Consider the following 57,671-nt stretch of genomic DNA (forward strand, 5'->3'; position numbering starts at 1 on the left):
TTAATTGAGAGATGTTTTTTTTATTACTAAATAACCTTTAAGTGCTCATTTTGGAGACAATTAAATCTCAGCAAAAATAAAGAAAGCTTCTTAATCTCTTAAGAAGCTTCTACTTAAAGTTTAAAATTCAAAATAATTTATTTTTAAATTCTCTTTAAAATTGAAGGGGCCTATTTAGTAAAAAGAAATTCTTTACCTCCTTGTTTTAAAGTCATTTGTTTCTTTTCGCTATTGAACTCAAGCACAATACCTGCTTGTTCAAATTTAAAAACGTTTGTAGCTGTAGCATCTAACGGAAACGAAGGTTGCCCAGTTGCTTGCGCTACTAATTTATTTTCATTGCGAGTAATATCAATTTTTATAGGAATGGCTGTACTTGAATATTGTCCAGTATATAAATCTAAAACCTCAGGTTTTAACTCTACTGAATTAAAAGTTGGCATTTCAAATGGCTTGTTAAAATAGCTACTCAAAGCACATTTTAATACGTTGTTATTTGAATAAATCATTCCATTTGAAGTAATTGCAACTGATAATTTTTCGTTTGGATAATAGGTTAAAACTGATCTAAAATCATCAACTCCACCAGTATGGCCGTATCCTATATGTTCAAAATAAGGCACTTCAAACATTCCCATTCCAAAATTTTGATTTAAAGTCTTCATTAATAATAATGATTTTTCAGAAATTATTTTGCTGTTAAATAATTGCTCAATAAAGATTATTAAATCTGTTGGATTTGATACAATGGCACCTGCTCCCATAGGAATAGAAGGATCTGTGTCTGTTCCTTTTTCCCATTTATCAGTAAAATGATAAGAATAAGCTTCATCATTTTTATTATTAGTCTTACCTCCAAAGTAAGTGTTTTTTAAACCTAGTGGCTTTGTAATTTTAGAATCTAAAACTGCTGAATATGGTTTTTTATAAATTTTCTCAAGAATATAACTTAAAATAACATAGTTAGAGTTGCTATATTCTGCTTTGCTATTAGGTTCAAAATCACTTTTAAATTTTGAAATAATTGCAATCATTTCCTTCTCCGATTTTGGTTTTGTAATAAAACTATCAGATCTTAAATCTTCTTCGTTAGTAAAATTATGAATACCAGTTCTGTGATTTAAAAGATTCTCAATAGTTATTATTTTGGAGTTTTCTATTTGTGGATAATAAGCTTCTAGAGTTTGAGATAATGTTAATTTATTCTCTTCAATAGCTTTAAAAATTAGCGAGGCAGTAAACATTTTGGATATAGAGCCTATTTTGTATTTCGTTTTTGTATCTGCCTTTTTGGAATTTTCTACATCAGAATACCCTACAGCTTTAGTGTATAATAATTTTCCATTTTGAGAAACAGCTATGCTTCCCATAAATTTGACTTTTTTTTCTAAAATTTGAAATAGACTATCTATTCTCTGAGTATTGAATGTTTGCGAGAAACAAGTTGCGGCGCTTAAGACAAGCAGACTGGTAATTAGGATTTTTTTCATGGTGATTTATTAATTATTGATTGATTTCTTGAATTTTAATAACAACGTAATTATGAAGTAGAACGAAATGATACATGTTATCATAACGGGTATAAATGCATTACCTAATAACTCTGTTTGACCAATTTGATTTAATTTGTTGCTCAAACCTAAAGCAAATGAAGTACTATCTTTATACCAGAATCCGACTTCAGTAGGGTTTTTTATTTTGGCAAATATTAAAAAAACAAAAACAAATAAGAGAAGGTACAAAACAAAGAAAAAGACATATGAAAAGCCATTGGTTAGATTTAATAGCAAGGCTTTAAATACATGTATCGGATTGAATGTTTTAGTGGCTTGTTCTAGTTGTTTGTCAGCCAAAAGAGGTTTTAGCACTTCTTCTGGAACACCTAATTTTTCGATTATATCTAATAATACATCAATTTCGTTTGCACCATTTTTATGCTGAAGTGCCTCGTAAATATGACTATTAAACTCCATGTAAACATCTTGTTTGTCTTCTTTTGAAAGGGAATTAGTCACTTTTAAAATACGCTTCATATAATCATTATAGATTCTTTGCGAAGCTGCTTGACTGAATTTTATTTCTTCTGTTCTCATTTGATAATTTTTTGAATAGCTTTTTCTAAATTTTTCCAATATTCATTCATGTGACTAAGGGTTTTAATTCCAATTGGGGTCAAAGAATAATATTTTCTTGGAATTCCTGTTTCTTGTTCAACCCATTTTGAGTCTACTAAATTTTCGGTCTTTAATCTATTCATTAAAGGGTATAGCGTACCCTCGGCTATCTCTATTTCGGTATGCTGTTTTATTTGCTCAATAAGTTCATAGCCGTAATACTCATTTTCTTTGAGGATATTAAGAATAATAAAAGTAAGAGTCCCTTTTTTAACCTGAGATTTCCAGTTTGCAACAAAAGTTTCGTTCATGACAAAATTATTTTGATTGAAACAAATGTATAACAAAATACATAGTTATACAATGTAAGTGTAAAAAAAAAGAATTTAACTAACTAACAACTAAGTGGTTTTAATGTTAAACAACAAAAAAACTCCTTATTTTATAAGGAGTTTATAGAATGTGAGCTAGTAAAATAAAAAAAAATATTTTAGTTTTTATCAAGCGTGAGTATCATATGCTCACCATCTAATACTAATTGTTCTTTTTCTATAGTGCTTGAAAAAGGATAGGGAGTACCTGTTTCATCTTTTATAGTTAAACTTTTCCCGCCTTCGTTTAACGCATAAGTTCCGTTTAATTCAGCATCAAGAAATCCAGTTACCTTACCATCTTTGGCAAATGTTAAATTCCCTTTGGATAGAATTACACTTTTCATAGAATCAGAAAGTGTCTTTTTGGATTCAACATTAGTAACTTTCCAAGAGCTGATAAGTTTATTTCTATCTTTTGTACAAGAAATAAACAATAATGAAAATAAGGCAAAGCCAAAGATAAGTAGTTTAGTTTTTTTCATGGTTTTTTTGGTTAATGTTATGCATGAAAGTTACAAAAAAAATATAATCAAACAAATAGCAATATTTTAGATTAAACAATCAAAACTTTTAGTAACTAACATGTTACATTTATTAGTCTGCAACGATTTTTGAAGTATTTACAAAAATTGATCTTTAAAAAACCTTACAAAAAATAACAAATAAAAAAGCTTAAATTAATTAGCAATAGCCTCCTGTAAACACTACACATTGCAAAGTTTTATTGTGACTACGCAAACTAATTATTTTATGAATTTTCAGATTTTTCAAAAGGTATTTATTTTACCAAATGTATAATTACATAATAATAAAACCCTTTTTTTTGTTCTATAATGATTGAGAAATAAAAAAGTAATTCTGTAGCCCAGATAGAAACGGCATCCTTTTATTTGTTTCTTTAACAAATAAAAGATAAAGTGAAGAGCTGGAAATTGCTCCTAAACAATAACAACTTTAGTTATATTAAATTAACTATCTAAGAGTAAGTGCTCCTAGGATTTCTTCGGACATAAAAGGCCCTCCAGGATATTTTGCTGTATAGTCAAGATTGAGCCAAACTTGTCCACGTTCATCGATATGGTAATGCAGTGTTTTATTATGACTTTCTTTTATAAAAAGAACATTTTTGACCAAGTAGTTTACTTTTTCTAAATCAAGTAACGATCCGATTAATATTTCTGGATAAATATGTCCTTTGGTATGGATAAGCCTTGGCGTACCACCAATAGCACGAACTGCTGCAGCCATTAAAATTGAATGATCATCGCAATCGCCAGAAAAATACATTAATGATTCGCTTGCTGTAGCAATATAATCGCCTTCTTTAGGATCATTTACATAATTCCATCGACTATTAATCTCCTTAAAAACAGCAAAACATTGTATTATTGTCCTGTAATCTGAATATCCTTTTATGTTTTTAAAATGCTTGGTTGTGGCCATTATAGCAAAATTTCTAACTTTTGGATTTTGATATTCTATTGCATTAATAATCTTAGATTTATTTGGAAACGGAAGTAACTTGGCTACAATGATATCTTGAGGATATGGATTATCCGACATCGTGTAAATAATTGCGTTATAATCTTCGGCAACTTCACTAAAACCATAATTTCCTAATGCTGTTCCGTAAAATAAAACTAAAAGATATAAAACGATGCAAATGATAATGATCGTTTTTAATTTCATTAAAAGGAAGTAGAGACCTACGAGAACAAAAATAAAAAGTAAAACTCTATCGAAATTAAAAGGCCAATTAAAGTCAATTAAGTTTTGGTGCATTATGATAAAAGTAGGAAGGGTGATTAAAAAACTCAATAGCATAATAATAACCTCGTTCCAAGGTGATTTTACCTCAAGGCTACTTTTAAGTTTATTAAAATCAATTTTTCTATTTTTTATCATAATGCCCAAAAAGCAATTTTAAAGAAATTTTACTGTTTCTACAAAAGTACTTTTTTTATCAATAATACCCAGTTCAAATAACTGATTTTGGATTTTATTAAATGTTTTTTCATTCAATGGTTTTTGCGACCATTGTGTCAGTTTTAACCATTCTTGAATATCTTCAACCTTTTGTTTAAATAACTCTGATAAAGTCCTGTCTATGCTTGGTATAGACTTAAAATCTTCGGTAGTTGCATTTATAATATCAAGAATTGACGCGATTATAGTTGGATCATTTTTTAATACTTCATCACGCACAGCGATAACAAATGATGGCCATGGAGTAGGACAATCAGTAATACGTCTAAAAATACCTTTGTCAACCAATGGTTTCGTCATGAAGCGTTCCCACATAAAATAATCGGCTGTTTTGTTAGTTAAAGCTTCAACAGCACCATCGATTGTGTTTACGACTTCGAATTCTAAATTGTCTGTTTTCCAACCTTGATTATTAGCATTTACATAAGCCATCAATTGTGAGCCTGAACCTAAACGTGAAATAGCTACTTTTTTTCCTTCTAAATCAGCAATGGTTTTATAATCAGATTCTGCCGCAACGTGAATTCCCCAAATTAAAGGCGATTGCACGTATACTTGCACGATTTTACTTGGATTACCTGCTGTAATATCTTTTAAGATCCCTTCTGTTAATATAACAGCAATATCTGTTTCGCCATCTCGAAGCATTTGACACATTTTACCTGTACCTTCCGGAACATCGATCCATTGCAAATCAATTCCCTCTTCTTCAAACTCATCATTTTCAATGCATAAATGCCATGGTAAATTAAAGTGCTCAGGAACACCAGCTATTTTTATAGTTTTCATTTTAGACTTCTTAGATTGTTGGACTACTTAGATTGTTGGACTACTTAGATTATTAGACTGCTTAGACAGCTTAGATTGTTAGAATTTTAGACTTCTTAGATTGTTAGAGTTTTTAGATTTTCAGACTGTTTGTCTTTACGCTTGAAGTCTAAAAAATCTAAGATGTCTAAGTTATCAAACTAACTTATTCAATGTGTATGCAATTAATTCATCTACAGCTTTGTAAGGATCTGCACTAAAAGTTCCTGTTGCACGATTAGCAATAATGGCATTTAGTGATAATGCATTATGTCCTAATAATGCTGAAAGACCATAAATAGCAGCCGTTTCCATTTCTAGGTTTGTAATTCTATTGTCATTAAATGTGAAATTATCCATTTTAGCATTTAATTCCTCGTCTTGAATATTCAAACGTAAAACACGCCCTTGAGGACCATAAAAACCACCCGCTGTTGCTGTAATTCCTTTGTGCATTTTATCGCTCTCGATAAGTTTTTCTAATTTCTCAGAACAGGCAATTACATAAGGTTTTCCTTTACGAATATCCCAATTGGTGTGATTTATAAAACCCTCTTCAATTTCAGTACTCGAAACTTCATCGATTAAATAGGAGCGAAGCATATTGTCTAGTCCTAATCCAAAAGTAGACATAACAAAGCTATCTACAGGAATATCAGCTTGTAAAGAACCCGATGTTCCAATTCTGATAATATTTAGAGAAGTTAACGTTTCTTTAGGTTTACGAGTCTCTAAATCAATGTTTACCAAAGCATCTAATTCATTCACAACAATATCTATATTGTCAGGACCGATTCCAGTTGACATTACAGTTATCCTTTTTCCTTTATAAGTTCCAGTTTGTGTTTTAAATTCTCTTTTTTGTGTAGAAAACTCAATACTATCAAAAAACTGAGTAATTTTCTCTACTCGATTTTGATCACCTACAAAAATAACATCATTTGCAATGTTTTCTGGGCGAAGATTTAAATGATAGACACTTCCGTCTGGGTTTAGTATTAATTCTGATGATTGTATCATTTTTTTGTTTTTAAGGTTCAAAGGCACAAAGATTCTGAGGTGCTAAGATTTATCATAGAAGCACAAGAAATATGTCTTTTTTCATTATTTTTTACTATTGTTTGTTTTTAAGGCACAAAGACCCTGAGGTAATAAGATTTATAACTGAGACTCAATATTACGACTGTAAACAGTAACAAAAGAGACAAGATGCAAAACTGCAAACTGAATCTCCGCTCAGGATAACACTGCGACTGAATACCGAGACTGTAAACTGAATACTGCGACTGCAAACTAAAACCTACCCGCCAACACGTTTTACTTTAAATCCTTTAGCTTTTAAAATTTCCATTATTTTATCACGGTAATCACCTTGTATAATAATCGAATCGTCTTTAAAAGTACCACCAACACTTAATTTAGTTTTAATTTCTTTAGCAAGAATTTTAAAATCTTCGTCGGTTCCTTCATAACCTTCAATTATAGTGGTCGCTTTTCCTTTTCGTTTTTCATATTTGCAAATCATAGGCTCTTTTTGAATATATAGCGTATGATCTTCTGGAACAACAATTTCGTCAGGAGATATCTCGTGATCAGGAAATAGATTTTTTAATTGGTCTTGTAAGTCCATTTATATTATTTTATTTTGAATGCAGATAGTTATTTTTGAACGCGGATAACGCGGATTTTTTATTTTCGGTTATTTTGATATACTTTTCTAATGAACTCTGGTTTCTTGCCAAAATTTAATAGTAAACCAACTTCACAACGAGTAGCTTTTAAGTAATTTATTAATTGAAATTCATTTGCTTCAACTAAATATTCTTGTGCTTTTAATTCTAATATTACCAAATCATTTATAACTATATCAGCAATATATTCACCAACCACAATTTCTTTATAATAAACTTTTATTCTCTTTTGTGTTTCTACTTTAAAACCACTCAATTTGAGTTCATAAAACAAAGAATTCTGATAAACTCTTTCAAGAAAACCATAGCCTAATTCATTATAAACATCAAAAAAAACTTTTAAAATTGATTTTGTTAATTCTCTATGTAAAATGCTACTCATAATATATTTTTTAAATACTGATATTACGGGATTTTTTTTCATTCTGAAAACTTTGAAAAATCCGCGTCATCCGCGTTCAAGTTTTTTTACATCTCGCAAATAGCAAAATTATAAAAGCTATAAAATGGGGGTTCAAGCTTCATAAAGCAAAAAGACATTAAGTATAAACTCAATGTCTTTTTATAATTAGGTAAATTTAAAGATTATTTTTTGATTAAACCTAAATCTACCAAACGTTCGTATAAATATTCTCCAGAAGTAATATCCTCGAATTTCTTAGGATTTTCTTCATCAATACAATTCTCTAAACAATCCAAACGCATATCGCTTACTGGGTGCATAAAAAATGGAATTGAGTAACGAGAAGTTCCCCATAATTCTCTAGGTGGATTAACTACTTGGTGAATAGTCGATTTTAGTTTGTTATTGGTATGACGAGAAAGCATGTCACCAACATTAATTACTAGTTGATCATCTTCGGCAATAGCATCAATCCATTCACCATCATGATTTTGAACTTGTAATCCTTTACCTTGAGCACCCATTAATAAAGTGATAAGGTTAATGTCGCCATGTGCAGCAGCACGAATAGCATCTTTTGGCTCAGATGTAATTGGTGGGTAGTGAATTGGGCGTAGGATAGAATTTCCGTCTTTAGCATACTTATCAAAGTAAAACTCATCTAATCCAAGGTGAAGTGCTAAAGCTCTCAAAACATAAACACCTGTTTTTTCAAGCATTTGGTACGCTTCTTTACCAACAACATTAAATCTTGGTAACTCAGCAACAGTAACATTTTCAGGATATTCGGCAGCATACTTAGAGTCTTCACTCACATACTGACCAAAATGCCAGAATTCTTTCAAATCACCTTCTTTTCTTCCTTTGGCATGTTCTGTACCAAAAGAAACATAACCTCTCTGACCTCCAATTCCTGGAATTTCATAATTATGTTTCGATTCTATTGGCAACGCGAAAAATTTTCTAATTTCGCCATAAAGTTCGTCTACCAATTGATCATCCAAAAAATGACCTTTTAGGGCTACGAAGCCAATGTTTTCAAATGCATTTCCGATTTCATTTACAAATTTTTGTTTACGTTCCGGGTTGTCCGAAAGGAAATCACGTAAGTCTACACTAGGAATGTTTTGCATACTTTACATATTTATTGATAACTAAAATAGGCCATAAGACCATATTTTAAGCAAATGTAAAACTAATTTGTTATTTTTATTTCAACAAATGCTAATAATTAATAATTATATAACAAAATATAATCGAGTTGTTATATTTTTACAACATTCATTGACTAAATAATAAACCAAAAATGATTTTTGACAGAAAAGAACTCACCAACGAGCAACTATTAGATTTATACAAGAAATTATTAAAACCAAGATTGATAGAGGAGAAAATGCTCATCCTAATCCGCCAAGGAAAAGTATCAAAATGGTTTTCTGGAATAGGACAAGAGGCTATATCTGTAGGTGTTACAGCCGTTCTTGATTCAGATGAATACATCTTACCAATGCACCGTAATTTGGGAGTGTTTACAGGAAGAGATATTCCATTATATCGTCTTTTTTCACAATGGCAAGGAAAAGCTAATGGTTTTACTAAAGGTCGTGACAGAAGTTTCCACTTTGGAACACAAGAATATAAGATTATCGGAATGATTTCGCATTTAGGCCCTCAATTGGGTGTTGCTGACGGAATTGCTCTAGCCAATAAATTAAAAAAGAACAATAAAGTAACGGCTGTTTTTACTGGTGAAGGAGCAACTAGTGAAGGTGATTTTCATGAAGCATTAAATATTGCCGCTGTTTGGGAATTACCTGTACTGTTTGTTATTGAAAACAATGGTTATGGATTATCAACTCCTACAAATGAGCAATATAGATGTGAAAATCTAGCCGATAAAGGAATTGGTTACGGCATAGAAAGTCATATTATTGATGGGAATAATATTCTAGAAGTTTTTAATCTTTTAACGGAATTAAAACTTTCGATGATAGAAAATCCACGACCTGTTTTATTAGAATTTAAGACATTTAGAATGCGTGGGCATGAAGAGGCGAGTGGTACAAAATATGTTCCGCAAGATTTAATGGATATGTGGGCAATAAAAGATCCTGTAAATAATTACAAAAATTATCTAACTAATATTGGAGTACTTACCACAGAACATGATGAAGAATTGCATGCTGAAATTAAGAAAGATATCGATGAAAGCTTAGTCCTTGCTAATGAAGAGCCAGAAATTGAAGCTTCTTACGAGGAAGAACTAAATGATGTTTACAAACCTTACAGTTTTAAAGAGATTATACCTGATCTGGAAACAAAAAACATTCGATTTATAGATGCAATTTCGTCTAGCTTAAATTTATCAATGCAGTTACATCCTAATTTAGTTATTATGGGACAAGACATTGCCGAATATGGTGGTGCTTTTAAAATAACGGATGGTTTTGTAGAAATTTATGGTAAAGACCGTGTTCGGAATACACCAATTTGTGAAAGCGCTGTAGTTTCAACAGGAATGGGACTTTCAATAAATGGTTACAAAGCGATTGTTGAGATGCAATTTGCCGATTTTGTTTCAACAGGATTCAACCCAATTGTAAATTTATTAGCAAAATCACATTATCGCTGGTTAGAAAAAGCCGATGTTGTAGTTCGAATGCCTTGCGGTGGTGGTACTCAAGCTGGACCTTTTCATTCTCAAACGAATGAAGCCTGGTTTACAAAAACTCCGGGTTTAAAGGTTGTTTACCCAGCTTTCCCTTATGATGCTAAAGGATTATTAAATGAAGCTATCAATGATCCAAATCCAGTATTATTTTTTGAACACAAACAACTATACAGAAGCGTATATCAAGATGTACCTACTGATTATTATACAATTCCATTAGGTAAAGCGGCTTTATTAAAAAAAGGAAACAGTGTTACTATCATTGCTTTTGGAGCGCCTGTACATTGGGCTTTAGAAACTCTTGCCCAAAATCCTGGAATTGACGCTGACTTACTGGATTTAAGAACCTTACAACCATTAGACACTGAAGCGATTTACGAATCCGTTAAGAAAACGGGTCGAGTAATTATATATCAAGAAGACTCTCTTTTTGGTGGAGTAGCAAGTGATATTTCGGCTTTAATTATGGAAAACTGTTTCCGTTTTCTTGATGCTCCTGTAAAACGTGTTGCGAGTTTAGATTCGCCAATTCCGTTTACAAAAGCTTTAGAAGATCAATATTTGCCAAAAGGCCGATTTGAAAAGGAACTTCTTGATTTGTTAGCATATTAATAATAAAAATAAAATAGTGTAGCATAAAGATCATTTTTTATCTTTATCCTCTTAATAAATTAAGAAATATGAAAAAACTTTTTATTCCTATTGTTGTCGTTGCTTTACTTGTTTCTTGCAATAAAAATGCTAAAACAAGTGACGACAAGGCTACAAATGAAAAATTTGAGAAATATAAGGATGGTTTTATTACCGACTTATGGAAACTAAATCCTGATTGGGCAGCAAGCCAAGGGTACCATAAATACGATAGCGTTTTGGTTATTCCAAATGCAGAAAATCAAAAAAAACAAATCGCTTTTGCTAATTCTCAATTAGATTCATTAAAACAATATCCATTAGAAGGACTTTCAGATAATAATAAAACTGATTTTTACATGATTAAGAATCAGCTAGAAGGCACTCTTTTTAGCATAAATGAACTTAAATCTTCTGAGTGGAATCCGTCATATTATAATGTTTGTGGTTCTTTTGCTGAAATATTAAATGGCAAATACGATTCTCTAGATGTGAGATTGCGTAATTTCAATTTAAAGATGAGTGGAATCCCTGCTTATTATGAAGCTGCAAAATTAAATATTAAAAATCCAACTAAAGAACATACTGCGCTTGCAATAGATCAAAATCTAGGTGGAATTTCTGTTTTTAAAGAAGATTTAGTTGCAGCATTAAGTAAAAGTAAATTATCTACAGAAGAAAAAAAGAACATAATAGCTAAAGCTGATCAATCTGTAAAAGCGATTACTGATTATGCTAATTGGTTAAAAAACCTGGATAATAAAACGCCTCGTTCTTTCAGGTTAGGTTCAGAATTATATGCTAAAAAATTCATTTTTGATATTGAATCAGGATATACGGCTGATGAAATTTATAAAATTGCTGTAAACCATAAAAATGATTTGCATGATAAGATGTTTGTTCTTGCCGACAAATTATGGACAAAATACAAAGGCACTGCTGCAAAACCTGCAGACAAGCTTGAATTAATTAGACAAGTAATAGACGTAATCTCATTACAACATACAACTCCAGAGAAATTTCAATCGGAAATTGAAAAACAAATTCCAGAACTTGTAGCGTATGTAAAAGCTAAAGATTTACTTTATATAGACCCCTCTAAACCTCTTGTAGTTAGAAAAGAACCTGCTTATATGGCAGGTGTAGCAGGTGCTTCAATATCTGCTCCAGGTCCTTATGATAAAAACGCAAATACGTACTATAATGTTGGAAGCATGAATGGTTGGTCAGCAGAAAATGCAGAAAGCTATTTAAGAGAATACAATGACTACATTTTGCAAATTCTTAATATTCACGAAGCAATTCCTGGACATTACACACAATTAGTTTATAGCAATCAATCACCTAGCATCATCAAATCTATTTTAGGAAATGGTGCAATGATTGAAGGTTGGGCTGTATATACTGAAAGAATGATGCTAGAAAGCGGATACAAAAACTCAGATGAAATGTGGTTGATGTATTACAAATGGAATCTTAGAACAACTTGTAATACTATATTAGATTATAGCGTTCATACAAAAAACATGTCCAAAGATGCTGCATTAGCTTTATTGACAAAAGAAGCTTTTCAACAACAAGCAGAAGCTGATGGTAAATGGAAACGTGCAACATTATCACAAGTACAATTATGTTCTTACTTTACAGGTTATACTGAAATTTATGATTTTAGAGAAGCATTAAAAAAAGAACAAGGAGAAAAATTCAACTTAAAACAATTTCATGAGAAGTTTTTAAGCTACGGAAGTGCTCCTGTAAAATACATTAAAGAGTTAATGACTAGCAAAGAAAAATAACCCCTAATTTGCAAGTTAATCCTAAAAGCCCCCAAATAGTCAAACACTATTTGGGGGCTTTTTATGAAAATAAAATCCAAACTTTAGAATATATTTGTTCAAAATTAAATTGAAATGAAAAAAATACGCTTATCATTATTATTCACACTAGCTAATTTGTCAATCGTTTTAGCACAAACTACTCACCAAGAAATGTTTGATACACCAGAAAAAACCGCTGGTGTTTATTATGCTTATCCTGCTAAAGATATCGTAGCTTACACACCAGTACCAAAAGGATACGAAGCCTTTTATATAAGTCATTTTGGACGACATGGTTCTCGTTATCTGATAAGTGACAATGACTATAAAGAAGTATTGGATTTATTCGAAAATGCAAACAAAAATGGAGCGCTAACTACTCTAGGTAAAGACGTCTTAAAACGATTACAGCTACTTTGGTCTGAAGCCGAATTTAGAGGTGGTGATCTTTCTACAATTGGAGTGCAAGAACAAAGAGGAATTGCAGAACGCATGTATAATCAATACCCAAAAGTTTTTACAAAAGAGGCACAAGTAGATGCTAGTGCTACAACAGTCGTACGTGTTGCATTAAGTATGGATGCTTTTTGTGAGCGCATTAAAGAATTTAATCCTGATTTAAATATCACTAGAAATTCGGGGATAAAATGGCAACGATACCTAAATTTTCATACTCCAGAAGCTATTGCTTTTAGATCTGCAAAAGATACATGGAAAGAAGAGTATCAAAAATTTGAAGCAAAACATATCCAGCCCGATCGCTTAGTCAACTCATTATTTTCTGACAATGATTTTATTATTAAAAAAGTAAATCCAGAAACAACTATGAAAAAGTTGTTTGCTATAGCAGGAGGGATGCAAAATGTAGAAACAAAAGTAAGTTTTTATGATTTATTCGAGAAACAAGAACTTTTCGACTTATGGCAATGTACCAACTATCGTTTGTATGTTAATGACGCAAATGCTGCTATGAACAACGGACTTATGTTTGAAAATCAAAAACCAACATTAAAAAATATTCTTGAAAATGCTAACAAAATGATAGCATCTAAAGGAAAAGGTGCGACATTACGTTTTGCACATGATGGTAATATTATTCCGTTGGCAATGTTACTGCATTTAGACGGAACCTATAACAGTATTTCTGATACTAATAAATTTTATGAAGCATGGAGTGATTTTAAAGTAGCACCTATGGCTGGAAATATTCAAATAGTATTTTTCCGCAAACCAAAATCTGATGAAATACTTGTAAAATTTCTTCTTCATGAAAAAGAAGTACTTGTTCCTACTATCAAAACCAACACAGCTCCTTATTACAATTGGAAAGATGTAGAAAGTTATTACAAGAATTTATTAGCTAGTTAAGCTAGATTCTCTCAATCATTAAATAAAAAATCCGCTAAAGAACATTTAAATTCTTCAGCGGATTTTTAATATAACCTATCTATTACTTAACGTAAGCTTGCGCCAAGTTCAGTTTCAAAACTTTGTTGCAACTTGCTCATTATTTTATCAATTTGAGCATCAGTAAGCGTTTTAGTATTATCTTGAATAGTAAAACTTAATGCATACGATTTTTTACCTTCAGGAAGTTTCTCCCCTTCGTAAACATCAAATAAATTTACATCTTTTAACAACGATTTCTCTGTTTGTTTAGCAAGAGTATAAATACTATCGTAGGTAACATTTTTATCAATTAATAAAGCTAAATCTCTACGTACTTCAGGGTATTTAGGAATTTCAGTATATTTTATCTTACCAGTAATTATTTTTAAAACCAAATCCCAATTAAAATCAGCATAGAAAACCTCTTGCTTAATTCCGAATTGTTTTAAGATTGATTTTTTAACAACTCCCATTTCAACTAAAGTATCGTGTCCGTATCCAATAGCAGCACCTTCAGAAAATACATCTGATTGAGTTGGTATATTATTAATTTTATCTATTCCTAATCTAGAAAGCACACCATTTACATATCCTTTTAACAAAAAGAAATCTGTTAATTGTTGTCCGTTAGTCCAAGTTTCTTTATTTCTGTTTCCAGTAATAAATAAAGTAAGGTGTTTATGCTCTTCGTATCCATTAAGGAACTTATGGTAAGATTTACCAAATTCAAATAATTTTAAATCAGAATTTTTTCTATTGATATTATATGAAATTGCTTCCAATCCAGAGAATAATAAAGATTGACGCATTACTGATAAATCACTGCTTAACGGATTTAATATAGTAACATTATGTTCTTCTTTTAATAAAGACGAAAGATTTGTATAAGCCGCAGTTGTTAATGAATTGGCCATCATTTCATGATATCCTTGCGAATTCAATTGTGCAGCAATGCTGTTTTGTACCTTATAATCTTCTGTTCTTGGAGAGTTCGAAACTGTTGCATTGAATTTTTTAGAAAAATTAATGTTGTTATATCCGTAAACTCTAAGAATTTCTTCAATAACATCAATTTCACGTTGTACATCAACACGGTAAGCAGGAATAGTTAATCCCAAACCAGCTTCAGAAACACTATTCACTTTGATATCAAGAGAAACTAAAATTTTCTTAATTGTATCTTTTGGAATCTCTTGTCCAATAATTTTAGATACGTGACTAAAGTTTAAGAAAACGGTAAAGTCTTCTATTTTCTTTTGATAGATTTCAACAATATCAGAAGTAATCTCTCCACCAGCAATTTCTTTTATCAATAAAGCAGCACGTTTTAATGCATATGCAGTAATCGAAGGATCAATTCCTCTCTCAAATCTAAAAGAAGCATCTGTATTTAATTGATGTCTTTTAGCCGATTTACGTACACTAACAGGATTAAAATAAGCACTTTCTAAGAATATAGAAGTAGTACCATCAGTTACGCCTGATTTTTTTCCTCCAAAAACACCCGCAATACACAACGGACCTTTCTCATCGCATATCATTAAATCTTCTTGGTGCAATGTTCTTTCAACATCATCAAGAGTAATAAACTTTGTCCCCGCAGGAAGTGTTTTTACAATGATTTTTCCGTTTATTTTACTAGCGTCAAATGCATGCAAAGGCTGTCCTAATTCATGAAGAACATAATTTGTAACATCGACAATATTATTTTTAGGAGTAATTCCAATAGCTTTTAATCTATTTTGCAACCAATTTGGAGATTCACTTATTGTAATTCCAGAAATAGTAACACCACAATATCTTGGAGCCAAAGTAGGTTCTTCGACATTTACGTCAATTTTTAAAGTTCGCATGTCAACTCTAAAGTTACTTACAGATGGCGTAATTAACTCTACGTTTTGACCTCTTTGTAATAATCCTGCACGTAAATCACGAGCTGTACCAAGATGACTCATTGCATCGGCACGATTTGGAGTTAATCCAATTTCGAAAACTTCGTCATTTTCAATATTAAACACTTCAGCAGCTGGAGTACCTGGTGCTAATGCTTCATCTAGAACCATAATACCATCATGACCTGTTCCTAAACCTAACTCGTCTTCAGCACAAATCATTCCATGACTTTCTTGTCCGCGAATCTTTCCTTTTTTAATAATAAAAGACGCACCTGTTTTATCATATAAAACTGTACCAATAGTAGCAACAGGAACCTTTTGGCCTGCAGCAACATTAGACGCCCCACATACTACTTGTATTGGTTGCTCTAATCCTATATCAACAGTTGTAATTTTTAAACGATCAGCGTCGGGGTGCTGTACACAGGTTAATACATGTCCAACAACAATACCTTCTAATCCGCCTTTTATTGATTGGTATTTTTCGACAACTTCCACCTCAAGACCTAAATCAGTAAGCAAAGCAGATGTTTCGTCAGATTTCCAGTCTATTTTAATGAATTGTTTTAACCAGTTGTAAGATATTTTCATTTGAGTAATATTATTCTTGAATAAGTTTACAAATATAGGCATTGCACATTGTAGTAGAAAACAATTTATTTGGTTTTTTACAGCTCTTTTTAATTGAACATAAATTAATCAATTTTAAATATTATCTATTTTTTGTGCTAATATTTTATTAATAGATTATTAAAATTTAGTTATAAAAATGAATATGCAATTTTTGTGCTATTAGATGAATGAATTGTGCTATTCTTTACAAAAGAATGAAACTAAATTTGAAATGAATCCAAAAAAAATATTTTATGAGTACTCTAGTAAAAAGACCTGAATTTAAGGCAAAATACGATAATTACATTGGTGGAAAATTCGTTGCACCAATAAAAGGAGAATATTTTGATGTAGTTTCTCCAATAGACGGTAAAGTTTTCACAAAGGCAGCACATTCTGGAAAAGATGATATTGATTTAGCAGTAGATACTGCACATGAAGCATTTAAAACATGGGGAAAAACATCAGTAACAGAACGTAGCATTTTATTGAATAAAATAGCTCAAAAAATAGAAGATAACCTTGAATACATTGCAGCTGTAGAAACTGTAGATAACGGGAAACCAGTTCGAGAAACTTTAGCCGCTGATATTCCGTTAGCAATAGATCATTTTAGATATTTTGCAGGGGTAATACGCGCTGAAGAGAGTTCAATTGCGGAATTAGATTCACAAACAGTTTCGATTGCTTTAAGTGAACCATTAGGAGTTGTAGCGCAAATTATTCCTTGGAACTTCCCAATATTAATGGCAGTCTGGAAAATAGCTCCAGCATTAGCCGCTGGAAACACAATTGTTTTAAAACCTGCCGAAAGTACACCAATTTCAATATTAGTATTAATGGAGCTTATCGGTGATATACTTCCTCCAGGAGTATTAAATATTGTAAACGGATTTGGTGCCGAACTTGGTCGTCCATTAGTTACCAACAAAAAAGTATCAAAAGCTGCATTTACAGGTTCTACAACCACAGGCCGATTAGTAATGCAATACGCTACAGAAAACATCATTCCAGTTACATTAGAACTAGGAGGGAAATCACCAAATATCTTCTTCCCATCTGTTGCAGATCATGATGATGATTTCTTTGATAAAGCCATAGAAGGAGCTGTTTTATTCGCACTTAATCAAGGAGAGATTTGTACTTGTCCATCAAGATTATTAGTTCATGAAGACATCTATGACAAATTTATTAAGAGAGTAGTAGAAAGAACAGAAGCCATTATTGCAGGAAATCCATTGGATAAAACAACAATGATAGGAGCACAAACTTCAGTAGTACAAAAAGAAAAAATTCTTTCCTATATCAAATTAGGTAAAGAGGAGGGAGCTGAATTACTAACAGGAGGAGCTGAAAATAATTTTGGTGGCGACATCAGTGGTGGTTACTATATCAAACCAACATTATTTAAAGGAAATAATAAAATGAGAATTTTTCAAGAAGAAATTTTCGGACCTGTACTAGCTGTAACTACTTTTAAAACTACAGAAGAAGCTATTGCTATTGCAAACGACACCATGTACGGATTAGGAGCTGGAGTTTGGACTCGCGATGCTCATGAGATCTATCAAGTTCCAAGAGCAATCCAAGCAGGACGCGTTTGGATAAATCAATATCACTCTTATCCTGCAGGAGCACCATTTGGAGGTTACAAACAATCAGGAATTGGTCGTGAAAATCACAAAATGATGTTAGGACAATACCGTCAAACAAAAAACATGCTAATTTCTTATGACAAAAAGAAACTAGGGTTCTTTTAAAGATTAATATAAACCGAAGACTGGTAAATAAACTTACTGGTCTTATAAATCAATACGTGTATGTTACCAAAAACAATGAAAGCCGCAGTTGTAAGAGAATTTGGTTCTCTTTTAAAAATTGAAGAAGTTGAAGTTAAACGACCAGGTAAAAACGAAATTCTTGTAAAAGTTATAGCAAGTGGAGTTTGTCATACAGATTTACACGCCGTAGAAGGAGATTGGCCAGTAAAACCTAAAATGCCATTAATTCCAGGTCACGAAGCCGTAGGTTATGTTGTAGCACTAGGTCAAGATGTGAAAAATGTAAAAGAAGGTGATGCTGTAGGTGTGCCTTGGCTTTATAGTGCTTGTGGTGGTTGTGACCAATGTATTACGGGATGGGAAACCTTATGTGATACACAACAAAATGGAGGTTATAGCGTGGATGGCGGATTTGCTGAATATGTAATTGCCGATGCAAGGTACGTTGGACTTTTACCATCGAACGTGAATTTTATGGAGATGGCGCCAATTTTATGCGCAGGGGTTACTGTATACAAAGGTCTTAAAGAAACTGAAGTAAAACCAGGAGAATGGGTTGCTATATCTGGAATCGGAGGTTTAGGTCACGTCGCTGTACAATATGCTAAAGCAATGGGAATGCATGTTGCAGCAATTGATGTTGCCGATGACAAACTTAATTTAGCTAAAAAACTTGGTGCCGATTTGGTCGTAAACGCTAAAAATCAAAATCCTGGAGAGTTCTTAAAAAAGGAAGTTGGCGGAATGCATGGGGCATTAATCACGGCCGTTTCCCCTATAGCTTTCAAACAAGGGCTTGAAACTTTAAGACGAAAAGGTACAATGGCACTTAACGGACTTCCTCCAGGAAACTTTGATTTATCAATTTTTGATACTGTTTTAAACAGAATTACAATTCGTGGTTCTATTGTTGGTACACGTAAAGACATGAAAGAAGCAATTGAATTTGCTACAGAAGGTAAAGTAAAAGCGACAATCACTCCTGCTAAATTAGAAGATGTCAATGATGTATTTGATAAAATGAAAAAAGGACAAATTGAAGGTAGGGTAGTGTTAGAAATTGCTAAGCCTTAATTTAATTATGAAAGCAACAAGCTCCGTTTTTCAAGAGTTTGTTGCTTTTTTTAAAATACAAAATCATGATAAAAAGAATAGATGCTTCTGAAAAAGCTATTGAATTGATAAAAATACTAAAAGAAAAGCATGGTGACTTGATGTTTTATCAAGCTGGTGGTTGCTGTGAAGGTACGCAACCGCAATGTTTTGAGAAAGGTGGTTTTTACCAACGCACTGGTGATGTCTGTATCGGAACTATTGAAGATACCGAATTTTGGGTGGATAAAGATCTATTTGAATATTGGAAACATGCGCATTTTACACTAAATGTAATTGATGCTTTTGGAGTCGGCGGATTTTCATTAGAAACACCATTGAAAAAAACTTTCCAAATTGAATACCGCATTTTCACCGAAGAGGAAGAAAAAGATCTAGAGCCAGTGAAGGTGATTGAGTAGTTTTTTTTTGTGAGGTTCAAAGAGGCAAAGACACAAAGGTTCAGAGGATTTTCTACGAGGTTAAAAGGTCCTAAAAATCACTGCGACTGAAAACCGCGACTGCGACTATTTACTGAGATCAACTCAATCTTGTCTTCCTGACGAAGGAAGGAACTCTTAAAGTAGCTCCACAACCATGAGAAAGCATTCGTTAGTCTCTTGATGAGATTCTTCGTTCCTCAGAATGACAATATTGAGAGAAAAACCGACCAGTGCGACTAAAATAATCAATTAATAAACAACAGCTGATATTGTTTTGGAGTAATACCCTCGTGTTTTTTAAATAGTCTAATAAAGTAATTAGCATCTTCAAATCCAGATAAATAGCAAACCTCATTAATCTGAATCGAAGGATTCTTTAATAGTTTCTTAGCGCATTTTATCTTTTCGTTTAATATAAATTCTATCGGACTCATCCCTAATTCTCTTTTAAAAAAACGATAGAAGGAGGCTGTACTCATACATGCTTTTTCGCTCAAACTTTTTAAATTCATGTTTTCCTTTAAATTCTGCTTGATAAATTCCGTAACTTCTTTTATTGGATTATTAGCTTGAATTTCTTTTCCTTCATCTATAGATTTTACTGTTTGTGTTTGTATAATACGAATCAGTAGTTCTTTTAATGTGAGGTCAGCCAAAATATCTTTGGTTGTCGATGTACTCATACATTCTTTAATAAGCTTATTAATTGTAGAAGCCATATCAACATTATTATAGAAAAAATAATTTTGATAATTTAACTGCCAAAGCACTTTATTTTCTTTAGGATAGCGCTCGTTTAAGAAGTTTAATGTTTCTGTAATTTTAGATTGCTCAATTGCTAAAGCTAGGCATTGTGTAGGATTATTTTTTGTCGCATCTGGAAAATCAATTTTCATTTCTACATTTGCTGGAACAACAACCGTTTGTCCGGGTAGATAATCAAATTCTGGATCATCAAAAAGATGCATTATTTTTTTTCCTCTTAACATACTTGTTACAACCAAATCATCAAATTTTAAAGGAACTAATGTAGACGATTCGTATGTTTCAAAGATATTTAGTTCGCAATGATTCAAGTTATAAATTGTCCTATTTTCAACAAGAGTTTTTAAGGATTTCTCTTTAGATAACTGAAGGGGATTGATTAAAAAAGGTTGATTATTCATTGCTCTAAATTTTAAGAAGAAAGCTTAAATTTAGATAAAAAAAACATACAAAAAGAAGATTTAACGTTAAATTAAATCAACTCTTCAACATGTTTTTTAATATTTTCAGCTATTTTTCTAGTTGGTAAATCATTTTCATCATCACCAAAAGGATCTTCAATTTCTTCTGCAATAAGCTCTAAACTCGCTAGTACATAAAAAACAAAAACAACAACAGGAGCGACATAATAACCAAGGTTTAGAGAGTAACCAAAAGGCAAAGTCATTATATAAAAGAATATAAATTTTTTAATGAACGCGCTGTAAGAGTAGGGAATAGGTGTGTTTTTTATTCTCTCGCAAGCACCACAAACCTCTGTTAGAGCTTTAAACTCTTCGTTTAAAATAATAAGTTGTTCTCCAGTTATTTTTTTAGCATCATACAAATCATTTATTTTATGATACATGATTCTCTTAACCTGATTCGGCTTGTGTTTGTGATGGTCAATTTCTAAATCAACATCTTCGAAAAGTTGTTTACTCGTTTCGGCATCATTTAAATGTTTGTGCAACACATCAGCATAAACAGGAATAAATTTTCTAAAAAACTTTCTATCATTTTCATCTTTCAACATAGCCGAAAGCTTAATAGCTAGATTTCGACTATTATTCACAAGACCTCCCCATTGTTTTCGTCCTTCCCACCAACGATCGTAAGCAGTATTTGTTCGGAAAACTAATAGTAACGAAATTACAAATCCTAACATTCCGTGCATAATTGGAATGTTCTGAACATAATCATTTTTAGTAATCTTAAAATAGTAAATCTCTAAATAACCAACAGTAGAAGCATAAATACCAATAGCAATCATAATAGGAAATAGTTTTCTAACCGTATCCGATTTATGAAAGTGGAAAATAAAAGTAAACCAGTCTTTAGTATTGTATGATATCATTTGATATGTATTTGTAGCAAATTTAAACTAAAAACTAATATTTCCAGCTAATTCTTTTAAAGCGATTTCAGATAGCTTAGCTTCAAATTGCGCATTACTGTAACGAACTTTAGCATTCACATAATTAAGCTGAGCCGTTCTAAACTCAAGAGTTGTAATAGTTCCAATTCGAAATTTATCTAAAGTAATACCTAAGTTTTGTTTCGCAATTGCTTCATTATTTTCTTCTAAATTAATTAACTCTAAATTGGTCAAATAAGTTTGATAAGAAGTTGCTAATTGTGTGCTTAAAATTTGATTTTGTTGCTCCAAAGCAAATTTAGTATTATCGATTTGTAGCTTAGAAATTTTTTCATTTCTATGTTGAGCAAAACCATCAAACAAATTTAAAGAAGCACTAAAACCATAATTTAGTCCTCTACCAGTAGATTGACTTGTAAAACCTAAACTAGAATGATTCTCAGAAAAATTATATCCAGTATTCAATTTAACAGTAGGGTAACGGTTTCCTTTTACTTGTTTGAGTTGCAATTCGGCAATTCTAATATTTATGATTTGAGATTGTAATTGCGGATTTTGTTTCAAAGCTAATTCCTGTAAACTATCTAAAATCAAACTATTATCTAAGGCAACTTGATCCATAACTTTAAAATCGATTTTAGAATCTCTTGCTAGAATCTGATTCAGTAAAATCTTTGTATTTGCATATAATTCCTTTTGTCTCAACAAAGAAACTTGATCCGTATTTAAATCGACTTGTGCATTTAAAACCTCTAATTTGGAAGCCTTCCCAATAGAAAACCTATTTTGTGCCAAAGTCAATCTTTGCTTTGAAATTACAATAGTTGTATCTAAAGCAGCTAATTGTTGTTGTTGTTGAACCAAATCATAATAAGTAGAATTAACCTGTCCCACTTTTACTAAAATAGTACGTCGTAATTCAGTATCACCTAATTTCTGAAGTTCTTTAAGTTGATCCAATTGAGCAAACATTCGCATACCGTCAAAGATGGTCCAATCTAATCCAACACCATAATTAAGGCTATTGTTTTTTGCATTACTTAATGAAGTAGTAGTACCATCTTGTCGAACCTGTGAACTATTCTGAATGCTATTATTATCCACAACAGTTGCAGTAACTTTAGGTAACATACCTGCATTTCCTATCGCTGCATTAGTCTCATTAATTTTTAAATTATTTGAGGCTATTTTTATTTCAAAATTGTTATCTAATGCGATTTTCACTGCATTTTCTATAGTAAGAACTTCTTGAGCATTGCTTGAAGCAATAAAAAAGAGGAACATAACTAAGCTTTTAAATAGAGTTTTAGTGTACATCATTTTTTATATTTATTACCACGAATCTGCAAATTAATTTATCATTTAAAAGCGATTCGTGGTTCCTATTTTTATTTAAAATAAGTTTATTGAGATTATTTACTACTTTCTTTTTCATATTCTTCGATATGATCAAACTCAGGATAATGCTTACGGGCTTTAGACCACATTAAATACATCGCTGGAATCACAAATAAAGTAAGAACTAAAGAAAAAATAGTACCTCCAACAATAACAACTCCCATTCCGATACGGCTCGTAGAAGCAGCACCAAGTGACATTGCAATTGGTAAAGCACCTAATGCAATTGCCAAACTCGTCATTAAAATTGGTCTAAGTCGAGCTTCTGAGGCTTCTAAAATAGCTTCTAACTTTGGTTTGCCTTGTTCTCGTAATTGATTCGCAAATTCAACAATTAAAATACCATTCTTGGTAACCAAACCAATCAGCATCACGGTTCCAATCTGACTAAAGATATTCCATGTTTGATTAAATAACCATAATGAAAATAATGCTCCTGCAACTGCCATCGGAACTGTCAAAATAATAATAAGAGGATCAATGAAACTCTCAAACTGAGCCGATAATATCAAGAATATCAACAATAAAGCCAATCCAAATGCAAATGAGGTATTCGAGCTACTTTCAACAAAATCGCGTGATTCACCACCTAAATCTGTAGTAAAAGAATCATCCAAAACTTTGGCTTTTATTTCGTTCATAGCATCAATTCCGTCGCTGATACTTTTACCAGGAGCTAAACCAGCAGAAACTGTAGCCGACATATATCTGTTGTTGTGATACAATTGCGGTGGATTACTTTGTTCCTCAATTGTAACCACATTGTCCATTTGTATTAATTGTCCTTTTTTATTTTTTACAAACATCGAAGTTAAATCCAATGGTTTAGAACGGTCTTTTTGATCAAACTGCCCAATTACTTGGTATTGTTTACCGTTTTTAATAAAATAACCAAAACGTTGTCCGCTTAAAGAAAGTTGCAATGTCTGTGCAATATCAATAATAGAAATACCTAAACTCTCCGCTTTCTCACGATCGATACTTACATTAATTTCAGGCTTATTAAATTTCAAGTTTACATCTGTTACCGAAAAAGTATCATTTTTATTGGCTTCATCCATAAACAAAGGAATCTTTTCTTCTAATTTCTGAAAATTAGGAGCTTGAATAATATATTGAATAGGCAATCCTCCACGACGGTTTACTGCAATAGTAGGTTGCTCTGTTACTGAGGTTTTTGCTTCAGAATATCTTTTGGTCCATTGGGTTAGTTTTTCAGCAATTTCTCTTTGAGAACGGGTTCTTTCATTTGGCTCTTTAAGCGCAATTCTAACTCTACCGCTATTTACAGATGAAGATCCAAATCCTGGAGAAGTAATTACTAAACTTACTTTTTTCTCTGGAATCGAGTCATCAATTAACTGTCCAAGTTCTTGCATAAAACGATCTGTATATTCATACGAAGATCCTTCGGGAGTAGTTACACTTAAAACAAGCGCACTTCTATCATCATAAGGAGCGGTTTCTTTAGGTAAAATGCTAAAAAACAAATAAATCAATCCAAAACAGATCGCAATAATAGGAAAGCTTAACCATTTTTTCTTCATGAAACGACCTAATGCTTCAGCATAGCCACTATTTAATTTTTCAAAATAAGGTTCGGTTTTAAGATAGAAGTTTGATTTTTTCTGTTCGCCACCTTTCATCAAATACGCATTTAACATTGGCGTTAACGTTAAAGAAACAAATGCCGAAATTAATACTGCGGCACCAATTACAACACCAAACTCTCGAAACAGTCGTCCTACGAATCCCTCCAGAAAGATTACGGGTAAAAATACCGCGGCCAATGTTACCGAAATAGATATTACAGCAAAGAAAATCTCATTTGATCCTTTGATAGCTGCTTCAATAGGCGACATTCCTTCTTCAACTTTCTTAAAGATATTCTCTGTTACCACAATTCCATCATCAACCACAAGCCCTGTTGCAAGAACAATTGCTAATAATGTCAATACGTTAATCGAAAATCCAAAAAGCCACATAATAAAAAATGTTGCTATTAAGGAAACAGGAATATCAATTAAAGGTCTAAATGCAATTGCCCAATCTCTAAAAAATAAAAAGATGATTAAGATAACCAGAACAATAGAAATCATTAAGGTTTCTGCAACTTCTAAAACTGATTTCTTAACAAATAGAGTACTATCAATTGCTATATCAAGTTTAATATCTTTAGGAAGATCTTTTTTTAATGCATCGTATCTTTTATAGAACTCTTTAGAAATATCTAAGTAATTAGCACCTGGCATAGGCACAATCGCAAGACCAATCATAGGAAGTCCAGACTGGCTTAATTTCGTTTCTGTGTTTTCAGGCCCTAATTCAGCTCTTCCAACATCACTTAAACGAACAATTTTCTCTCCTTCTGAGCGAATAATAATATTATTGAATTCTTCTGCTTTAGACAAGTTACCAACCGTTTTCACTGTTAGCTCCGTATTATTCCCTGTTAATTTCCCAGAAGGCAATTCAACATTCTGCGCATTTAAGGCACTACGAACTTCAGATACCGTGCATCCGTAAGCTGCCAATTTTACAGGATCAATCCATAAACGCATCGCATAACGCTTTTGACCCCAAATTTGAACTCCACTAACTCCTGGAATAGTTTCTAATCGCTGCGAAATAACATTCTCAGCATAATCACTTAATTCCAGCGCACTTCGTGTATCACTTTGAACCGTCATCGAAATTATCGATTCTCCATTGGCATCAGCCTTAGAAACGACCGGGGGTGCATCTATATCTTGTGGTAAGCTTCGAACAGCTTGTGATACTTTATCACGAACATCGTTTGCTGCTTCTTCAAGGTTTTTATCAAGATTAAACTCAATGGTAATGTTACTACTTCCTTGAACACTCGATGATGTTATATTTCTAATTCCATCAATGGCATTAATTGCTTTTTCAAGCGGTTCGGTAATTTGAGATTCTATAATATCCGAATTTGCTCCTGTATAATTTGTACGTACAGAAACTTGTGCTGGATCTATAGATGGAAACTCTCTTACTCCTAAAAAACTATATCCTATAAGACCAAACAATACAATTGCAAGATTTAATACAATTGTTAATACGGGTCTCCTTATACTTGTAGTTGATAAACTCATTATTTTTAATTATAAATGGGGAAATGAATTATGTTTTTAAATTAAATACGATTTAGCAAAAGTGCCAAACCTTATAATTTCAAATTCATAACTTATAATTTAACTTTTACTTTAATCGGATTATCATTTTTCAATGACATAACACCACTTGTTATAACAGTATCTCCCTTTTTTAAACCCGAAAGGATTAAAATAGAAGCATCAGTTCTTGTAGCTGTTTCTACCATTACTTCTTTGGCTTTGCCAAAATTTGAGATAAACACTTTTTTACCGTTTTGTACTGGCACAATAGCTTCTGTAGGTACTACAATTGCATCTTTAATAATGTCTAATGGTAATTTTACATCAGCAAAAGTTCCAGGAAACAATTTACCATCCTTGTTTTCTGCAATAGCTCTAATTTGAAGCGTTCTTGTTTCAACAGCAACTTCAGGCTCAATAGCATAAATTTTTGCAGTATATAACGTATTTGACCCCGAAACTGTGAAGGTAATAATTGAATTCTCTCTTACTTGACTTGCATATTTCTCTGGAATCGAGAATGTAACTTTTAATTTACTTGTATTTACCAATTTAGCAACCAAAACTGTTGGCGTAATATAAGTACCTGGAGAAATAGAACGTAATCCAATTTTCCCAGAAAATGGAGCTTTTACGGATGTTTTAGCAATTTGTGCACGAATTAATTGACTTTGTGCTTGCGCAGAAGCATAATCAGCTTTGGCAACATCATATTCTTCTTGGCTAATGGCTTCTTTTTGTAAAAGTAACTTAGCTCTTCGTGCATTTTCAGCCGCTAGACTTTCTTTGGTAGTTGCTTGTTTTAATTGTGCTTTTAATTCTAAATCATTTACTTTAAAAAGAACTTGACCTTTAGACACGTTACTACCTTCATTGAAATAAATACCTTCAACAATTCCAGAAACTTCGCTTCTGATTTCTACTTGCTCATTTGCTTCAATAGATCCTGATAGCGATAAATTATTATCAAAAGTTTGAGTATCTACTACAACTCCCGAAACTGTAATTGGATTGTTTTTGTTATTCTGACCTTTAGATTCGTCATTCTTATTTTTATTGGATACAATTCGGTAGGCAATAAATCCTCCAATTCCGATTATTAGCAAGGCATAAACAAGGTTCTTTATTTTCATAATATTGTTGGTAAAACTATAATTAATAGATTTTGGTTTTTAAGTGAACTCACAAATTTAGGTTATTGAAATTAAAAAGTAGGAATCCATTTTTTAATTTAACACTTGTACATACAAATATTAATAGTATAGACAAGATTAATAAACAAAGGTTTAATCTGAAAAAGCAAAAAAATGGTTTAAAATTTTAAACAGTTTATTTTTAGATAATTAAAATCTAAAAAACTTTTTAATGAAAGACATTATAAGAGCAAACAACCTCAAAATAACATCACAAAGCAACGATTTAAAGAAATTCGGAAGCTTTTGGTAGTTAACTAATATAATTCCAGATGTTCTTTTTCTTAGTTAACTCTATAAAAATCGCCTTCAATATTGCATTTTCTGGCTTTTGCAGTGGCGCATCTTCTTTCAAAATCATCAAGGCATAATTCCTTGCAAGAGACAATATATCACGGTCACGAACAATATCGGCTATTTGTAGATTAAGTACTCCGCTTTGTTGCGTTCCCATTAAATCACCGGGACCACGAAGCTTTAAGTCAACTTCTGCAATTTCAAAACCGTCATTAGTCTGAACCATTGTTTCCATACGAGTTTTACTATCAGAGCTTAATTTATGTGAAGTCATTAATATGCAATAACTCTGCTCAGCACCACGACCAACACGACCACGTAATTGATGCAATTGCGATAAACCAAATCGTTCGGCACTTTCTATAATCATTACACTTGCATTTGGCACATTTACACCAACCTCAATAACTGTTGTAGCAACCATTATATTGGTTTTTCCTTCCGAGAAACGTTTCATTTCTGAATCTTTATCTGCGGGTTTCATTTTTCCATGAAGAATTGAAATAGAATATTTAGGCAAGGGGAAATCACGCGAAATACTCTCGTAACCATCCATTAAATCTTTGAAATCCATCTTTTCAGACTCTTGAATTAATGGATATACAATATAAATCTGTCTTCCTAAAGCTATTTCATCACGCAAAAATTTCCAAACCTTTAGACGGTTACTATCATAACGATGAACGGTTTGAATAGGTTTACGCCCTGGAGGCAATTCGTCAATTACAGAAATATCCAAATCTCCATATAAACTCATTGCTAAAGTTCTTGGAATAGGAGTGGCGGTCATAACTAATACATGTGGCGGAATTTCGTTCTTTTTCCATAATTTAGAACGTTGCTCAACACCAAAACGATGCTGCTCATCTATTACAGCTAATCCTAAATTTTTAAATTTAACTTTATCCTCCAGCAATGCATGTGTACCTATTATAATATGCAAACTACCATTTTCCAGTTCTTCATGAATAATTCTTCTAGCGGCAATTCTAGTAGAACCAGTTAGTAATTTTACATTGATATTTAAGGTTGCTGCTAGTTCTGATAATCCTACAAAATGTTGATTAGCTAAGATTTCCGTTGGAGCCATTAAACATGCCTGAAAACCATTATCCATTGCCAATAACATACTCATAAAGGCAACAATTGTTTTTCCAGACCCCACATCTCCTTGCAATAATCGATTCATTTGGGCATTACTCCCCATGTCAACACGAATTTCCTTAATTACCCTTTTTTGAGCATTGGTAAGTTGAAAAGGCAAGTGATTCTGATAAAAGACATTAAAATACTCACCCACAGTTGTAAACGGATGCCCTTTAATTTTATGCTTACTAATCAAGTTTTTAGTAATCAGTTGCAACTGAATAAAAAATAACTCTTCAAACTTTAATCGGTATTGGGCTTTCGCCAAAGCATCAGTGCTTTTTGGAAAATGTATATTGAACAAAGCAGTTCTTTTAGGAATCAGCTTCAATTCGTTTGTTAGATAATCAGGTAGTGTTTCTGTAAACAAGGTTTGTGTTTCCAGAAATAGTTGTTGCATGAGTTTATTAATTACTCGATTAGAAATACCTCGATTTGTCAAGGTTTCTGTTGAAGGATAAACAGGTTGCATAGCCGAACGCAAACTTTGCTGATGCTCAGCCATTAATTCAATTTCGGGATGCGACATACTAAACTGACTGCCGTACAAACTGCATTTTCCAAAAATAACGCAAACTTCATTGAGTTTTAAGCTTTCACGAATCCATTTATGCCCTTGAAACCAATTTAAATCAATTTGACCTGTGTCATCAACAAAAGTAGCTACCAAACGTTTTTTGTTCTTAGCAAACTCAACTGTTTTTATATTGATGATTTTACCAATAATCTGAACTTCAGAACCGGTATTTTGTAATTCATTAATCTTATAATATCGAGTTCTGTCTATGTATCGATTCGGAAAAAAATTAACCAAATCCATGTATTTATGAATTCCCAATTCCTTACGTAGTAATTCGCCCCGATTGGGACCAACGCCTTTTAAATATTCGATAGGAGTTTGAAGGATATTATTAGACATTTTTTTTGATTGCTCGATTATTAGATTATTAGAATTTTAGACTACTTAAATTTAAATTTCAATTAGATTATTTTGGACTTACAACCCTTTTAATCTATAACTTTTCAATTATTGAATCTTTTAAGTTCTATTTAATCTTTCAATAGTTATAAAAAGCGAAGATAGATTTTAATTAGGAAATTTAAAAATTGACTTGTTAGACTTTGAATATTTATATCTTTGAAAAATAAAATAAACACAATGACAACTCATCTCGCATTACTACGTGGTATCAATGTTTCTGGACATAACATGATAAAAATGGAAGCTTTAAAGGCTACTTTAGAAAATATAGGCTTTAAAAATGTGCAGACCTATATTCAATCCGGTAATGTTTTTGTAGACACTGATGAAGAAAATGCTTCAAAAGTTGGCTTTTTAATCAAACAAGAAATATTTAAAGTATTTGGACATGAAGTGCCAATTGTAGTTATTAACAAAGAAGACTTAGAAGCTTGTTTTAAGAACAATCCTTTTTTAAAAGAAAAAGATGCTGACATTAAAAAATTATATGTCGCTTTTGTCTCGATTGCACTACGAAGCGAAAGTATAAATGATTTAAAAATTAGTCAATTCAAACCCGACGAAGCAAGTATTGATGGTAATAGAATATTTATTAAATATGCTGTTGGAGCAGGAAAAACAAGATTTGACCAAAAATATATTGAGAAAAAATTAAACGTAACAGCAACAATCAGAAATTGGAATACGGTAACTCAATTATTAAAAATATACGAAGAAAGGGAAGAAGCATGAAAATAATTTTAAAAGCATCTTTTTTAATTACATTACTACTTCAGTTAAGTTGTAATAAAACTGCAGTACCTCAAGATAATCCTATTTTGAAAAATGAGCATAAAGAGAATATTACAATTGAAGAAAAGAAGCCTAATGCAGTAACTGATACATACACACAGGAAGACTTCAATGATTTCTTTAGATTATTCAATAAAGACTCTGATTTTCAGTCTAGTAGAATTAAATTTCCGCTAAAAGTAAAAATTAATAATGATGATTTTGAACTAGTTGATTACGTAATTCATAAAAAAGAATACAGTACTATAAACTTGGTAAAAAAACCAGAAGAAAGAGATTATAAGCAGCAAATAATCCTTAAAAAAGATACGGTTGTAATTGAACAACGTGGTATCAATAATGGGATTTTTATAGATTATTATTTTAAAAGAGTAAATGGAAAATGGCAACTTGCAACTTGGGTTGATGTTTCAACTTAGAATCAATTTGAAGCTGGAATAACTATTTTTTTTAAATAAATAGTATCCATATTATGAATAGCACCCTTTCTCATTCCGCCACCAAAGGGATTATGTAAATTTATATATTCCCTCTGATACCCTTCTTTATAAACAGCCTCATTAACGATTAGTGGTGGGGCTTCATACCCAACAAAAGTAAACTGGCGATATCTCTTTTCTTTTAAATTAAAATAACCAGCTCCATTAGTTGAAGTTTCCCCAACATTACAATTTTCAATAGGAACTTTAGTGCTTTCATCAAAGATATAACCCATAATTCGAGGTCTTTGACATCTGCTCACCCAACAACTTTGAAATAGAAAACCAATACTAATTATGAAAATTAATACCCCGTATTTTTTTAAATTAAATATATTCACTTTTATGTATTGATTCCTTCTAAATTTTTAATCATTTCATTCGCCATTGGTGTATTCATACGGCGCAATTCAGCAATCATAAGTTGTTTTTGATCTTCAGGTATTACTGGAATTGGTTTGATGAATTGATCCTGAGGTGCTTCTTTATAAAACATAGCATCAGTCCACTCGTTTCTAATTCCATCAATTACGAGATGAATACGATCATTAACACCTCTATTTGCAACCGAATGAATAAAATTAGCATCTATATACCAACATTCACCCTCATTCATAATTAAGCGAGTACCATCTAAAATAAACTCAACTTCACTATTTGTTATTATTGGAATATGTAATCGAAAACAATTGTCTTCATATCCCAAGCAGTTATCACTGTGCGGTTTCACTTCAGCACCTACAGCCAATTGCAACAAACGTACTGCCGTTTTATCAAACAGAAATCCATCTAGAATTTCTTTAAAGTAAGTACAAGAATCCAAAATTTCGGTAGCAACTAACTTCTCGTCTGTATTAGAATAAGCATAAATAGTATCTGACTTTCCGTTTGGAGACATCAAAGCAATCGAATTCCATTTTCCCGAATAACAATCCGTATTATAATGATCGATCCAATTTTCGTTAATGATTTTCTTTAAATCGTTTTGTAATTTTTCTACATCAAAAACAATCGGAAACTTTATAGAGCGTACTAATTTATCCATAATTTAATTTCTTAGCCATTTTATCATTACAGGAAATGCTTCTTTGCCTTCTTTTTCAGCTCGTTCTTTTCCTAAAGTAAGTCCTAACCATTCCAGAAAAGGCAAACCAATATAAACTTCATCATTAAAATTTGAAATTAACCAATCAGAATCATTCTTATATCCGTTAGGATGGAATACATATTCTACTGGCAATTCTAAATATTTCAGAGCTGCAAACGACCAAAGAATCGTACCTATTTCTTCTCCGTCTGTCGGCCAATCACTTGAAATCTTATCTGTACCTACTAATTCCCTGTCAGCAGCTGATGCAACAGCCAAATGCCCTGCTTCATGCAAAATATCTCCGGGATATAATAATTTATCGTAATCAATATAAACACAATTTGGACCTAATGATAAACCTGGCAAAAAAGTATCGCCTAATTCTTTTTCAATAACTTGGATTCCAATTTCACTTAAGAAAAACAAAATCTTCTCTACTTCTAAACTTTTTTCTTCTACAATCATAGGAACAAGTTTTATTGAAATTAAAATTTTACATTTTACGCTATATCAAATCACAATACCAAAATCCATAATCAAAAACATCCGTTGCATTCGAGTCACAAGCGGTATTGCTTGATTCGGTTTTCGGTTTTTCATATTTTCGATGTACAATTTCTCCAATTTCAAATTGAATTGGCTCAGAAAAAATGGGTCCATCAAAGGTAAAGGTATGAAATTCACCGTTTTCTCCACATACATCTACATTATCAGGCAAATCATTAATAAAATCTTGGTCAATTACGCGTCCAACAAAGCTCTTATCAAGAAAACGTTCATTAACACAAACCACAATTGTTTTAAATCCTAATGAAATAAATTCCTGAATAAGATCTTTGGTTGGTATTTTCCATAACGGAAACACGCCTTCAAAACCTATATCAACCAATTTATCTTCACGATATTTACGTAAATCATCCAAAAAAATATCCCCGAAAATAGAATAGGTAACGCCTTGACTTTTTAGCTTAGCTAAAGTTTTAGTCATTACATCTTCATAGGCTTCCATGGTTGGCATTTCAGGAATTTGCATAATTTCTAAAGGTAATCCAATGCTTTTTGCCTGTTGCTCCAATAATTCAACACGAACACCATGCATAGAAACTCGCTGAAACTGCTGGTTTACACTAGTAAGTAAACAACTGATTTCGAATTCGTTTCCTTGTTGTATTTTATATAATGCTAGAGCAGAATCTTTGCCACTGCTCCAATTAAATAGGGCTATTTTTTTCAATGGAATTATTTAAATATTTTCAAAAAGTAAACTTACAAATTTACTTCTATTTGTTCGTTAAACCTTTGTAACTTTGAAAACCTTAGTTCCAAATTAAACAAATAATGAAATACTTCCTTTTTTTCTTTACCATTTTCAGCTTTGCACAACAAACCCAATATGTCGATTTTAAAACCGTTTTAGGAGAAATTAGTATTAATCCGATAGATAGAGCTGTATCAGGAAACGTTACATATGAATTTGAAGTACTTCAATCCATTGACACTATCAAAATAGACGCTCAAAACATGACGTTTACTGATATAAAAATAAATGGAAATATAATTACAGCTAGAAATACAAACAAGCAGTTACAATTGATTTTTCCATTCCAAAAAGGAAAACATACGTTAACTTTTAGCTATGCAACCCAACCTAAACAAGCTTTGTATTTTATAAATGCAGAAAGCAAAGATGATCTTGAAATTTGGACACAAGGCCAGGGAAGATATACCAGTAACTGGTTCCCGAGTTTTGATGATGTCAATGAAAAAGTAGTTTTTAATCTAAATATTACGTTTGACAAAAATTATACAGTAATCTCAAATGGAGTATTGAAGAATAAAATTGAAAATGGAAATACGTTCATTTGGCAATACCGCATGGAAAACCCTATGAGTTCTTACTTGTTAGCACTTGCAATTGGAAAATACGAAGAAAAAAACCTTAAATCTAAATCTCGCATCCCATTAGAATATTACATTGAGAATAATGATATCTCACGTATTGAACCTACTTATCGCTATTCAAAAGAAATCTTTGATTTTCTAGAAAAAGAAATAGGGGTGAAGTACCCTTGGGAAATATACAGGCAAGCTCCAGTACGTGACTTTTTATATGCAGGAATGGAAAACACAACTGCTACTTTATTTTCTACTAGATATGTTGTCGATTCAACAGGCTTTGAAGATAGAAAATATACAAATGTTAATGCGCACGAATTAGCACACCATTGGTTTGGAAATTTAATCACTGCCGAAAGTAGTACGCACCATTGGTTACAAGAAGGATTTGCCACCTATTATGCACTACTTGCTGAAAAAGAAATTTATGGAGAAGACTATTTTTATTCCAAATTATATGATACAGCACAACAACTAAAATTCGCATCGAGAACAGATACAATACCAGTTTTGAATGCTAAAGCAAGTTCACTAACATTTTACGAAAAAGGAGCATGGTCATTATTCGTTTTGCACAATGCGCTAGGTGATAAAGTATTTAAAAAAGTAATAAAAAATTACTTAAAAAAATACGCTTATAAAACGGTGAATACTGAAGATTTTTTTGAGGAAATAAAAAAGCTATCCAATTATGACCTAAAAGAATTCTCTAAAGTATGGCTTGAAACAACTGCTTTTAATACACAACAAGCAAATGAATTACTAAATAAAAACAAATCAATACAAACCCGTTTAGAAGTAGATAAATACAGTAAGAAGACAATTACTGAAAAAGAAGATTTTTTATCAAAAACATTACAATCGGATGTTTATTTTACTGTAAAAAAAGCCATTATAAATCAAATAAAAAATGAAAAATACGAAGCTAAAAAACAGTTGCTTACATTGGCTTTAAACACAAACAATATACAAATTCGACAAGAAGTAGCTGCAACTTTACACAAAATACCTGAAGATTTTAGAATACAATACGAGACATTACTTGATGATAAATCATACCAAACTCAAGAAATAGCGTTATTTTATTTATGGAATAACTTCCCTTCACATCGCAATGAATATCTAAATAAATCAAAAAACTGGATTGGTTTTAACGACTATAATCTAAGAACATTATGGCTTTCACTGGCATTATCAACTCCTGATTACACTACAGAACCACAAGTATTAATAAACGAATTAATAGAATATTCATCACCAAAATACGAAGCAACAACTCGCCAAAATGCTTTAGAAAATTTAATCAATTTTCGTTTGACAAATGATATCGTATTAACTAATCTAGTCAACGCGACAACGCATCATATGTGGCAATTTTCTAAATTCGGAAGAGAAAATATTAGATTACTATTAAAAAATAGCGAAATGCGTAGTTCATTTGAAAGAATTATACCTAATTTGTCCTCGAATGAACAATTTCAATTAAATCGTTTATTAAAAGAGTAAAATTAATAGCGTAGAAAGAAACTTCTCTCTCTCCGCTAAACAAAAATAAAACTTACACTATTATATGAGAGCATTGGTTATTTCAGGTGGAGGAAGCAAAGGAGCTTTTGCTGGAGGAGTTGCACAATATTTATTAGAAATAAAAAAATGTCAATATGACCTGTTTTTAGGCACATCAACAGGAAGTTTACTTATTCCGCATTTAGCACTAGGCAACATTCACAAAATTCATGGTATCTACACTAATGTTAACATGAGTAAAATATTCAATATCAGTCCATTTGTAGTAAAAGAAAAGAATGGAATTGATATTGTTACTATAAACCATTTTAATGTAATTCGTCAATTTTTTAAAGGGAAGAGAACATTTGGCGAAAGCAAAGGATTGCAAAAATACATTAAAGATCATTTATCATTATCTGAATTTAATCAATTAAAAAAACTTAAAACAGATGTCGTAGTAACTGTGACAAATTTATCTCGAAATGAAGCAGAATACAAATCAATTAAAGATTGTACGTATGATGAATTTTGCGATTGGATCTGGATATCAAGTAATTATATTCCGTTTATGAGTTTAGTGACTAAAAACAACTCCGAATATGGCGATGGTGGATTTTCTAGCTTAGTTCCAATACGTGAAGCAATACAACGTGGAGCAACCGAAATTGATGTGGTAATTCTAGAAACGGAAGTGAATATAACTAAAAATGCTATTGGAAAGAACCCCTTTTCGTTAATGATAGATTTGTTCCGAATAGCGTTAGATCAAGTTGAAAAGCATGATATAGCAATAGGAAAGCTAATTGCTAAGAATAAAAATGTAAAACTAAACTTGTTTTATACACCTACAAAACTAACTAACAACGCATTAATCTTCAATAAAGAAGAAATGAAAAAATGGTGGGAAGAAGGTTATGAATATGCACAAAACAAGTCTGAAATCATGAGTGATAATAGGTAATTACCACATTTCGCTTACTTCATCTTTAATATAAGACAGAGCTGCACTACTTGGTGATTGCTTTTCAAACAAATCATTTAAAATAACCTCACGTAACTTATCTGCGCTATCAACACGATCGCTCATACTTGCTTTACGAATCATTTGAATTGTAGCATTCTTAGCAGTAGTTACAATAGTCCAACATTGATCAGACATATATATTTGTTGTGTCAAATTATGTTCAAATTCTTGTTCGATTTGAGCGATAACAAGATTTTCATATTCATTTTTATCATTAGATGTTGGCGCAACACGTATTAACAACTTAGTTAAGCTAATACGTTCTAAATACAATGTAATACGCTCATACGCTTGTAAACGCAAAGGCAAAGCTTGTTTTTGAGCATCTTTTTGCAACAACCATCTTCTAGTGTCTTTTTTATCAGTAAGGTACGATTTGAAAAAATAATAAGCGACACTACCTGTAACAATAGAAGGTAATGTGTAAGCTATAATTTCAATAATTTTATTTGAATCCATTTTATAAATTTGAGAAAACAAAAATATACTTTTTGAATCTAATTCAACATCATTCTGCTTGTAATATTTATTTAAGAAGGTTAATTTTGCCGACTATCTAGTTTAAATCAAATACTACAAATCGTTGGAAGAATATATTATAATTTTACTTTGCTTAGTTGCTTTTGCAGCAGGATTTATTGATGCTATTGTTGGTGGCGGTGGGCTAATTCAAACTCCTATGGGGCTGATATTATTACCAAACTTACCTGTATCTACTGTTATCGGAACTTTAAAACTACCTGCCTTTAGCGGAACAGCCTTTGCTGCTTTTCAATATATGAAGAAAGTAACTATCCAATGGAAGTTATTAATCATCATGATGATTTTAGCGGTTCCATCGGCTTTTTTAGGTTCTACTATATTAACTTATGTGAGTAATGATTTCATGAAACCACTTTTACTAGTCGTTTTATCGCTATTACTGGTATATACTTATGCCAAAAAGAATTTTGGACAACAAGTAGTCAAAGATCATTCAGAAAAAACGCAAATAATGTATGCTGTTTTAATTAGTGTAACAGTTGGATTTTATGATGGTTTTATCGGTCCCGGAACTGGCAGTTTTTTTGTAGTAGCTTTTATTGCCTTAATGGGTTTTGATTTTCTACATGCTTCCGCAAATGCCAAAATGGTAAATTTAGCGACAAACTTCGGTTCCATTTGTTTATTCATTATAAAAGGAAAAATTATCTGGTCGATCGCTTTACCAATGGCAGCAAGTAACGCTTTAGGAGGTTGGTTGGGTGCTAAATTGGCTATCAATAAAGGGAACGGATTTATTAGAATTTTCTTTTTGATAGTAGTAATCGGAACACTGATTCGTTTTGCTTATGATGTTTTTTATAAATAGAGGTTCTGAGAGGCAGAGCCACTAAGGCTCTAAGTTCAGTGTCACTTTAGTTTCTGAGTATTTATTTATAACATCAAATAAGTTTTTTCGACATTTTTGGTTAGAACTATTCTCTTCTTTATTTTATATCTCTCACAAACATAAGGATATTTTTAAACCAAATATCTTTATTTCAAATACTTAAAAGAAACCAATTGTTTGCTTTAGCCCCGATAGAGGCGATATCCTCGTAGTGAAACGGAGAGATAAAGCCGAAAGCGGGAACCATGTTTTTTTAAAGCCTTTTGTTGTGCTTCAAAAAACTTAGCAAATCAGTACAAAAGCACCTTAGGAACTTACTTTTTAAATTCTTATTTTTGCATCAATTATGGAGAAAAATTTCATGCAAAAATACATTGACCAGCTCAATGAAGCACAAAGAGAGCCTGTTTTGAAGAAAGACGGGCCAATGATTATTATTGCTGGGGCAGGTTCAGGAAAAACTCGTGTTTTAACAATTAGAATTGCTTATTTGATGGCTCAAGGTATTGATGCATTCAATATTTTGTCGCTAACTTTTACCAATAAAGCGGCTCGTGAGATGAAACACAGGATATCTGATATCGTGGGGTCTTCTGAGGCAAAAAACCTTTGGATGGGTACATTTCACTCCGTTTTCGCCCGAATATTGCGCTCAGAAGCAGATTATTTAGGATACCCTTCTAATTTCACAATATATGATTCACAGGATTCAGCTAGATTAATTTCTTCGATTATTAAAGAAATGCAATTAGATAGAGACGTCTATAAACCAAAACAGGTTTTAGGTCGGATTTCTAATTATAAAAATAGTTTAATTACTGTAAAAGCATATTTTAATGATCCTGAATTACAAGAAGCAGATGCTATGGCCAAAAGGCCTAGAATGGGAGAAATCTACCAACAATATGTAGATCGCTGTTTTAAGGCTGGAGCAATGGATTTTGATGATTTACTACTAAAAACCAATGAATTACTAACTCGTTTTCCAGAGGTTTTAGCTAAATATCAAGATCGTTTTAGATATATCATGGTTGATGAGTACCAAGATACCAACCACTCTCAATATTTGATTGTTCAAGCTTTAGCAGATAGATTTCAAAATATTTGTGTTGTAGGAGACGATGCGCAAAGTATTTATGCTTTCCGTGGAGCGAATATTAATAATATCTTGAATTTCCAGAAAGATTATGAAGGCGTAATAATGTTTCGTTTGGAGCAAAATTATCGTTCGACTCGTAATATAGTTGAAGCTGCAAATACTGTAATGGAACACAATAAGACCAAACTAGATAAAATTGTTTGGACTGCTAATGATTTTGGTGCTAAAATAAAAGTACATAGAAGCTTAACAGATGCTGAAGAAGGTCGTTTTGTAGCTGGTACCATTTTTGAACAAAAAATGCAAAATCAACTTAGTAACGGTTCTTTTGCAATTTTATACCGTACCAATGCACAATCTCGTGCAATGGAAGACGCACTTAGAAAAAGAGATATTCCATATAGAATTTATGGAGGATTGTCTTTCTATCAAAGAAAAGAGATTAAAGACGTTTTGTGTTACCTAAGATTGGTTATCAATCCTAAAGATGAAGAAGCACTTATACGTGTAATTAATTACCCTGCACGTGGAATTGGCGATACAACAGTTGAAAAACTAACAATTGCAGCCAATCACTATAAGCGTTCGATTTGGGAGGTGATGCAAAACATCGACAAAATTGACTTGAAATTAAATGCAGGTACCAAAAATAAGCTGAATGATTTTGTAACAATGATTCATAGCTTTCAGGTAATCAATGAAAATCAAGATGCTTTTTATATAACTGATCACGTTGCTAAAAAAACTGGATTAGTACAAGAACTTAAAAAAGATGCTACTCCAGAAGGAATGGCAAAAGTTCAAAATATAGAAGAGTTACTTAACGGTATAAAAGATTTTACCGAAGGGCAACAAGAAATTGACGGAGCAAGGGGAGCACTGTCTGAATTTATGGAAGATGTAGCATTGGCTACCGACTTAGATAAAGACACTAGCGATGAAGATAGAGTTGCCTTAATGACGATTCACTTGGCTAAGGGATTAGAATTCCCACACGTTTTTGTTGTCGGAATGGAAGAGGACTTGTTTCCTAGTGCAATGAGTATGAGTACTAGAAGTGAACTTGAGGAAGAACGCCGTTTGTTTTACGTAGCACTAACTCGTGCTGAACATCAAGCTTACTTAACATACGCTCAATCTCGTTACCGTTGGGGGAAATTAACGGATAGTGAACCTTCCCGTTTCATAGAAGAAATCGATGCCCAATATTTAGAATATTTAACACCCGCTGAAAGTAATTACCGCTACAAACCTATGATTGATAGTGATATTTTTGGTGATGTTGACAAATCTAAGTTGAGATTAGCAAAGCCAATTGGGTCAACACCACCACCTAAAGCAACTAATAATAACGACCCAAAATCGGAATTAAATGTTCGTAAACTGAAACCCGTTTCTAGTAATCCGAATAATGCAAGTGCTCCAAACTTATTTGACAATAATTTAACCATTGGAAACACGGTTATGCATGAACGCTTTGGTAGAGGTGAAGTTATTAACTTAGAAGGAGTAGGAGCAGATAAAAAAGCAGAAATAAAGTTTGAAGTTGGCGGAATTAAAAAATTATTATTGCGATTTGCTAAACTAGATATTATTGGATAATCCAAAGAAAGATAATTGATCATTACTAAAAATCAAAAATCCTCTCCTTGAATTGTTTGTATAAATATCTTAATTAAATAAAAATTAGTAACTTTAAGATGCTTAGTATGAAAACTTACTAAACCTTAAATCTGAAACAAAATAAAATATGGCAGAATTTATAAAAATATATCCAGACAAACCAAGTGAAGCTGCAATTGCGAAAGTGGTTAAAGTTTTAAAAAACGGAGGATTAGTTATTTATCCAACAGATACTGTTTACGGTTTAGGTTGTGACATTACAAATTCACGTGCACTGGAACGTATTGCAAAAATTAAAGGTGTTAAACTTGAAAAAGCAAATTTCTCATTTATATGCCACGATCTAAGTAATATTTCAGATTATGTGCGTCAAATTGATACAGCTACATTTAAACTACTAAAAAGAGCATTACCTGGTCCGTATACATTTATCTTACCTGGTAACAACAATTTACCAAAAGAGTTTAAAAAGAAAACAACTGTCGGAATTCGTGTTCCAGACAATTCAATAGCATTAGAGATTGTACATCAGTTAGGAAATCCTATTGTTTCAACATCTATACGTGATGAAGATGATGTAATAGAGTATACTACCGATCCAGAACTAATTTTTGAAAAATGGCAAAATTTAGTAGACATGGTAATCGATGGAGGTTATGGTGATAATGTTGCATCAACTATTATCGATTTATCAGAAAACGAACCAGTTGTAGTAAGAGAAGGAAAAGGAAGTCTAGACATTCTCTAAAAAAAATAGCACTTCGGCAAGGTATTTGGAGTTAATTCGTTAAATTAGATTCATTAAATTAAATTGTCAATATATAAGTAATTACAATAATGTACTCTTAATTACTATTTAATTGGTTATTAAAAAAGATTAAGGATACATAAAGCAGGTCATTCGACCTGCTTTTTCTGTTTTATGAGAAACAATTTTTAATGGATCAATTAAAAAACTTATAAAGTAGCAAGATTTTTTTGTTTTTTTTTTTTCACCACAATCTTGTCCTTCTAAGAAACGAAGCAATCACCGAAAGAAACTAACATAAAGTATTTCTAGATTGTTGAGCATAAAAAAAGCCAGTGAAAATATTTCACTGGCTTTTTAATTTGAATCCTAATTTATTAAGATTCAATATGAAATAATCAGATTATTTACCTGATTGTTTTTTCATTTCTTTTTCAACCATATCGTAGAATTGGTCAATTTTTGGCATAACAACAATACGAGTTCTTCTGTTACGTGCTTTGTTTTCAGCTGAATCATTTTCAACTAAAGGTACGTAAGAACTTCTACCAGCTGCAATTAATTTCGCTGGATTAACTCCTAAATCATTTGTTAATACACGAACGATAGCAGTAGAACGTTTAACACTTAAATCCCAGTTGTCTAATATTATACCGTTGCTTTTGTAAGGAACATTATCTGTATGACCTTCAACCATACATTCAAAATCTGGTTTGTCGTTAACTACTTTTGCAACTTTAGCCAAAACAGTTTTAGCTTTATCAGTTACATCATAGCTACCACTTTTAAACAATAATTTATCAGCGATAGAGATAAATACAACTCCTTTTTCTACATTAATTTCGATGTCTGGATCGTTGATTCCAACAGCACCTTTTAAGCTAGTAACTAAAGCAAGTGTAACACTGTCTTTCTTAGTTAAGGCATCTTGAAGTCTAGATATTTTTAAATCTTTTTCTTTTAAACTCTCTAAAGATTTTTCTAAGTTTTCAGCTCCTTTTGAAGTAAGCATTGTTAAATCTTTAGAACTACTTATTAAAGTCTGATTGTGTTCTTTTAAAGAAGCAACTGTAGCCGATAAACCAGCTTTTTCTTCTAAGCAAGAATTTAATTTTACAGTACAAGAATTTAGTAAATCTTGAGTTTCTTTGTTTTTAGATTCTAATTCAGCATATTTCTTTTTAGAAACACATGAAGATAGTACCATTAGTGCAGTTAAAGCGATGAATATTTTTCTCATAAAAAAAAAATTTAGTTAGACGTAAGTCAACAAAGTTAAGGGTTATTAATTTGATTATTGTTAAAGATATCTTTAAATACGCTGATTTTCTTCACATAGTACAAGAAAACGATACTTTTAACTTTAAAGTATTCTTGTGTTTGTAAATTGTTTCTTTTTTTATAATACATCGAAAAAAGACTATAAAAAGAAAAATGAGCTTTGATAATTGCCCAAGTATGTTTTAATTTTCCTTGTGTTAAAAATTGCATTCCTGCGATACCATCAAGTACTAATCTAGCAAAAAGAATGCCATAAAAACCTTCCTTAGGCAAATTCTTAGTAAGCATTAACATTGAGTTCCTAAAGTTTAAAAAGGTCTTCCTAGGGTTACCTTGTTGTAATGTTGCTCCACCTACATGATACACAACAGCTTGTGAATTATATTTTATAATATGTCCTAGATTAATAGCGCGCCAGCATAAATCAATTTCTTCCTGATGCGCAAAAAAACCTTCATCAAAACCTTTTAAATCTTTATAAACAGCGCTTCTGATAAAAAAACAAGCTCCTGAGGCCCAAAACAATTCAGAATTGTCATTATACTGTCCGTTATCCTTTTCGATAGTATCAAAAATACGTCCTCTACAAAACGGATATCCATATTTATCAATAAATCCTCCTGCCGCCCCTGCATATTCAAAAGAAGATTTATCTTTAAAGTCAAGTATTTTTGGCTGAATGATAGCCGTCTTTGGTTCATTTACAAAAGTATCCAAAATAGGTTGTAACCAATTCTCCGTAACTTCAATATCTGAATTTACCAATGCATATATATCGGCATCTATATGTTTTAATGCTTCATTATATCCTTGAGCATATCCATAATTACCAGCATTTACTACAATTTTTACCGTAGGAAAATACTCTTTTACATAATCTACAGAACTATCTGTCGACGCATTATCAGCAACGTATATTGTAGCTTCTGGTGAAAACTGCACAACCGAAGGCAAAAATTGTTCTAATAATTTTACTCCATTCCAATTTAGAATGACAACTGCTATTTTATCCAAGTCGTTTGTGTTTTATTTATTAAGAGAATTGTAATTGGGTAATTCTCTGAGAAATTCATATTTTTCATTTTCAAAATCCATTTGACAAAAATAATGATGTAAACCATTCGTTACTGTCAAAAATTGTGCGTTCATAGTCATATTATAACGCGCAATCTGATCAAAAGTAGCTTGCGAAATTTTTACTTCAGGAGCTTTACATTCTACTAATATATAAATAGTACCATCAGGGTTGTAAACCACAATATCATACCGCTTTCGCAAACCATTGACTTTTAAAACCTTCTCTACATTTATAAGTGATTTAGGGTATTTTTTCTCAACCATTAAAAACTGAACCACATGTTGGCGAACCCATTCCTCAGGAGTAAGAATGATAAATTTTTTCCTGATTTCATCAAAAATAGACACTTTATTTTCGCTATTTTTGAACCGAAATATATAAGAGGGAAAATTTAGTTTTTGCATGAGGCAAAAATATAAAATAGTTTTAGGTTTTAAGTTTAAAGTTTCATCTAATTGAAACGATAATCCAAAACGTAAAACTTGAATTAAAAATTATGGATGAAGTTATAAAAATTGTTAATGACATAAAAGCGGGTAACATCAAACCCATCTACTTCCTAATGGGAGAAGAGCCTTATTACATTGACAAATTAGCCGAATATATAGAAAAGAATATCCTATCGGAAGAGGAAAAAGGGTTTAATCAAACCGTTTTGTATGGTCGTGATGTATCTGTAGATGATGTAGTTTCGGCCGCAAAACGCTACCCTATGATGGCCGACCGTCAGGTTATTATTGTAAAAGAAGCGCAAGATTTATCAAGAACAATTGATAAGCTTGAAGCCTACGCAACAAACCCAATGGACACTACCGTTTTAGTGTTTTGCTACAAATATAAAACACTTGATAAACGAAAAAAAGTAACAAAATTACTGGGACAAAAAGGACTCGTTTACGAAAGTAAAAAACTATACGAAAATCAGGTTGGAGATTGGATTAAAAGAGTTTTATCTGGTAAAGGATACGCTATAGAACCAAAAGCAAACGCCATGCTAGTTGAATTTTTAGGTACAGATTTAAGTAAAATTAATAATGAGCTTGAAAAACTTCAGATAATTCTACCAAAAGGAACAACCATTTCACCTACACATATTGAAGAGAATATTGGCTTTAGTAAAGATTATAATGTGTTTGAACTACGTAAAGCTATTGGAGAACGCAATCAGGTGAAAGCTTACAAAATTGCCGAAAATTTTGCTCATAATCCTAAAGATTATCCAATAGTTATGACTACTGGTTTAATCTTTGGATTCTTTATACAATTATTAAAATATCACGGACTGAAGGATAAAAATCCAAAAAATGTTGCAACAGCAATAGGCGTTAACCCTTATTTTTTAAAAGAATATGATGTAGCAATCAAAAATTTCCCAATGAAGAAAGTAAGTCAGGTAGTTTCAGCATTACGCGACATAGATTTAAAAAGTAAAGGAGTGGGAGCCAATGCGTTACCACAATCTGATTTATTAAAAGAAATGCTCTACAAAATATTTAATTAAGCCACTTTAATTACCGATATTTGTAAGCTATATAATGTAAAAAATACCACTATTATGGGAATGAACAAAAACACAGTCTTAGGATGGGCAACTTTTATAATGTTAATAATGGGGTTTCTCCTAATTGGACTGGGAATTTTTAGATACAGTGATGTTTCTGGTTGGGGATTTGGCGCAGTAGGAGTTGGTTTTTTAGCCAACGCATGGGTATTTAATGCCTTAAAAGGAAGAGTTTAAACAAGAAAATAATAAAATTTAAATAAATTAATAATGTCAGACGATAAGAAAGTAATTTTCTCCATGTCAAAACTGAGTAAAACTTACTCAAGTAGCGACAAACAAGTACTAAAAAATATCTATTTGAGCTTTTTTTACGGAGCTAAAATTGGTATCTTAGGTTTAAATGGTTCAGGAAAATCTTCACTTTTGAAGATTATTGCTGGTGTTGATAAAAATTATCAAGGTGATGTAGTTTTTGCTCCAGGTTACACAGTAGGATACCTAGAACAAGAACCACAATTAGATGATGATAAAACAGTTATTGAAATTGTTCGTGAAGGTGTTGCCGAAACAATGGCAGTTCTAGAAGAATACAATAAAATCAATGATTTATTTGGTCTTCCTGAAAACTACGAAGATGCCGATAAAATGGACAAATTGATGGATCGTCAAGCAGCTTTGCAAGATAAAATTGACGCATTGGGAGCTTGGGAAATCGATACCAAATTAGAAATTGCAATGGATGCTTTGCGTACTCCAGACGGAGATACACCAATCAAAAATCTTTCAGGAGGAGAGCGTCGTCGTGTAGCATTATGCCGTTTGTTATTACAACAACCAGATGTATTGTTATTAGATGAGCCTACCAACCACTTAGATGCTGAATCGGTTCTTTGGTTAGAGCAACATTTAGCACAATATGCAGGAACTGTAATTGCTGTAACGCACGATAGATATTTCCTTGATAATGTTGCAGGTTGGATTTTAGAGCTAGATAGAGGAGAAGGTATTCCTTGGAAAGGAAATTATTCTTCTTGGCTAGATCAAAAATCAAGCAGAATGGCCCTTGAAGAAAAAGTAGCTTCTAAGCGTCGTAAAAACTTAGAGCGTGAGTTGGACTGGGTTCGTCAAGGAGCCAAAGGACGTCAGACAAAGCAAAAAGCTCGTTTACAGAATTACGATAAATTATTGAACGAAGATCAAAAACAACTAGATGAAAATCTAGAAATCTATATCCCGAACGGTCCACGTTTAGGAACAAATGTTATTGAGGCTAAAAATGTTGCCAAAGCTTTTGGAGACAAATTACTATATGATAATTTAAATTTCACTTTACCACAAGCTGGAATTGTTGGGGTTATTGGGCCAAACGGTGCTGGTAAATCTACAATCTTCAGAATGATTATGGGTGAAGAAAAACCGGATAGCGGTGAATTTACTATAGGTGAAACTGTAAAAATTGCTTATGTAGATCAAGCGCATTCTAATATTGATCCTAACAAATCAATTTGGGAAAATTTCTGTGATGGACAAGAATTAATTATGATGGGAGGTCGTCAGGTAAATTCTCGTGCTTACTTAAGTCGTTTTAACTTTGGAGGGAGTGATCAAAACAAAAAAGTTTCAACATTATCTGGTGGTGAGCGTAACCGTTTGCACTTAGCAATGACACTAAAAGAAGAAGGAAACGTACTTTTACTAGATGAGCCTACGAATGACTTGGACGTAAATACACTTCGAGCACTAGAAGAAGGTTTAGAAAATTTTGCTGGTTGTGCTGTAGTTATTTCTCACGACAGATGGTTCTTAGATAGAATTTGTACGCATATTCTAGCTTTCGAAGGAAACTCAGAAGTATATTATTTTGAAGGTGGTTTCTCTGAATACGAAGAAAACAAGAAGAAACGTTTAGGTGGAGATTTAACTCCAAAACGTTTGAAATACAGAAAATTAATAAGAAGCTAGTATTCTTATTAATTCTTAAAAAGCCTCAAATAATTAAATTTGAGGCTTTTTTTTATATCATATAATAAAATAATTATTTTTTTTTAAGTAGCTTCAATAAATATTGGAACGTACTGTTTGTTGTAGCTTTTTATTTTTATTCTCTCTTTAAACAAGGAAGCGGTTTATAAAAATTTAGCTTTTAACTCCAAAGTTGGAATCATACAACTTTCTTTTTTTCCATACCACTTGTATCTATTCTTAGCTATATAATCATACAAAGGATCTCTTAAGAATTTCGGTATGATTTTAAAAATAGAAAACCAACTCCATAAAATTCCCATGTTTTCAGCAATGGCAATTGCCGCTCCCGACTTGTAATAATAAGCAACACCAGGTTCGTAAAATATAATACTATCAATTTTAGTACTATCAATTCCTATATACTTACAAATTTGTTGTCCAATTTCAGATTGTAAAGCAGCAAAACGAAAAACATCTTTTTTATCATGCTTTATTATAAACTGTACAGCTGAATTGCATAAATTACAAACACCATCAAAAAGAATTATTTTTTTATTTTTTGGTAAATCAAGCATTGTATAATGTATTTCAGAATTAAGATTTATTTTTTAAACTTTTTTACTTAATATAATCCAAAGCAAATGATTATTTTACTTCAATAAAACTTAAATTAAAGCCATTTGAGCAAAATCACAACAGCTATAGCTTTTATTTATCATAAAAACAAAATCAATAAGTTTTCAGCTTAAAATCAGCTTCCATAAACAACTCTAAATGGATTATTTAAAATTAGCTATGCAAATTGTTGTTATTGCAAAAATACCTCCTTAAATATCTTTATTTAAACTTTTGATAATTTTAACCTATTTTTTAGCGGCCTCAACGAATTCTAACTCTTCCAAACTTACTTTTGAAGTGAAAATTCCATAATTTACTGTAGCCTTATTTTTTTCAATAGAATCAATGCTTCCCACAGATCTTCCATCTATCATTCGAACTCGATCACCAACTTTTAAAGTTACTTTAGGTTTTTCGACAACAGCTTTTAATTTTTTTTCTTTTTTCTCTTTTCGAATTTCCTCAACTTGAACCGTTACTTCTGCAATGACTTCTTTTTTCTTTTCAGTTATTGCTTTAACTTCTTTTGGAGTCGCTTTTTTACGTTTTGAATTTTCAATTTCTATAATTTTCAAAAACTCTCCAATCAATTCTTTTTTATTTTTATTATTGAAATACTTCTCCGAAATATCTTCAATTTTTTGCCCGATGTAAATTGTCTTTTGATTGCTATCATATAATTCTTGGTAGCTTTCTAGTTTTTGTTTTATCTTGACATTTATATTTTCCATCTTATTACTTTCGGCACGAGCTCTAGTTTCTTCTTCTTTTAAGTTCAAAGAAGTTTTTTCTAATTTCGAACGTTCTTTTTGTAATGTAGCAATCGTCTTGTCAAAACGGACTTTTCCAATTTCAATTTTCTTTTTGGCACGATTAATTAAACCAAACGGAATTCCGTTTTTTAATGCTACCTCAAATGTAAACGAACTACCCGCTTGACCAAGTACCAACTTATACATCGGCTCCAATGATTTTTCATCAAAAAGCATATTCGCATTAGTAGCATGTGGCAATTCATTTGCCAAAATCTTAAGATTAGAATAATGTGTAGTTATAATTCCGAAAGCCTCTCGATGGTAAAATTCCTCCAAGAAAATTTCAGCCAAAGCACCTCCTAATTCAGGATCTGAACCAGTTCCAAATTCATCAATCAAAAACATCGTTTTACGATTGCATTTTTTAAGGAAATAATTCATGTTTTTTAACCTGTAGCTATAAGTACTTAAATGATTCTCTATAGATTGGTTGTCTCCAATATCTGTTAAAATTCTATCAAACAAGAAAGTTTCACTGCGTTCGTGCACAGGAATCAACATTCCGGATTGCAACATTAATTGCAATAATCCCACCGTTTTTAGAGAAATTGTTTTACCTCCAGCATTAGGACCAGAAATAACAATAATTCTATTATCTTGTTTTAATTCAATCGTTTGAGGATAAGTAACCTCTTTCTTTTGCTTATTATTTAAATATAAAATTGGATGAAAAGCATCTCTAAAGTACAAACGACGCTCTTCTGTAATTGTTGGTAAAATACCATTTATCTTATTTGCATACTTTGCTTTTGCAGCAATAACATCAATATCACTCAAAAAAGCCTGATATTCAATTAACAAAGATAAATACGGACGAATTGCATTTGACAATTGTTTTAAAATACGAGTAACTTCTTCTTTTTCTTCATATTCTAAATTACTCAATTCTCTAGAATATTGTAAAGTTGTCTCAGGCTCAATATAAGCAATACTTCCCGTTTTTGAACTTCCTAAAATAGAACCTTTTACCTTACGGCGGTACATTGCAAGAACAGCCAAAACACGACGGTTTTGTACAAAGCTTTCTTTAATATCATCCAAATAACCCAAGCTGTTGTACTGAGTTAAAGCAACACCAAAACTTTGGTTTACTTTTCCTCGAACCATATTCATATCTCTACGAATGTTGGCAAGTTCAGGTGAAGCATTGTCTTTTATCTCTCCATATTTATCTACAACAACATCAATTTGCGAAATGATATCTTTAGTCAATTCAACTTGCGAAGCTCTAACATTTAGATTAGGATAATAATCGTCAAATTTTCTTAAAAAATTTAATAAAAAATTGACCGTAGAAGATAAAGTAGCTATTTTTCTAAAACTTCCTACTTCAAGAAAACTATCTTCTATTGCTAAAAATTTTATTTCATAACTAATTGCATCAAAGCCATGATTTGGAATTGCATTATTATTTTGGAAAGACGAAACATACTCGGATGTCTGCATAAGCGCTTGCATCAAAGTTTCTTTGTCTCTGAATGGTGTTATTTCTAAGGCTTTTTGTTTTCCTATATCTGTATTACAAATATCCGAAATAGTTTCGAGTACTGTAGGAAATTGTAAATCTTGTAATGTTTTATCAGTAATAGATATCATATTATAACGTAAGTTGTAAATTTTCAAAGTTACAAAGTTTTAAAACTAAATAGCAGTATTAATTGGTACTTTGCATAAAACTTTACGTAATTTGTAGTAAAAAATTATTGAAATGAAAATCAACCTTAATCAAGATTGGCAAACCATATTATCAGATGAAATAACAAAACCATACTTCAATGATTTAATGGCTAATGTAGAAGAAGAATATGAAAACAATATTTGCTTTCCTCCAATTGATTTAATTTTTTCAGCTCTTAATCATTGCTCATTTCAAGATACAAAAGTGGTTATTATCGGACAGGATCCTTATCACGGAACTGGTGAGGCAAATGGTTTAAGTTTTTCAGTAAATGACAATATAAAAATTCCTCCTTCGCTTCGAAATATTTACAGAGAATTAAATACAGATTTTGATTCCGTATTTATGCCAACTTCTGGTAATTTAGAATCTTGGGCAAAACAAGGCGTATTACTTTTAAATGCTTCATTAACTGTTCGGAAAGACACACCAAATAGTCATAAACATTTGAAGTGGAATTTATTTACTGATGCAGTAATTCAGGCAATATCTGATAAAAAAGAAAATGTTGTTTTCTTATTATGGGGAGCATTCGCGCAAAAAAAGGGAAGCAAAATAGATACTGCAAAACATTTAGTTCTTGAATCTGGCCATCCATCTCCCATGAGTGCAAACCAAGGAAAATGGTTTGGAAACAAGCATTTTACTAAAACAAATACTTTTCTGATATCAAAAAAAATTCCTCAAATAAAATGGCTCTAATCAGCCTGCTTTTTTTCTATAGATTCTAAAACAGCTTTTCCAGGATAATTAATCACTTTAAGTACAACTTCTTGATTTTTAGTTGTTTTACCTTCAATAATATATAATTTTCCTTTTTTGTATTCTACATTACTTTTGTCAAAATCAACATCGCCAAATTGCAATGTATTTTTAATATCAGAAGTATCGATCCATTTTTCTGCTAGAACTTTAGAAGCTTCATCTGAATAATGAAATGGTTTATTTCTTAGATCATTTAAAACTCTTGAATTTGGAAAATAATTACAACGGGTATCTTTACCACTAAATACAAGGCCTACGAAGAAACAACCAATAACTAAACCAACTAAATAATAAGCAAAACGATGTGTAAATTTCATGAATTCTATTTTTGGCAAAGGTACGCTAAAGTAGCCTTAGAAAACAAGTAAATTGATATCATTATCAGGCAAATCAAACCATTCACCAATAGCTTTATTAGTTAAAATTCCATGATAAACATAAACTCCATTCTTTAATCCTTTATTACATCTAATAGCGCTTTCGATTCCACCATCTTCAGCAATTTGCAATAAATAAGGCGTAATAATGTTACTTATTGAAAGTGAGGCAGTTTTAGAATAACGTGATGGAATATTAGGAACACAATAATGTAAAACATTACTTTTTATAAAGGTTGGTTTTTCATGAGTTGTCACTTCTGAAGTTTCAAAGCAACCTCCTGTATCAATACTTACATCTACAATTACAGCACCTTTTTTCATATGCTCAACCATAGTTTCTGTCACAACAATTGGACAACGTTCTTTTCCACGCATGGCCCCAATTGCAACATCGCAACGTCTTAATGCTTTTAGTAAAGCTTTTGGCTGTATGGTTGAAGTGAAAACACGCTGATTTAGATTATTTTGTAAACGGCGTAATTTAGTAATTGAATTATCAAAAACCTTAACTGTAGCTCCAAGTCCAATTGCTGTTTTTGCAGCAAATTCACCTACTGTTCCTGCTCCTAAGATCACTACGTCAGTAGGAGGGACGCCAGTAATATTACCAAACAACAACCCTTTTCCAATTTCATCTGTAATCATCAATTCGGCAGCAATTAATATAGACGCCGTTCCAGCAATTTCACTTAATGATTTCACAGCAGGATAGGAGCCATCTTCATCTTTTATATATTCGAATGCTAATGCAGTAATTTTTTTATGTGCTAAAGCTTCAAAATAAGCCTTTTTCTTTGTCTTTAATTGAATCGCAGAAATCAAGATTGTTTCTGGATTCATCAATTTAATCTCATTAATTGTTGGAGGCTCTACCTTTAACAACATTGGACAACCAAAAACACGTTTAGTATCCTTTGTCACTTCTGCACCTGCATCACTATATTCTTTGTCTGTATAACTTGAACTTTCGCCAGCACCAGATTCTATCATAACTCTATGACCCTGATAAGTAAGCGAATTTACAGCATCTGGTGTTAAACAAATACGACGTTCCTGATAACTTGTTTCCTTAGGAATCCCTATAAAAAGTTCTCTCTTATATCTGCCAATCTCAAGTTTTTCTTCTTGAGGTATCAAATCTTGTTTCGTAAATGGAGTTATCGTTATTGACATTGTTTATGCAAAATTTAGAGTACAAATTACGTAAAAAGTTTTTAATAAAACAGTATTCTTAAGGCTAATACACTATACTTCAAGAAGTATAAATTTAGCTATTAAACCAATCGCAATAAACGTTTACCATCTGGTAATAATTCGATAGTAACAACCGAATGTTCGGCTGGAATTAAATTAGGAATCTTCTCTGACCATTCTATAAAACACCAGTTACCAGAATATAAATAATCATCTACTCCCATATCTAAAGCTTCAGTTTCGTGATTTAATCTATAAAAATCAAAATGATAAACTATCTGATTATTACTAGCTTGATATTCATTAACTAAAGAAAAGGTTGGACTACTTGTAGCATCTTCAATTCCTAGGTTTTTACATAACTGCTTGATTAATGTTGTTTTTCCAGCTCCCATTTCTCCATTAAAAAGAATAATTTTATTTGGATTTTGAGCTAGAATTTGCGTTGCAACTTCCTGAATTTGATCTAACGAAAAAGTAACTTCCATCTTATTATCTATATATTATTTTAATCAATACTAACTAAATGCCGTTATTAAAACCCTAATTATTTAGGATTAAATATCAAGAATGGAATGATCATTTCCTCTAAAGAAATCCCTCCATGCTGATACGTATTTTTATAATAACTTACATAATGATTGTAATTATTTACATAAGCTAAAAACAAATCATTTTTTGCAAAAATAAACGAACTGCTCATATTTATAGCAGGTAATCCTATTTTTTTAGGTTCTTTTACAACATATACGTCTTTTTGCTCATACGTTAAACTACGTCCTGTTTTATAACGTAAATTCAAACTTGTATTTTTATCACCAACAACTTTAGATGGATTTTTCACATTGATTGTTCCATGATCCGTAGTAAGGATTAATTTAAAACCTAAATGCTGTGCTTGTTGTATAATTTCTAATAAAGGCGAATTTTTAAACCAACTTAATGTCAGTGATCGATACGCTTTATCATCAGAAGCCAATTCTTTTACAACATCTAATTCTGTTTTGGCATGTGACAACATATCCACAAAATTATAAACTACCGTAACAAGATCATTATTTTTAAGTGCCTTAAAGTTTTCAGCTAATTTTTTTCCACTAGCTAAATTCGTTATTTTAAAATAATCTTCTTTAATATTTAATCCCAAGCGTTTAAGTTGTGCGCTTAAAAACTCTGCTTCATATAAATTTTTCCCACCATCCTCAACATCATTTTTCCAATACTCAGGAAATTGCTTTTCCATATCTATAGGCAATAAACCTGAAAATATTGCATTTCTGGCATATTGTGTCGCCGTTGGGAGAATTGAAAAATAAGGAACTTCTTTTTCTAACTTGTAATAGTTTCCAACAACTTTTTCAAATGACTTCCATTGGTCGTAGCGTAAATTATCTATCACAACGAACAAAATCGGTTTGTCTTTCTTTTTAATTTCTGGAACTACCAACTCTTTAAATAAATTATGTGACTGAATTGGCTTATCTGCTTTTGGAGCAAACCAATCTTCATAATTTCGCTCTATATATTTACCAAATTGTGAATTAGCTTCTACTTTTTGAGATTCTAAAATTTGAATCATTCCTTGATCATTAATATTCTCAAGTTCTAACTCCCAAAATATTAATTTTTTATACAATTCAATCCAATCTTCATAAGAATTAACCATTGCCATTTCCATAGCAATTTTTCTAAATTCTTTTTGATAATCTAATGTTGTCTTTTCAGAAATTAATCTTGAATGATCTAGATTTTTCTTTAAGCTTAGTAAAATCTGATTTGGATTTACTGGTTTTATTAGGTAATCTGCTATTTTAGAACCAATAGCTTCTTCCATAATATATTCTTCTTCACTTTTAGTAATCATAATCATCGGAATGGTTGATTTTTTTTCTTTCATTTCTGAAAGCGTCTCTAATCCGCTCATTCCTGGCATATTTTCATCTAGGAAAACAATATCAAAATTGTCTTCTTCAAAAATTGTAATAGCATCGAGACCATTATTACAAGTCGTCACTGCATAATTTTTTTTCTCTAGAAATAATATGTGTGGCTTTAGCAAGTCGATTTCATCATCAACCCAAAGTATTTTTATCTTATCCATAATTATATAGCTTGTAATAATTGTTAAATCTAAGTGGCAATTTACTTCTTTTTAAAACGGCTATTTATTAATATTATGATAATTTTAGTGTAAAAAAAACAAAACCACTGAATATAAAAATATTCAGTGGTTTTAATATAAAAATTAATAAGTAACCTTAATTATGAAACGTTACTGCCATCCGCCTCCAAGGGCTCTGTAAAGTTGAATAATAGCATTGTATTGTGAGAATTTATTATCTATTAAAGTTAATTCTACATTCAACGCATTATCTTTTGCAGTAAGAACCTCTAAATAATTCACTAAACCATATTTCAATAATTCATCTGAATAATCTGTAGCTACTTTTAAAGCATTTACTTGTTTCTGACGAATTTCGATTTTTTTAGTTTCGTTATTATATTGTGCCAAGGCATCAGAAACTTCTTTTCCTGCAGTAAGTAATGATTGCTCAAATTGAATATATGCCTTTTCTTGATTAGCTTTAGCTATTTCAAAATTTGTTTTATTCAAACGTTGATTAAAGATAGGCTGTGTTAATCCAGTAACAACATTAGCAAAAAATGAATTTGCACTGAACCATTCTTTAAGATCTATACTTTGTAATCCACCTGTAGCTGTAATTTTAAATGTTGGATAAAAATTACTTCTTGCTACATTAGTTCTTTCAAAATTAGAAATCAAATTATACTCAGCTGCAATTACATCAGGTCTATTTCTTAATAAAGTAGCAGGTACACCAAGGGTAATCTCTGGTTGCATTTTTTGAGCTTCAAAACTGCTTCTTTCGACTTTAGTAGATGCTTCCCCTAGAAGAATACTCATTTTATTTTCAAAAAGAATCGTTTTTACTTTTAAATCAGCAATGATAATTTCTGTAGCATATTTTTGAGCCTCAGTTTGCTTAACTCCAACTTCAGTAACATTACCTGCATCTTTTAAAGCTATAATTGTTTCAACACTTTCGATTCTATTAATCAAAGTCTCTTCAGACAATTTAATTTGCTCATCTATAGAGATTAACTGATAGTATGTAGATGCAATATCCGCAATTAACTGTGTTTTAACAGCTTGATTTGCAGCAGTAGTTTGTAAATACGCAGCGCTTGTTGCACGTTTATTACTTCTGATTTTCCCCCAAATATCAGCTTCCCAACCTAAGGTTCCAGCTATTTGATATTGATCAGTACTACGATTTTGAAGTATAGCTCCAAACTGACTATTTTGTGATAACTGCTGATGTGTCCAATCTGCACCAACTGAAACAGTAGGGATGTACCCTGCTTTTCCTTGTTTCATAGATGCTTCAGCAGCAGCAATATTTTGCATTGCTATTCGAATATCGAGATTCTTTTCTAACCCTTTTCTAATATAACCTTGCAAAATAGGATCCGTAAAAACCTTATCCCAAGATAAGTTTGCCATTGAAGTACTGTCTTTAGAAACCACTTCGGTTCTATATAAGTTCTCCGTTTTTATATCCTTTGGTCTTTCGTATTCTTTTGCAACGAAGCAGGATTGCATAACAGTTGCCGTGAAGGCAACTGTTACTATTTTATATATATTATTTTTCATTTTCTTCGTCTAAAAGTGTAACATCTGATTGTTCCTCAGTGAATGGTTTTCCAGAGATTCTTTCTTGTAAGCTTTGGAAAATAATAAACAAAATTGGAATTACAAATACCCCAAAGATTGTTCCTATTAACATTCCACCAACAGCTCCCATACCGATTGAACGGTTACCTACAGCTCCAACTCCTGATGCTAAAGCCAAAGGCAATAAACCAAAGATAAAAGCAAGAGAGGTCATTAAGATAGGACGCAAACGTGCTTTTGCTCCATCTATCGCTGCCTGTGTTAAATCCATTCCGTGTCGTCGCCTTTGTATGGCAAACTCAACTATCAGAATGGCATTCTTGGCCAGTAGTCCTATAAGCATTATCAGGGCTACCTGGAAATAAATGTTATTTTCTAATCCAGCTAATTTCACAAATCCAATAGCTCCAGCAATACCTACAGGTAATGAAAGTAATACCGATAACGGAACTAAATAACTTTCGTATTGAGCACTTAATAAGAAATAAACAAATATTAAACTCAACAAGAATACTCCAGCAGCTTGACTACCTGCAAGAATTTCTTCACGTGTCATTCCTGAGAATTCATAAGTATATGTTTTAGGTAAATGCTCTGCTGCTACTTCTTGAATAGCTTTAATTGCATCTCCCGAACTATAACCTGGTTTAGCTTTACCATTTACATTTACAGCTTTTAACATATTGAAACGTGCAACAGCCTCTGGTCCGTAAATTCTTTTAAAATCAACAAACTGGTTTATAGCTACTTGCTGACCAGCAGCATTCTTAACATAAATAGTATTAATCGACTCTAAATTTGCTCTATCAGACGGTTTTGCCTGAATCATTACACGGTATTGTTTACCAAATTTATTAAAATCCGTAGTATACAATCCACCATAGTATCCTTGCATAGTGTTGAAAATTTCTGAAACAGAAACCCCAGCATTTTTAGCTTTTTCTACATTAATGTCCATTTGATATTGCGGGAAAGTTGGATTAAAGTTTGTAACTGCATATTGAATCTCAGGTCTTTTCATTAATTCTCCCAAGAACTCGTTACTTACTTTACTTACAGTCGTCCAATCATCATCTCCTTTATCTTG

The 57,671-nt window shown here is 31.8% G+C and carries 50 protein-coding genes (1 of these 50 running past the window's edge); 17 read left to right on the forward strand and 33 right to left on the reverse strand.

Annotation, left to right across the window (positions count from 1 at the left end):
- Positions 1-170 precede the first annotated feature (170 nt).
- From QWY99_RS09730 to QWY99_RS09775, 10 genes are all read right to left on the reverse strand, one after another.
- Positions 171-1,370, reverse strand: a complete 1,200-nt coding sequence (locus QWY99_RS09730; protein WP_290264266.1) for a serine hydrolase domain-containing protein — start codon at positions 1,368-1,370, stop codon at positions 171-173.
- A 129-nt stretch (positions 1,371-1,499) separates the two neighbouring features.
- Positions 1,500-2,093 (reverse strand): DUF1700 domain-containing protein, encoded by a 594-nt coding sequence (locus tag QWY99_RS09735; RefSeq protein ID WP_290264269.1) that lies wholly within the window; start codon positions 2,091-2,093, stop codon positions 1,500-1,502.
- Complete coding sequence (locus QWY99_RS09740) at positions 2,090-2,425, reverse strand: PadR family transcriptional regulator (RefSeq protein WP_290264272.1); 336 nt, start codon at positions 2,423-2,425, stop codon at positions 2,090-2,092. The genes QWY99_RS09735 and QWY99_RS09740 overlap by 4 nt, the downstream gene beginning before the upstream one ends.
- Before the next feature lie 179 nt (positions 2,426-2,604).
- A complete protein-coding gene (locus QWY99_RS09745; protein WP_290264274.1) occupies positions 2,605-2,970 on the reverse strand; it encodes a hypothetical protein in 366 nt (121 codons plus the stop codon).
- Between the two features lie 490 nt (positions 2,971-3,460).
- Positions 3,461-4,393: a transglutaminase-like domain-containing protein gene (locus QWY99_RS09750; RefSeq protein ID WP_290264277.1), complete on the reverse strand. Its 933-nt coding sequence runs from the start codon at positions 4,391-4,393 to the stop codon at positions 3,461-3,463.
- 18 nt (positions 4,394-4,411) lie between these two features.
- On the reverse strand, positions 4,412-5,263 hold the full coding sequence (locus QWY99_RS09755) for a substrate-binding domain-containing protein (RefSeq protein ID WP_290264279.1): 852 nt from the start codon (positions 5,261-5,263) through the stop codon (positions 4,412-4,414).
- Between the two features lie 174 nt (positions 5,264-5,437).
- Positions 5,438-6,301, reverse strand: coding sequence for a nucleoside phosphorylase (locus tag QWY99_RS09760; protein WP_290264282.1), 864 nt, complete (start codon positions 6,299-6,301; stop codon positions 5,438-5,440).
- Positions 6,302-6,581: 280 nt separating this feature from the next.
- Positions 6,582-6,911, reverse strand: a complete 330-nt coding sequence (locus QWY99_RS09765; protein WP_290264284.1) for a translation initiation factor — start codon at positions 6,909-6,911, stop codon at positions 6,582-6,584.
- 59 nt (positions 6,912-6,970) lie between these two features.
- On the reverse strand, positions 6,971-7,354 hold the full coding sequence (locus QWY99_RS09770) for a GxxExxY protein (protein ID WP_290264287.1): 384 nt from the start codon (positions 7,352-7,354) through the stop codon (positions 6,971-6,973).
- Positions 7,355-7,557: 203 nt separating this feature from the next.
- Complete coding sequence (locus QWY99_RS09775; protein ID WP_290264288.1) at positions 7,558-8,508, reverse strand: isopenicillin N synthase family dioxygenase; 951 nt, start codon at positions 8,506-8,508, stop codon at positions 7,558-7,560.
- A gap of 173 nt (positions 8,509-8,681) precedes the next feature.
- On the opposite strand from QWY99_RS09775, the gene QWY99_RS09780 reads away from it, so the two are divergent.
- From QWY99_RS09780 to QWY99_RS09790, 3 genes are all read left to right on the forward strand, one after another.
- The gene (locus QWY99_RS09780) at positions 8,682-10,658 is read left to right on the forward strand and encodes an alpha-ketoacid dehydrogenase subunit alpha/beta (protein WP_290264290.1); all 1,977 of its coding nucleotides are present in this window, start codon (positions 8,682-8,684) and stop codon (positions 10,656-10,658) included.
- A gap of 68 nt (positions 10,659-10,726) precedes the next feature.
- Entirely contained in the window at positions 10,727-12,472 is a 1,746-nt protein-coding gene (locus tag QWY99_RS09785; RefSeq protein WP_290264291.1) for a DUF885 domain-containing protein, read from the forward strand.
- 114 nt (positions 12,473-12,586) lie between these two features.
- Entirely contained in the window at positions 12,587-13,861 is a 1,275-nt protein-coding gene (locus QWY99_RS09790) for a histidine-type phosphatase (protein WP_290264293.1), read from the forward strand.
- Between the two features lie 86 nt (positions 13,862-13,947).
- On the opposite strand, the gene pheT is transcribed toward QWY99_RS09790, so the two are convergent.
- On the reverse strand, positions 13,948-16,368 hold the full coding sequence (gene pheT / locus QWY99_RS09795; protein ID WP_290264295.1) for a phenylalanine--tRNA ligase subunit beta: 2,421 nt from the start codon (positions 16,366-16,368) through the stop codon (positions 13,948-13,950).
- Between the two features lie 275 nt (positions 16,369-16,643).
- On the opposite strand from pheT, the gene QWY99_RS09800 reads away from it, so the two are divergent.
- From QWY99_RS09800 to QWY99_RS09810, 3 genes are all read left to right on the forward strand, one after another.
- Positions 16,644-18,149, forward strand: coding sequence for an aldehyde dehydrogenase family protein (locus QWY99_RS09800; protein WP_290264297.1), 1,506 nt, complete (start codon positions 16,644-16,646; stop codon positions 18,147-18,149).
- A gap of 60 nt (positions 18,150-18,209) precedes the next feature.
- Complete coding sequence (gene adhP, locus QWY99_RS09805; protein WP_035624198.1) at positions 18,210-19,244, forward strand: alcohol dehydrogenase AdhP; 1,035 nt, start codon at positions 18,210-18,212, stop codon at positions 19,242-19,244.
- Between the two features lie 65 nt (positions 19,245-19,309).
- The gene (locus tag QWY99_RS09810) at positions 19,310-19,684 is read left to right on the forward strand and encodes a DUF779 domain-containing protein (protein WP_290264305.1); all 375 of its coding nucleotides are present in this window, start codon (positions 19,310-19,312) and stop codon (positions 19,682-19,684) included.
- 266 nt (positions 19,685-19,950) lie between these two features.
- On the opposite strand, the gene QWY99_RS09815 is transcribed toward QWY99_RS09810, so the two are convergent.
- The 6 genes from QWY99_RS09815 to recG all read right to left on the reverse strand — a co-directional run bounded on the left by QWY99_RS09815 (position 19,951) and on the right by recG (position 29,914).
- The gene (locus QWY99_RS09815; RefSeq protein ID WP_290264307.1) at positions 19,951-20,871 is read right to left on the reverse strand and encodes an AraC family transcriptional regulator; all 921 of its coding nucleotides are present in this window, start codon (positions 20,869-20,871) and stop codon (positions 19,951-19,953) included.
- 71 nt (positions 20,872-20,942) lie between these two features.
- Positions 20,943-21,806 carry a bestrophin family protein gene (locus QWY99_RS09820; RefSeq protein WP_290264309.1) on the reverse strand — a complete coding sequence of 288 codons (864 nt, stop codon included), beginning with the start codon at positions 21,804-21,806 and terminating at the stop codon, positions 20,943-20,945.
- 27 nt (positions 21,807-21,833) lie between these two features.
- Positions 21,834-23,144 (reverse strand): TolC family protein, encoded by a 1,311-nt coding sequence (locus QWY99_RS09825; RefSeq protein WP_290265379.1) that lies wholly within the window; start codon positions 23,142-23,144, stop codon positions 21,834-21,836.
- 95 nt (positions 23,145-23,239) lie between these two features.
- Complete coding sequence (locus QWY99_RS09830) at positions 23,240-26,338, reverse strand: efflux RND transporter permease subunit (protein WP_290264312.1); 3,099 nt, start codon at positions 26,336-26,338, stop codon at positions 23,240-23,242.
- Between the two features lie 92 nt (positions 26,339-26,430).
- A complete protein-coding gene (locus tag QWY99_RS09835; RefSeq protein ID WP_290264314.1) occupies positions 26,431-27,492 on the reverse strand; it encodes an efflux RND transporter periplasmic adaptor subunit in 1,062 nt (353 codons plus the stop codon).
- Between the two features lie 313 nt (positions 27,493-27,805).
- A complete protein-coding gene (gene recG, locus QWY99_RS09840) occupies positions 27,806-29,914 on the reverse strand; it encodes an ATP-dependent DNA helicase RecG (protein WP_290264317.1) in 2,109 nt (702 codons plus the stop codon).
- A gap of 240 nt (positions 29,915-30,154) precedes the next feature.
- On the opposite strand from recG, the gene QWY99_RS09845 reads away from it, so the two are divergent.
- The gene (locus QWY99_RS09845) at positions 30,155-30,709 is read left to right on the forward strand and encodes a DUF1697 domain-containing protein (RefSeq protein WP_290264320.1); all 555 of its coding nucleotides are present in this window, start codon (positions 30,155-30,157) and stop codon (positions 30,707-30,709) included.
- On the forward strand, positions 30,706-31,188 hold the full coding sequence (locus QWY99_RS09850; protein ID WP_290264322.1) for a DUF4348 domain-containing protein: 483 nt from the start codon (positions 30,706-30,708) through the stop codon (positions 31,186-31,188). Before QWY99_RS09845 ends, QWY99_RS09850 begins: the two co-directional genes overlap by 4 nt.
- 2 nt (positions 31,189-31,190) lie before the next feature.
- On the opposite strand, the gene QWY99_RS09855 is transcribed toward QWY99_RS09850, so the two are convergent.
- The 4 genes from QWY99_RS09855 to QWY99_RS09870 form a co-directional block, all read right to left on the reverse strand.
- The gene (locus QWY99_RS09855) at positions 31,191-31,484 is read right to left on the reverse strand and encodes a peptidase associated/transthyretin-like domain-containing protein (RefSeq protein WP_290264325.1); all 294 of its coding nucleotides are present in this window, start codon (positions 31,482-31,484) and stop codon (positions 31,191-31,193) included.
- 107 nt (positions 31,485-31,591) lie between these two features.
- The gene (locus tag QWY99_RS09860; protein WP_290264327.1) at positions 31,592-32,293 is read right to left on the reverse strand and encodes an aspartyl/asparaginyl beta-hydroxylase domain-containing protein; all 702 of its coding nucleotides are present in this window, start codon (positions 32,291-32,293) and stop codon (positions 31,592-31,594) included.
- 3 nt (positions 32,294-32,296) lie between these two features.
- Positions 32,297-32,803, reverse strand: coding sequence for a hypothetical protein (locus QWY99_RS09865; RefSeq protein ID WP_290264328.1), 507 nt, complete (start codon positions 32,801-32,803; stop codon positions 32,297-32,299).
- A 40-nt stretch (positions 32,804-32,843) separates the two neighbouring features.
- Positions 32,844-33,572: a Dph6-related ATP pyrophosphatase gene (locus QWY99_RS09870; RefSeq protein ID WP_290264330.1), complete on the reverse strand. Its 729-nt coding sequence runs from the start codon at positions 33,570-33,572 to the stop codon at positions 32,844-32,846.
- Positions 33,573-33,676: 104 nt separating this feature from the next.
- On the opposite strand from QWY99_RS09870, the gene QWY99_RS09875 reads away from it, so the two are divergent.
- Positions 33,677-35,740 carry a M1 family metallopeptidase gene (locus tag QWY99_RS09875; protein WP_290264333.1) on the forward strand — a complete coding sequence of 688 codons (2,064 nt, stop codon included), beginning with the start codon at positions 33,677-33,679 and terminating at the stop codon, positions 35,738-35,740.
- A gap of 64 nt (positions 35,741-35,804) precedes the next feature.
- Complete coding sequence (locus QWY99_RS09880) at positions 35,805-36,704, forward strand: patatin-like phospholipase family protein (protein ID WP_290264335.1); 900 nt, start codon at positions 35,805-35,807, stop codon at positions 36,702-36,704.
- On the opposite strand, the gene QWY99_RS09885 is transcribed toward QWY99_RS09880, so the two are convergent.
- A complete protein-coding gene (locus tag QWY99_RS09885; protein ID WP_290264338.1) occupies positions 36,705-37,226 on the reverse strand; it encodes a DUF7935 family protein in 522 nt (173 codons plus the stop codon).
- A 124-nt stretch (positions 37,227-37,350) separates the two neighbouring features.
- On the opposite strand from QWY99_RS09885, the gene QWY99_RS09890 reads away from it, so the two are divergent.
- The 3 genes from QWY99_RS09890 to QWY99_RS09900 all read left to right on the forward strand — a co-directional run bounded on the left by QWY99_RS09890 (position 37,351) and on the right by QWY99_RS09900 (position 41,609).
- Entirely contained in the window at positions 37,351-38,118 is a 768-nt protein-coding gene (locus QWY99_RS09890; RefSeq protein WP_290264341.1) for a sulfite exporter TauE/SafE family protein, read from the forward strand.
- Positions 38,119-38,500: 382 nt separating this feature from the next.
- Positions 38,501-40,840 carry an ATP-dependent helicase gene (locus tag QWY99_RS09895; RefSeq protein WP_290265381.1) on the forward strand — a complete coding sequence of 780 codons (2,340 nt, stop codon included), beginning with the start codon at positions 38,501-38,503 and terminating at the stop codon, positions 40,838-40,840.
- Between the two features lie 148 nt (positions 40,841-40,988).
- Entirely contained in the window at positions 40,989-41,609 is a 621-nt protein-coding gene (locus QWY99_RS09900; protein WP_290264344.1) for an L-threonylcarbamoyladenylate synthase, read from the forward strand.
- A 403-nt stretch (positions 41,610-42,012) separates the two neighbouring features.
- Here QWY99_RS09900 and QWY99_RS09905 read toward each other — a convergent pair whose 3' ends face one another.
- Genes QWY99_RS09905 through QWY99_RS09915 form a run of 3 tightly spaced genes read right to left on the reverse strand, consistent with a single transcriptional unit; the run spans position 42,013 to position 44,372 of the window.
- Entirely contained in the window at positions 42,013-42,849 is an 837-nt protein-coding gene (locus QWY99_RS09905; RefSeq protein ID WP_290264346.1) for an OmpA/MotB family protein, read from the reverse strand.
- 35 nt (positions 42,850-42,884) lie between these two features.
- The gene (locus QWY99_RS09910; RefSeq protein ID WP_290264350.1) at positions 42,885-43,904 is read right to left on the reverse strand and encodes a glycosyltransferase family 2 protein; all 1,020 of its coding nucleotides are present in this window, start codon (positions 43,902-43,904) and stop codon (positions 42,885-42,887) included.
- Positions 43,905-43,916: 12 nt separating this feature from the next.
- A complete protein-coding gene (locus QWY99_RS09915) occupies positions 43,917-44,372 on the reverse strand; it encodes a type I restriction enzyme HsdR N-terminal domain-containing protein (RefSeq protein WP_290264353.1) in 456 nt (151 codons plus the stop codon).
- A 92-nt stretch (positions 44,373-44,464) separates the two neighbouring features.
- Between QWY99_RS09915 and holA the strand changes: the two genes are divergently transcribed.
- From holA to ettA, 3 genes are read left to right on the forward strand one after another with little or no spacing between them, the layout of a single operon-like run.
- Positions 44,465-45,469, forward strand: coding sequence for a DNA polymerase III subunit delta (gene holA / locus QWY99_RS09920; RefSeq protein WP_290264355.1), 1,005 nt, complete (start codon positions 44,465-44,467; stop codon positions 45,467-45,469).
- 54 nt (positions 45,470-45,523) lie between these two features.
- A complete protein-coding gene (locus QWY99_RS09925; protein WP_290264357.1) occupies positions 45,524-45,706 on the forward strand; it encodes a CAL67264 family membrane protein in 183 nt (60 codons plus the stop codon).
- Between the two features lie 33 nt (positions 45,707-45,739).
- Positions 45,740-47,434 (forward strand): energy-dependent translational throttle protein EttA, encoded by a 1,695-nt coding sequence (ettA, locus tag QWY99_RS09930; protein WP_290264359.1) that lies wholly within the window; start codon positions 45,740-45,742, stop codon positions 47,432-47,434.
- 164 nt (positions 47,435-47,598) lie between these two features.
- Here the strand turns inward: ettA and QWY99_RS09935 are convergent, their stop codons facing one another.
- Positions 47,599-48,012: a thiol-disulfide oxidoreductase DCC family protein gene (locus tag QWY99_RS09935; RefSeq protein ID WP_290264361.1), complete on the reverse strand. Its 414-nt coding sequence runs from the start codon at positions 48,010-48,012 to the stop codon at positions 47,599-47,601.
- A 288-nt stretch (positions 48,013-48,300) separates the two neighbouring features.
- Entirely contained in the window at positions 48,301-50,466 is a 2,166-nt protein-coding gene (locus tag QWY99_RS09940; RefSeq protein ID WP_290265383.1) for an endonuclease MutS2, read from the reverse strand.
- 112 nt (positions 50,467-50,578) lie between these two features.
- On the opposite strand from QWY99_RS09940, the gene QWY99_RS09945 reads away from it, so the two are divergent.
- A complete protein-coding gene (locus tag QWY99_RS09945; protein WP_290264364.1) occupies positions 50,579-51,250 on the forward strand; it encodes a uracil-DNA glycosylase in 672 nt (223 codons plus the stop codon).
- Here QWY99_RS09945 and QWY99_RS09950 read toward each other — a convergent pair.
- The 6 genes from QWY99_RS09950 to QWY99_RS09975 form a co-directional block, all read right to left on the reverse strand.
- On the reverse strand, positions 51,247-51,630 hold the full coding sequence (locus tag QWY99_RS09950) for a DUF4258 domain-containing protein (RefSeq protein ID WP_290264366.1): 384 nt from the start codon (positions 51,628-51,630) through the stop codon (positions 51,247-51,249). The two genes, QWY99_RS09945 and QWY99_RS09950, sit on opposite strands and share 4 nt — an antisense overlap.
- Before the next feature lie 36 nt (positions 51,631-51,666).
- Positions 51,667-52,866, reverse strand: coding sequence for an alanine dehydrogenase (locus QWY99_RS09955; protein ID WP_290264370.1), 1,200 nt, complete (start codon positions 52,864-52,866; stop codon positions 51,667-51,669).
- Positions 52,867-52,967: 101 nt separating this feature from the next.
- A complete protein-coding gene (tsaE, locus tag QWY99_RS09960) occupies positions 52,968-53,375 on the reverse strand; it encodes a tRNA (adenosine(37)-N6)-threonylcarbamoyltransferase complex ATPase subunit type 1 TsaE (protein ID WP_290264373.1) in 408 nt (135 codons plus the stop codon).
- 59 nt (positions 53,376-53,434) lie between these two features.
- Positions 53,435-54,988, reverse strand: a complete 1,554-nt coding sequence (gene porX / locus QWY99_RS09965) for a T9SS response regulator signal transducer PorX (RefSeq protein WP_290264376.1) — start codon at positions 54,986-54,988, stop codon at positions 53,435-53,437.
- 171 nt (positions 54,989-55,159) lie between these two features.
- Positions 55,160-56,563 carry a TolC family protein gene (locus QWY99_RS09970; RefSeq protein ID WP_290264379.1) on the reverse strand — a complete coding sequence of 468 codons (1,404 nt, stop codon included), beginning with the start codon at positions 56,561-56,563 and terminating at the stop codon, positions 55,160-55,162.
- Positions 56,553-57,671 carry the 3' end of an efflux RND transporter permease subunit gene (locus QWY99_RS09975; protein ID WP_290264382.1) on the reverse strand. Its footprint extends 2,052 nt past the window's final position, so the window shows 1,119 of its 3,171 coding nt (coding positions 2,053-3,171); its start codon lies beyond the right edge, outside the window; it ends in the stop codon at positions 56,553-56,555. The genes QWY99_RS09970 and QWY99_RS09975 overlap by 11 nt, the downstream gene beginning before the upstream one ends.

Source organism: Flavobacterium branchiarum (assembly GCF_030409845.1).
Taxonomy (GTDB): domain Bacteria; phylum Bacteroidota; class Bacteroidia; order Flavobacteriales; family Flavobacteriaceae; genus Flavobacterium; species Flavobacterium branchiarum.

Excerpts from the sequence above, each read along its gene's own strand:
- recG (WP_290264317.1), bottom strand. The coding sequence starts at position 29,914 with ATGTCTAATAATATCCTTCAAACTCCTATCGAATATTTAAAAGGCGTT.
- QWY99_RS09760 (WP_290264282.1), bottom strand. The coding sequence starts at position 6,301 with ATGATACAATCATCAGAATTAATACTAAACCCAGACGGAAGTGTCTAT.
- QWY99_RS09815 (WP_290264307.1), bottom strand. The coding sequence starts at position 20,871 with ATGAATAATCAACCTTTTTTAATCAATCCCCTTCAGTTATCTAAAGAG.
- QWY99_RS09925 (WP_290264357.1), top strand. The coding sequence starts at position 45,524 with ATGGGAATGAACAAAAACACAGTCTTAGGATGGGCAACTTTTATAATG.
- QWY99_RS09770 (WP_290264287.1), bottom strand. The coding sequence starts at position 7,354 with ATGAGTAGCATTTTACATAGAGAATTAACAAAATCAATTTTAAAAGTT.
- adhP (WP_035624198.1), top strand. The coding sequence starts at position 18,210 with ATGTTACCAAAAACAATGAAAGCCGCAGTTGTAAGAGAATTTGGTTCT.
- tsaE (WP_290264373.1), bottom strand. The coding sequence starts at position 53,375 with ATGGAAGTTACTTTTTCGTTAGATCAAATTCAGGAAGTTGCAACGCAA.
- QWY99_RS09785 (WP_290264291.1), top strand. The coding sequence starts at position 10,727 with ATGAAAAAACTTTTTATTCCTATTGTTGTCGTTGCTTTACTTGTTTCT.
- QWY99_RS09880 (WP_290264335.1), top strand. The coding sequence starts at position 35,805 with ATGAGAGCATTGGTTATTTCAGGTGGAGGAAGCAAAGGAGCTTTTGCT.
- QWY99_RS09755 (WP_290264279.1), bottom strand. The coding sequence starts at position 5,263 with ATGAAAACTATAAAAATAGCTGGTGTTCCTGAGCACTTTAATTTACCA.
- QWY99_RS09845 (WP_290264320.1), top strand. The coding sequence starts at position 30,155 with ATGACAACTCATCTCGCATTACTACGTGGTATCAATGTTTCTGGACAT.
- QWY99_RS09810 (WP_290264305.1), top strand. The coding sequence starts at position 19,310 with ATGATAAAAAGAATAGATGCTTCTGAAAAAGCTATTGAATTGATAAAA.
- QWY99_RS09935 (WP_290264361.1), bottom strand. The coding sequence starts at position 48,012 with ATGCTTGATTTACCAAAAAATAAAAAAATAATTCTTTTTGATGGTGTT.
- QWY99_RS09865 (WP_290264328.1), bottom strand. The coding sequence starts at position 32,803 with ATGATTGTAGAAGAAAAAAGTTTAGAAGTAGAGAAGATTTTGTTTTTC.
- QWY99_RS09905 (WP_290264346.1), bottom strand. The coding sequence starts at position 42,849 with ATGAGAAAAATATTCATCGCTTTAACTGCACTAATGGTACTATCTTCA.
- QWY99_RS09940 (WP_290265383.1), bottom strand. The coding sequence starts at position 50,466 with ATGATATCTATTACTGATAAAACATTACAAGATTTACAATTTCCTACA.
- QWY99_RS09860 (WP_290264327.1), bottom strand. The coding sequence starts at position 32,293 with ATGGATAAATTAGTACGCTCTATAAAGTTTCCGATTGTTTTTGATGTA.
- QWY99_RS09835 (WP_290264314.1), bottom strand. The coding sequence starts at position 27,492 with ATGAAAATAAAGAACCTTGTTTATGCCTTGCTAATAATCGGAATTGGA.
- QWY99_RS09850 (WP_290264322.1), top strand. The coding sequence starts at position 30,706 with ATGAAAATAATTTTAAAAGCATCTTTTTTAATTACATTACTACTTCAG.
- QWY99_RS09735 (WP_290264269.1), bottom strand. The coding sequence starts at position 2,093 with ATGAGAACAGAAGAAATAAAATTCAGTCAAGCAGCTTCGCAAAGAATC.
- holA (WP_290264355.1), top strand. The coding sequence starts at position 44,465 with ATGGATGAAGTTATAAAAATTGTTAATGACATAAAAGCGGGTAACATC.
- QWY99_RS09915 (WP_290264353.1), bottom strand. The coding sequence starts at position 44,372 with ATGCAAAAACTAAATTTTCCCTCTTATATATTTCGGTTCAAAAATAGC.
- ettA (WP_290264359.1), top strand. The coding sequence starts at position 45,740 with ATGTCAGACGATAAGAAAGTAATTTTCTCCATGTCAAAACTGAGTAAA.
- QWY99_RS09875 (WP_290264333.1), top strand. The coding sequence starts at position 33,677 with ATGAAATACTTCCTTTTTTTCTTTACCATTTTCAGCTTTGCACAACAA.
- QWY99_RS09970 (WP_290264379.1), bottom strand. The coding sequence starts at position 56,563 with ATGAAAAATAATATATATAAAATAGTAACAGTTGCCTTCACGGCAACT.
- QWY99_RS09855 (WP_290264325.1), bottom strand. The coding sequence starts at position 31,484 with ATGGGTTATATCTTTGATGAAAGCACTAAAGTTCCTATTGAAAATTGT.
- QWY99_RS09950 (WP_290264366.1), bottom strand. The coding sequence starts at position 51,630 with ATGAAATTTACACATCGTTTTGCTTATTATTTAGTTGGTTTAGTTATT.
- QWY99_RS09955 (WP_290264370.1), bottom strand. The coding sequence starts at position 52,866 with ATGTCAATAACGATAACTCCATTTACGAAACAAGATTTGATACCTCAA.
- QWY99_RS09945 (WP_290264364.1), top strand. The coding sequence starts at position 50,579 with ATGAAAATCAACCTTAATCAAGATTGGCAAACCATATTATCAGATGAA.
- QWY99_RS09775 (WP_290264288.1), bottom strand. The coding sequence starts at position 8,508 with ATGCAAAACATTCCTAGTGTAGACTTACGTGATTTCCTTTCGGACAAC.
- QWY99_RS09745 (WP_290264274.1), bottom strand. The coding sequence starts at position 2,970 with ATGAAAAAAACTAAACTACTTATCTTTGGCTTTGCCTTATTTTCATTA.
- QWY99_RS09825 (WP_290265379.1), bottom strand. The coding sequence starts at position 23,144 with ATGTACACTAAAACTCTATTTAAAAGCTTAGTTATGTTCCTCTTTTTT.
- pheT (WP_290264295.1), bottom strand. The coding sequence starts at position 16,368 with ATGAAAATATCTTACAACTGGTTAAAACAATTCATTAAAATAGACTGG.
- QWY99_RS09895 (WP_290265381.1), top strand. The coding sequence starts at position 38,501 with ATGCAAAAATACATTGACCAGCTCAATGAAGCACAAAGAGAGCCTGTT.
- QWY99_RS09740 (WP_290264272.1), bottom strand. The coding sequence starts at position 2,425 with ATGAACGAAACTTTTGTTGCAAACTGGAAATCTCAGGTTAAAAAAGGG.
- QWY99_RS09730 (WP_290264266.1), bottom strand. The coding sequence starts at position 1,370 with ATGGGAAGCATAGCTGTTTCTCAAAATGGAAAATTATTATACACTAAA.
- QWY99_RS09780 (WP_290264290.1), top strand. The coding sequence starts at position 8,682 with ATGATTTTTGACAGAAAAGAACTCACCAACGAGCAACTATTAGATTTA.
- QWY99_RS09765 (WP_290264284.1), bottom strand. The coding sequence starts at position 6,911 with ATGGACTTACAAGACCAATTAAAAAATCTATTTCCTGATCACGAGATA.
- QWY99_RS09830 (WP_290264312.1), bottom strand. The coding sequence starts at position 26,338 with ATGAGTTTATCAACTACAAGTATAAGGAGACCCGTATTAACAATTGTA.
- QWY99_RS09750 (WP_290264277.1), bottom strand. The coding sequence starts at position 4,393 with ATGATAAAAAATAGAAAAATTGATTTTAATAAACTTAAAAGTAGCCTT.
- QWY99_RS09900 (WP_290264344.1), top strand. The coding sequence starts at position 40,989 with ATGGCAGAATTTATAAAAATATATCCAGACAAACCAAGTGAAGCTGCA.
- QWY99_RS09790 (WP_290264293.1), top strand. The coding sequence starts at position 12,587 with ATGAAAAAAATACGCTTATCATTATTATTCACACTAGCTAATTTGTCA.
- QWY99_RS09820 (WP_290264309.1), bottom strand. The coding sequence starts at position 21,806 with ATGATATCATACAATACTAAAGACTGGTTTACTTTTATTTTCCACTTT.
- porX (WP_290264376.1), bottom strand. The coding sequence starts at position 54,988 with ATGGATAAGATAAAAATACTTTGGGTTGATGATGAAATCGACTTGCTA.
- QWY99_RS09885 (WP_290264338.1), bottom strand. The coding sequence starts at position 37,226 with ATGGATTCAAATAAAATTATTGAAATTATAGCTTACACATTACCTTCT.
- QWY99_RS09800 (WP_290264297.1), top strand. The coding sequence starts at position 16,644 with ATGAGTACTCTAGTAAAAAGACCTGAATTTAAGGCAAAATACGATAAT.